Origin of the sequence: Gordonia ajococcus (assembly GCF_012974285.1) — a bacterium.
GTDB lineage: Bacteria > Actinomycetota > Actinomycetes > Mycobacteriales > Mycobacteriaceae > Gordonia > Gordonia amicalis.
In genome coordinates, this window is the sequence record NZ_CP052884.1 from 2,645,972 (window position 1) to 2,703,642 (window position 57,671).

At 68.1% G+C, this 57,671-nt stretch carries 50 protein-coding genes, 3 pseudogenes and 1 riboswitch (2 of these 54 running past the window's edge); of the genes and pseudogenes, 20 read left to right on the forward strand and 33 right to left on the reverse strand.

All coding sequences use genetic code 11. The features are described from left to right. From GAA2_RS23205 to GAA2_RS11990, 11 genes and pseudogenes are all read left to right on the forward strand, one after another. Nucleotides 1-291: the 3' portion of an MSMEG_0570 family nitrogen starvation response protein gene (locus GAA2_RS23205; RefSeq protein ID WP_006438434.1), read on the forward strand. 222 nt of this gene lie to the left of the window's left edge; only the last 291 of its 513 coding nucleotides appear in the window; its start codon lies beyond the left edge, outside the window; the stop codon is at nt 289-291. After that, nucleotides 288-1,574, forward strand: a complete 1,287-nt coding sequence (locus tag GAA2_RS11945) for an MSMEG_0569 family flavin-dependent oxidoreductase (protein ID WP_006438433.1) — start codon at nt 288-290, stop codon at nt 1,572-1,574. The genes GAA2_RS23205 and GAA2_RS11945 overlap by 4 nt, the downstream gene beginning before the upstream one ends. Nucleotides 1,575-1,609: 35 nt before the next feature. Continuing rightward, nucleotides 1,610-2,665 (forward strand): MSMEG_0568 family radical SAM protein, encoded by a 1,056-nt coding sequence (locus GAA2_RS11950; protein WP_006438432.1) that lies wholly within the window; start codon nt 1,610-1,612, stop codon nt 2,663-2,665. A gap of 1 nt (nt 2,666) precedes the next feature. Next, nucleotides 2,667-4,193 carry an MSMEG_0567/sll0787 family protein gene (locus tag GAA2_RS11955; RefSeq protein ID WP_006438431.1) on the forward strand — a complete coding sequence of 509 codons (1,527 nt, stop codon included), beginning with the start codon at nt 2,667-2,669 and terminating at the stop codon, nt 4,191-4,193. A 52-nt stretch (nt 4,194-4,245) separates the two neighbouring features. After that, complete coding sequence (locus GAA2_RS11960) at nt 4,246-5,139, forward strand: carbon-nitrogen hydrolase family protein (RefSeq protein WP_006438430.1); 894 nt, start codon at nt 4,246-4,248, stop codon at nt 5,137-5,139. Continuing rightward, nucleotides 5,136-6,290, forward strand: a complete 1,155-nt coding sequence (locus tag GAA2_RS11965) for an MSMEG_0565 family glycosyltransferase (protein WP_006438429.1) — start codon at nt 5,136-5,138, stop codon at nt 6,288-6,290. The genes GAA2_RS11960 and GAA2_RS11965 overlap by 4 nt, the downstream gene beginning before the upstream one ends. Further along, a complete protein-coding gene (locus GAA2_RS11970) occupies nt 6,287-7,258 on the forward strand; it encodes a DMT family transporter (protein WP_191834367.1) in 972 nt (323 codons plus the stop codon). Before GAA2_RS11965 ends, GAA2_RS11970 begins: the two co-directional genes overlap by 4 nt. Continuing rightward, nucleotides 7,255-7,665 (forward strand): nuclear transport factor 2 family protein, encoded by a 411-nt coding sequence (locus GAA2_RS11975; protein WP_006438427.1) that lies wholly within the window; start codon nt 7,255-7,257, stop codon nt 7,663-7,665. Before GAA2_RS11970 ends, GAA2_RS11975 begins: the two co-directional genes overlap by 4 nt. Further along, a complete protein-coding gene (locus GAA2_RS11980) occupies nt 7,665-8,699 on the forward strand; it encodes an LLM class F420-dependent oxidoreductase (protein WP_006438426.1) in 1,035 nt (344 codons plus the stop codon). Before GAA2_RS11975 ends, GAA2_RS11980 begins: the two co-directional genes overlap by 1 nt. Next, complete coding sequence (locus GAA2_RS11985) at nt 8,699-9,166, forward strand: SRPBCC family protein (protein ID WP_006438425.1); 468 nt, start codon at nt 8,699-8,701, stop codon at nt 9,164-9,166. Before GAA2_RS11980 ends, GAA2_RS11985 begins: the two co-directional genes overlap by 1 nt. Nucleotides 9,167-9,201: 35 nt before the next feature. Then, a pseudogene (locus tag GAA2_RS11990) lies at nt 9,202-9,803 on the forward strand (FKBP-type peptidyl-prolyl cis-trans isomerase). Nucleotides 9,804-10,432: 629 nt separating this feature from the next. Here the strand turns inward: GAA2_RS11990 and GAA2_RS11995 are convergent. The 3 genes and pseudogenes from GAA2_RS11995 to GAA2_RS12005 form a co-directional block, all read right to left on the reverse strand. Continuing rightward, nucleotides 10,433-11,847, reverse strand: a pseudogene (locus tag GAA2_RS11995) (cytochrome P450). Nucleotides 11,848-11,947: 100 nt separating this feature from the next. After that, entirely contained in the window at nt 11,948-13,225 is a 1,278-nt protein-coding gene (locus tag GAA2_RS12000; RefSeq protein ID WP_006438421.1) for a glycosyltransferase 87 family protein, read from the reverse strand. Between the two features lie 92 nt (nt 13,226-13,317). Further along, the gene (locus tag GAA2_RS12005; RefSeq protein ID WP_040005044.1) at nt 13,318-13,758 is read right to left on the reverse strand and encodes a globin domain-containing protein; all 441 of its coding nucleotides are present in this window, start codon (nt 13,756-13,758) and stop codon (nt 13,318-13,320) included. 302 nt (nt 13,759-14,060) lie between these two features. Between GAA2_RS12005 and GAA2_RS12010 the strand changes: the two genes are divergently transcribed. Both GAA2_RS12010 and GAA2_RS12015 read left to right on the forward strand, forming a co-directional pair. Continuing rightward, nucleotides 14,061-14,771, forward strand: coding sequence for a hypothetical protein (locus tag GAA2_RS12010; protein ID WP_006438419.1), 711 nt, complete (start codon nt 14,061-14,063; stop codon nt 14,769-14,771). 359 nt (nt 14,772-15,130) lie between these two features. Then, nucleotides 15,131-16,384 (forward strand): HNH endonuclease, encoded by a 1,254-nt coding sequence (locus tag GAA2_RS12015; RefSeq protein ID WP_262410958.1) that lies wholly within the window; start codon nt 15,131-15,133, stop codon nt 16,382-16,384. A 198-nt stretch (nt 16,385-16,582) separates the two neighbouring features. On the opposite strand, the gene GAA2_RS12020 is transcribed toward GAA2_RS12015, so the two are convergent. The 5 genes from GAA2_RS12020 to GAA2_RS12040 form a co-directional block, all read right to left on the reverse strand. Continuing rightward, nucleotides 16,583-19,006, reverse strand: a complete 2,424-nt coding sequence (locus tag GAA2_RS12020; protein ID WP_006438417.1) for an ATP-binding cassette domain-containing protein — start codon at nt 19,004-19,006, stop codon at nt 16,583-16,585. A gap of 170 nt (nt 19,007-19,176) precedes the next feature. After that, nucleotides 19,177-19,587: a VOC family protein gene (locus GAA2_RS12025; RefSeq protein WP_040005043.1), complete on the reverse strand. Its 411-nt coding sequence runs from the start codon at nt 19,585-19,587 to the stop codon at nt 19,177-19,179. A gap of 20 nt (nt 19,588-19,607) precedes the next feature. Next, nucleotides 19,608-20,039 carry a helix-turn-helix transcriptional regulator gene (locus GAA2_RS12030; RefSeq protein WP_006438415.1) on the reverse strand — a complete coding sequence of 144 codons (432 nt, stop codon included), beginning with the start codon at nt 20,037-20,039 and terminating at the stop codon, nt 19,608-19,610. 154 nt (nt 20,040-20,193) lie between these two features. Then, nucleotides 20,194-21,870, reverse strand: a complete 1,677-nt coding sequence (locus GAA2_RS12035) for a phospho-sugar mutase (protein ID WP_006438414.1) — start codon at nt 21,868-21,870, stop codon at nt 20,194-20,196. Between the two features lie 17 nt (nt 21,871-21,887). After that, on the reverse strand, nt 21,888-23,117 hold the full coding sequence (locus GAA2_RS12040) for a glucose-1-phosphate adenylyltransferase family protein (RefSeq protein ID WP_006438413.1): 1,230 nt from the start codon (nt 23,115-23,117) through the stop codon (nt 21,888-21,890). Nucleotides 23,118-23,209: 92 nt separating this feature from the next. Between GAA2_RS12040 and GAA2_RS12045 the strand changes: the two genes are divergently transcribed. Then, nucleotides 23,210-24,337: an NAD(P)/FAD-dependent oxidoreductase gene (locus GAA2_RS12045; RefSeq protein ID WP_006438412.1), complete on the forward strand. Its 1,128-nt coding sequence runs from the start codon at nt 23,210-23,212 to the stop codon at nt 24,335-24,337. 70 nt (nt 24,338-24,407) lie between these two features. On the opposite strand, the pseudogene GAA2_RS12050 reads toward GAA2_RS12045, so the two are convergent. The 6 genes and pseudogenes from GAA2_RS12050 to GAA2_RS12075 form a co-directional block, all read right to left on the reverse strand. Next, nucleotides 24,408-25,380: pseudogene (locus tag GAA2_RS12050) on the reverse strand (oxygenase MpaB family protein). A 114-nt stretch (nt 25,381-25,494) separates the two neighbouring features. Then, entirely contained in the window at nt 25,495-26,235 is a 741-nt protein-coding gene (locus tag GAA2_RS12055) for a VOC family protein (protein WP_024498035.1), read from the reverse strand. Beyond that, nucleotides 26,232-26,561, reverse strand: a complete 330-nt coding sequence (locus GAA2_RS12060; RefSeq protein WP_024498036.1) for a hypothetical protein — start codon at nt 26,559-26,561, stop codon at nt 26,232-26,234. Before GAA2_RS12060 ends, GAA2_RS12055 begins: the two co-directional genes overlap by 4 nt. 54 nt (nt 26,562-26,615) lie before the next feature. Next, on the reverse strand, nt 26,616-26,837 hold the full coding sequence (locus tag GAA2_RS12065; protein ID WP_006438404.1) for a DUF3263 domain-containing protein: 222 nt from the start codon (nt 26,835-26,837) through the stop codon (nt 26,616-26,618). A gap of 214 nt (nt 26,838-27,051) precedes the next feature. After that, on the reverse strand, nt 27,052-28,149 hold the full coding sequence (locus tag GAA2_RS12070) for a DUF475 domain-containing protein (protein ID WP_024498037.1): 1,098 nt from the start codon (nt 28,147-28,149) through the stop codon (nt 27,052-27,054). Next, nucleotides 28,146-28,430: a hypothetical protein gene (locus GAA2_RS12075; protein ID WP_006438402.1), complete on the reverse strand. Its 285-nt coding sequence runs from the start codon at nt 28,428-28,430 to the stop codon at nt 28,146-28,148. Before GAA2_RS12075 ends, GAA2_RS12070 begins: the two co-directional genes overlap by 4 nt. Before the next feature lie 283 nt (nt 28,431-28,713). Between GAA2_RS12075 and GAA2_RS12080 the strand changes: the two genes are divergently transcribed. Further along, a complete protein-coding gene (locus GAA2_RS12080; RefSeq protein WP_006360373.1) occupies nt 28,714-29,058 on the forward strand; it encodes an RNA polymerase-binding protein RbpA in 345 nt (114 codons plus the stop codon). A 93-nt stretch (nt 29,059-29,151) separates the two neighbouring features. Here the strand turns inward: GAA2_RS12080 and GAA2_RS12085 are convergent, their stop codons facing one another. The 5 genes from GAA2_RS12085 to cobN form a co-directional block, all read right to left on the reverse strand. Next, nucleotides 29,152-29,973: a polyprenol monophosphomannose synthase gene (locus tag GAA2_RS12085; RefSeq protein WP_006438401.1), complete on the reverse strand. Its 822-nt coding sequence runs from the start codon at nt 29,971-29,973 to the stop codon at nt 29,152-29,154. An 8-nt stretch (nt 29,974-29,981) separates the two neighbouring features. Beyond that, a complete protein-coding gene (gene lnt / locus GAA2_RS12090; RefSeq protein WP_024498039.1) occupies nt 29,982-31,667 on the reverse strand; it encodes an apolipoprotein N-acyltransferase in 1,686 nt (561 codons plus the stop codon). Further along, nucleotides 31,664-33,304 carry an amidohydrolase gene (locus GAA2_RS12095; RefSeq protein ID WP_024498040.1) on the reverse strand — a complete coding sequence of 547 codons (1,641 nt, stop codon included), beginning with the start codon at nt 33,302-33,304 and terminating at the stop codon, nt 31,664-31,666. The genes lnt and GAA2_RS12095 overlap by 4 nt, the downstream gene beginning before the upstream one ends. A gap of 64 nt (nt 33,305-33,368) precedes the next feature. Next, nucleotides 33,369-33,893 carry an FxsA family protein gene (locus GAA2_RS12100; protein WP_024498041.1) on the reverse strand — a complete coding sequence of 175 codons (525 nt, stop codon included), beginning with the start codon at nt 33,891-33,893 and terminating at the stop codon, nt 33,369-33,371. A 103-nt stretch (nt 33,894-33,996) separates the two neighbouring features. Beyond that, nucleotides 33,997-37,689 (reverse strand): cobaltochelatase subunit CobN, encoded by a 3,693-nt coding sequence (gene cobN / locus GAA2_RS12105; RefSeq protein ID WP_024498042.1) that lies wholly within the window; start codon nt 37,687-37,689, stop codon nt 33,997-33,999. A 53-nt stretch (nt 37,690-37,742) separates the two neighbouring features. After that, a riboswitch (cobalamin riboswitch) is annotated at nt 37,743-37,816 on the reverse strand. A 78-nt stretch (nt 37,817-37,894) separates the two neighbouring features. On the opposite strand from cobN, the gene GAA2_RS12110 reads away from it, so the two are divergent. From GAA2_RS12110 to GAA2_RS12120, 3 genes are read left to right on the forward strand one after another with little or no spacing between them, the layout of a single operon-like run. Continuing rightward, entirely contained in the window at nt 37,895-39,085 is a 1,191-nt protein-coding gene (locus GAA2_RS12110; protein ID WP_191834370.1) for a nitrite/sulfite reductase, read from the forward strand. 13 nt (nt 39,086-39,098) lie between these two features. Next, entirely contained in the window at nt 39,099-39,722 is a 624-nt protein-coding gene (locus tag GAA2_RS12115; RefSeq protein ID WP_024498044.1) for a precorrin-8X methylmutase, read from the forward strand. Between the two features lie 2 nt (nt 39,723-39,724). Beyond that, on the forward strand, nt 39,725-41,320 hold the full coding sequence (locus tag GAA2_RS12120) for a precorrin-2 C(20)-methyltransferase (protein ID WP_024498045.1): 1,596 nt from the start codon (nt 39,725-39,727) through the stop codon (nt 41,318-41,320). Here the strand turns inward: GAA2_RS12120 and GAA2_RS12125 are convergent. Genes GAA2_RS12125 through GAA2_RS12140 form a run of 4 tightly spaced genes read right to left on the reverse strand, consistent with a single transcriptional unit; the run spans nt 41,273 to nt 44,803 of the window. Beyond that, the gene (locus GAA2_RS12125; RefSeq protein ID WP_024498046.1) at nt 41,273-42,016 is read right to left on the reverse strand and encodes a cobalt-precorrin-6A reductase; all 744 of its coding nucleotides are present in this window, start codon (nt 42,014-42,016) and stop codon (nt 41,273-41,275) included. The two genes, GAA2_RS12120 and GAA2_RS12125, sit on opposite strands and share 48 nt — an antisense overlap. Then, complete coding sequence (gene cobM, locus GAA2_RS12130) at nt 42,013-42,786, reverse strand: precorrin-4 C(11)-methyltransferase (RefSeq protein WP_024498047.1); 774 nt, start codon at nt 42,784-42,786, stop codon at nt 42,013-42,015. The genes GAA2_RS12125 and cobM overlap by 4 nt, the downstream gene beginning before the upstream one ends. Next, nucleotides 42,783-44,039 carry a bifunctional cobalt-precorrin-7 (C(5))-methyltransferase/cobalt-precorrin-6B (C(15))-methyltransferase gene (locus GAA2_RS12135; protein WP_024498048.1) on the reverse strand — a complete coding sequence of 419 codons (1,257 nt, stop codon included), beginning with the start codon at nt 44,037-44,039 and terminating at the stop codon, nt 42,783-42,785. The genes cobM and GAA2_RS12135 overlap by 4 nt, the downstream gene beginning before the upstream one ends. Then, on the reverse strand, nt 44,036-44,803 hold the full coding sequence (locus GAA2_RS12140) for an SDR family NAD(P)-dependent oxidoreductase (protein WP_024498049.1): 768 nt from the start codon (nt 44,801-44,803) through the stop codon (nt 44,036-44,038). The genes GAA2_RS12135 and GAA2_RS12140 overlap by 4 nt, the downstream gene beginning before the upstream one ends. A gap of 64 nt (nt 44,804-44,867) precedes the next feature. On the opposite strand from GAA2_RS12140, the gene GAA2_RS12145 reads away from it, so the two are divergent. Then, nucleotides 44,868-45,269, forward strand: a complete 402-nt coding sequence (locus tag GAA2_RS12145; RefSeq protein WP_024498050.1) for a pyridoxamine 5'-phosphate oxidase family protein — start codon at nt 44,868-44,870, stop codon at nt 45,267-45,269. Between the two features lie 554 nt (nt 45,270-45,823). Here GAA2_RS12145 and GAA2_RS12150 read toward each other — a convergent pair. Further along, on the reverse strand, nt 45,824-46,981 hold the full coding sequence (locus GAA2_RS12150; protein WP_096274028.1) for a M24 family metallopeptidase: 1,158 nt from the start codon (nt 46,979-46,981) through the stop codon (nt 45,824-45,826). Nucleotides 46,982-47,065: 84 nt separating this feature from the next. Here GAA2_RS12150 and GAA2_RS12155 point away from each other — a divergent pair, with 84 nt between their 5' ends. Continuing rightward, nucleotides 47,066-48,013, forward strand: coding sequence for a 5'-3' exonuclease (locus GAA2_RS12155; RefSeq protein WP_096274959.1), 948 nt, complete (start codon nt 47,066-47,068; stop codon nt 48,011-48,013). Between the two features lie 67 nt (nt 48,014-48,080). Here the strand turns inward: GAA2_RS12155 and GAA2_RS12160 are convergent, their stop codons facing one another. The 9 genes from GAA2_RS12160 to prcB form a co-directional block, all read right to left on the reverse strand. Beyond that, nucleotides 48,081-48,920: a DUF4333 domain-containing protein gene (locus tag GAA2_RS12160; protein ID WP_096274026.1), complete on the reverse strand. Its 840-nt coding sequence runs from the start codon at nt 48,918-48,920 to the stop codon at nt 48,081-48,083. A 181-nt stretch (nt 48,921-49,101) separates the two neighbouring features. Further along, complete coding sequence (locus GAA2_RS12165) at nt 49,102-51,930, reverse strand: DEAD/DEAH box helicase (RefSeq protein ID WP_096274023.1); 2,829 nt, start codon at nt 51,928-51,930, stop codon at nt 49,102-49,104. Continuing rightward, nucleotides 51,927-52,901 carry a twin-arginine translocase subunit TatC gene (gene tatC / locus GAA2_RS12170; RefSeq protein ID WP_096274021.1) on the reverse strand — a complete coding sequence of 325 codons (975 nt, stop codon included), beginning with the start codon at nt 52,899-52,901 and terminating at the stop codon, nt 51,927-51,929. Before tatC ends, GAA2_RS12165 begins: the two co-directional genes overlap by 4 nt. A 20-nt stretch (nt 52,902-52,921) precedes the next feature. After that, nucleotides 52,922-53,182: a Sec-independent protein translocase subunit TatA gene (gene tatA, locus GAA2_RS12175; protein WP_024498056.1), complete on the reverse strand. Its 261-nt coding sequence runs from the start codon at nt 53,180-53,182 to the stop codon at nt 52,922-52,924. 73 nt (nt 53,183-53,255) lie between these two features. Next, the gene (locus tag GAA2_RS12180) at nt 53,256-54,227 is read right to left on the reverse strand and encodes a helix-turn-helix transcriptional regulator (RefSeq protein ID WP_096274019.1); all 972 of its coding nucleotides are present in this window, start codon (nt 54,225-54,227) and stop codon (nt 53,256-53,258) included. After that, the gene (locus GAA2_RS12185) at nt 54,227-55,219 is read right to left on the reverse strand and encodes a helix-turn-helix transcriptional regulator (protein ID WP_096274017.1); all 993 of its coding nucleotides are present in this window, start codon (nt 55,217-55,219) and stop codon (nt 54,227-54,229) included. The genes GAA2_RS12180 and GAA2_RS12185 overlap by 1 nt, the downstream gene beginning before the upstream one ends. A gap of 45 nt (nt 55,220-55,264) precedes the next feature. Further along, nucleotides 55,265-56,623: a Pup--protein ligase gene (gene pafA / locus GAA2_RS12190; RefSeq protein WP_005200010.1), complete on the reverse strand. Its 1,359-nt coding sequence runs from the start codon at nt 56,621-56,623 to the stop codon at nt 55,265-55,267. Nucleotides 56,624-56,695: 72 nt separating this feature from the next. Beyond that, on the reverse strand, nt 56,696-57,499 hold the full coding sequence (gene prcA, locus GAA2_RS12195) for a proteasome subunit alpha (RefSeq protein ID WP_191834371.1): 804 nt from the start codon (nt 57,497-57,499) through the stop codon (nt 56,696-56,698). Next, nucleotides 57,496-57,671 carry the final stretch of a proteasome subunit beta gene (gene prcB / locus GAA2_RS12200; protein WP_006437948.1) on the reverse strand. Its footprint extends 721 nt past the window's final position, so only the last 176 of its 897 coding nucleotides appear in the window; its start codon lies off the right edge, out of view; it ends in the stop codon at nt 57,496-57,498. Before prcB ends, prcA begins: the two co-directional genes overlap by 4 nt.

A 57,671-nucleotide genomic window follows, 5' to 3' on the forward strand; every position in this document is an offset into this window, starting at 1 on the left:
GATGCTGCGCGACATGCGGATTCGGCGGAGGTCGAGGTCGTCTCGATGTACCCGCCGTTGCCGGGCGCGGAGGTTTCGACGCGGGGCGTCGCTTCGCTCCGACCCGACTCAACCAGCAGCGGGGACCGGCCCGACCCCTCGCTCCGACCCGGCTCAACCAGCAGCGGGGACACGGGCGTCACCGCCGACACGGGTACCTACGGCAGCGAGGACAGGCGCGACCCCTCGCTCCGACTCGGCTCAACCAGCAGCGAGGGCGCCGTGCCGCTCAGCACTGAGGAGGACTCATGAGCGCGAACACATCTGCGGCACACGTACCGGTCGTCGTCATCGGCGGCGGTCAGGCAGGCCTCTCGGTCAGCTGGTACCTCGGGCAGGCCGGCGTCGAGCATCTCGTCGTCGAAGCCGAGACCGCCGTCCATGCGTGGGCCGACAAGCGTTGGGACAACTTCACTTTGGTGACGCCCAACTGGCATTGCCGTCTGCCCGGATATGCCTACGACGGGCCGGAGCCCGATGGGTTCATGACCCGCGACGAGGTCGTGACGTGGCTGGAGGGGTGGCTGCAGACTTTCGAACCGCCGCTCGTCGAACACACGCGGGTGACCCGCCTGCGGCGGCTCGGTGCCGACCGCTTCGAGGTGACCCTCGACGGTCCGGACGGCGTCACCTCCGTGACATGCGATCAGGCGGTCGTCGCGACCGGCGGTTATCCCCTCCCCGTGATCCCGCCGTACGCGTCGGCGCTCGACCCGGCCGTCCATCAGATCCACTCCGAGGAGTACTTCAACCCCGAGCAGCTGCCCGACGGCGCGGTCCTCGTCGTCGGGTCCGGGCAGTCGGGCACCCAGATTGCCGAAGACCTGCACCTGGCCGGGCGACAGGTGCACCTCGCGGTCGGCAATGCGCCGCGGGTCGCACGGTTCTATCGCGGCCGGGACTGCATGACGTGGCTGTCGGACATGGGGCTCTACGACACCCCGACCCAGGAGTACCCCGGCGGCCGTGCCGCACAGGAGAAGACCAACCACTACGTCACCGGCCGCGACGGTGGTCGCGACATCGATCTACGACGCTTCGCGCTGGAGGGCATGCAGCTTTACGGCATGCTCACCGACGGCAAGGATTCGATGCTGCGGTTCGCGCCGACGCTGACCGACGCACTCGACAAGGCCGACGCCGTCTACAACTCCATCTGCTCCGATATCGACCGCCACATCGACACGCTGGGGATCGACGCACCGGAACCCGCACGGTACGAACCGGTATGGGCACCGGACACGGACCCGGCCGAACTCGATCTGATTGCAGCAGGCGTCACGTCGATCATCTGGGCCATCGGGTACCGACCCGACTACCGGTGGATCGAGGCCAGCGCCTTCGACGGTGGGGGTCGACCGATGCAGACGCGCGGGATCACCGAAGTCCCCGGACTCAGCTTCGTGGGGTTGCCGTGGATGCACACCTGGGGTTCCGGACGCTTCCTCGGCATCGACCGGGATGCGCGGTACGTGGCCGAGCACATCGTCGACGCTCTGGACCAGAATCGCCCGCGGTTGGCGGCGGCGCAGTAGATGCTCCACACCCGGCACGACACCTAGGAGTACCCATGACGGTATCGACACGAGTTGACCTGGCACTGCTCGGAATTCGGGGAGAGCCGCCGGTGCAGCGGACCGGCGGCGCCGGACCCAGCGACGACGGCCACCTCATGATCGACGGTCTGCACGCCGCGATCCCGCGGAACCCGCAGAGTCCGTTCGCCTTCGACGGCGAACGCGTCCTGTACGACGGGGTGGACGTCGGTATCGAGGTCGAGGCGATCGGGCGCCCACGGTTCTACGACCTCCAGACCGCCGACGGCATCAGCTACGAGAAGATCGCGCGCCTGCACGGGCGGAACGTCCTCGCGACGACGGTGGTCCAGACCTGCATCCGGTACGACGAATCGGAGCGGTGCCGGTTCTGTTCGATCGAGGAGTCGTTGCGGTCGGGGTCGACGATCGCGGTGAAGAAGCCGGATCAGCTGGCCGAGGTCGCCCGTGCCGCAGTGGAACTCGACGGCATCACGCAGATGGTGCTGACCACGGGCACCACGAACGGCCGCGATCGCGGGGCCAGACACCTCGCCCGTTGCGTCCGCGCGATCAAGGCCGCGGTCCCCCATCTGCCGATTCAGGTGCAGTGCGAGCCGCCCGCCTATCTCGCGGTCCTCACCGAACTGCGTGAGGCGGGCGCCGATGCGATCGGCATCCACGTCGAATCTCTCGACGACGACGTGCGGCGTCGGTGGATGCCGGGCAAGTCATCGGTCTCCATGGCCGAGTACCGCGCGGCCTGGACCGAAGCGGTGCGCGTGTTCGGACGCAACCAGGTGTCGACGTACCTGCTCGTGGGACTCGGTGAGGACACCGACGAGATGATCGCCGACGCCAAGGAACTCGCCGACCTGGGCGTCTACCCGTTCATCGTGCCGTTCCGACGACATGCGGGAACCCTGGCTGTCGACGTCGACGACGCGCCGGCACCGGATCCGGCGATCGTGGAGAAGATCAGCCGCGAGGTTGCCGCACATCTCACTCTGATCGGGATGGCCGGAGCCGACCAGCGGGCCGGCTGCGCCGTGTGTGGCGCATGCAGCATCCTGCCGACGGTGGGTGGCTGAGATGGAGAGGTCCTTTCGATACGCCCCTCCGCAAGCTCCGGGGCTACTCAAGGAGCAGGGATCTTCCGCTCCGCAAGCTCCGGGGCTACTCAAGGAGCATAGGCCTGCTGAACTCTCGATCCTTGCCGGTCGACGCCGCGTCGCCGCGCGACCGGACTTCCTGATCACGGTCGCCGACACCACCACCGAGCACGCCGCCTACCGAGCGATGCGACACCACGAATTCGTCGACAGGCAAGGTCTTTTCGCACACTCCGACCTCGACGACACCGACGACGACCCGCGCACGGTGGTCCTCGTCGCGACGCTTCCGGACGGTTCGATCGCCGGTGGCGTTCGCGTGGCTCCCGTCCGGTGGCCCGGATCGTCGGACACCGAGGACATCGGCTGGTGGTTCGGCAGCCGTCTCGTGGTCGCCGACCCCGGGCACGCAGCCGGGATCGGTCCGGCGCTGGTGCGAGCGGCGTGTGCGCACATCGAGCAGCAGGGCGCGCTGCGTTTCGACGCGACCGTGCAGGACCGCTATGCACGCATGTTCCAGCGACTCGGCTGGGAGGACTGCGGCGAGGGTCCCGTGATCGCCGGGCAGGCGCATCGGGAGATGCGGTGGGCGATCCACCGTATCCAGCGGACTGTGGACGGCACCAAAGCGGTTCTCGCCGAGGCGCTTGCACCGTTCACCGAGCAAGACGGTGGACTCGGTGCGGCAGGTTTCCGCGGCGACGACGGCGTCCCGCTGCCCGGCACCGATGTGATCGCGGCCTGCGACGCGATCATCCCGTCGATGATCGAACGCGACCCGGAATGGGCGGGATGGTGTTCCGTGCTGGTCAACATCAACGACCTGTCGGCGATGGGGGCGCGACCGATCGGACTGCTCGACGCCGTCGGTGCGCCCACTACCTCTCATCTGACGCGCATCATCCGCGGCATCTCCGATGCGGCACGCGCATGGCAGACGCCGGTTCTCGGGGGTCACACGCAGGTCGGCGTGCCGTCGGCGCTGTCGGTGACGGCATTGGGCACCACCGGCCGTCCGCTGCGTGCCGGTGGCGGCGCGGTCGGCGACACGGTCACCCTGCACGCGGACCTCGGCGGGTCCTGGCGCCCGGGCTATCACGACCGGCAATGGGACTCGACGAGCTCGCGCAGCAGTGACGAACTCTGTGCGATGGCAGGTCATCTCGCGAAGGTAGGACCCGCGGCCGCGAAGGATGTGAGCATGGCCGGGATCGCCGGGACACTCGGCATGCTCGCCGAGGCGTCGGGCACCGGAGCCGAACTCGACGTGACCGCCGTGCCGCGGCCGGACGCGGCGTCGACGGGTGCGTGGCTGACCTGCTTCCCCGGATACGCGATGCTCAGTACGGACCGACCGGGTCGTCGTGCTGATGTGCCGGCCCCGAGCACCGTCTCGATCGTGGACTGTGGACGCCTGACCGCAGAGCCGGGCGTGCGGCTGCGGTGGCCCGACGGCGCGGTGACGGTTGCGGTGGCCTCCACGGTGACCGGGCTGGGGGCCGCGTGATCCGACCTCGCGTGAGCCCTTCTCCGGACGGCCCGCCCGGTATCGTTCGACCATGAGCACTGTCACCCTCGGTGCTCTCGCCGCGCACTTCGGCCGCGACGTGGAGCGTGGAGTGTCCAAGGCCGTCGGCATCGTCGAGGCGGCCGCGCGAGACGGCGTCGACCTGCTCGTCTTCCCGGACGCCACGCTCGGCGGATATCTCGGCGACCTGCGTAATCCCGACCCCGACGAGCTGCCCCCGGCGCTGGATCCCGACGGACCCGAGCTGGCCGCGATCGTCGCCGCCGCGGGCGACACAACCGTGTGCATCGGCTACACCGAGGCCGACGGCGACAAGCACTTCAACACCGCTGTGTGCGTGTCCGGCGACGGGATTCTCGGCACCCACCGCAAGGTCCATCAGCCCGCCGGTGAGTCCCTGGCCTACGCGGCCGGTGACCGGTTCCGCTCTTTCGACACCCCGGTGGGCCGGATCGGCATGCTCATCGACTACGACAAGACGTTCCCGGAATCGGCACGCACCCTCGCCCTCGACGGCGCCCGGATCATCGCTGCCCTGTCCGCATGGCCGGCGAGCGTGACCGACCGTGCCGCCCGGCTACCCGCCGACCGCCAGTCACGACTGTTCGACCTATACGACTGCGCCCGCGCCGCCGAGAACCAGGTGTTCGTCGTGTCGTCGAACCAGACCGGCGTGATGGGCTCGCTGCGGTTCCTCGGACAGGCCAAGGTCGTCGGCCCGGGCGGCGAGATTCTCGCCACCACGCGCTCCAAGGGCGGGCTGGCCACCGCGACGGTCGACGTCGACGCGGAGATCGACCGTGCCCGCCGCGTGCTGAACCACCTCGCCGAACTGCGACCGGACTCCTACCGAACAGACACATGTAAGGCCGTGACAGGTCCGGCCGGGACCTCGCAGACCGGGTCGATCGCGGACCTATCATGACCCGTGTGGACTCCCCCTCGACGCGCGTCGCCCTGCTGACCTACTCCACGAAACCCCGTGGGGGCGTGGTCCACACGCTGAACCTGGCGGAGGCGATGGCGCGACTCGGCGTCGACGTGACGGTCTGGTCGCTGGCGCGCGGCGGTGACGACGGGTTCTTCCGCGAGGTGGATCCGGCGGTGACGCTACGGCTCGTGCCGTTCGCAGATCGCGAGAACGAGACGATCACCGACCGCATCATGCGGTCCATCGCCACCCTGCGCGACGCCTTCGATGCTCGCGACTACGACATCGTGCATGCCCAGGACTGCATCAGCGCCAATGCCGTCGGGACGTGCATCCGCACGATCCACCACCTCGACCAGTTCACGACGCCGATCCTCGTCGAATGCCACGAGAAGGCCGTCGTGAATCCGTATGCGCGGATCTGTGTGTCGCGGGCGGTCGCCGACGAGGTGCGGCACGGCTGGGGGTTCACCCCGGAGGTCATCCCGAATGGTGTTGCGTACCAGAGGTTCGCCGACGCCGCGTCGGAAGCTGCCGAGGCGGTGGAAGCACGTGATCGGTGGACCGAGAAGCTCGGTGAGTACGTGCTGGCCGTCGGGGGGATCGAACCGCGCAAGGGCAGCATCGACCTGCTGGACGCCTATGCGCTGCTGCGAGAGCGGCATCCGGAGCTGTCTCTCGTCTTCGCAGGCGGCGAAACGCTGTTCGACTATCGGGACTACCGCGCTGAATTCGACCGTCGCCGTGCCGAACTCGACGTCGAGCCGATCGTCCTCGGCAACGTGCCCGACGACGAGTTGCCGTCGCTCGTCGCGGCGAGCCGGGTGTTCGCGTTCCCGTCGGTCAAGGAGGGGTTCGGGCTGGCGGCGATGGAGGCGCTTGCCGCCGGACGACCCGTCGTGACCCGAGAGTTGCCCATTCTCCGAGAGGTGTTCGGCGACACGGTGACCTATGCGTCGACGGCTCCCGAGCTCGCCGATGCACTGGCCAAAGCACTGACGCCCGACCCGGCACGCGTCGACGCCGGGCGTTCGCTGGCCGCGTCGTTGACGTGGGAGGACGCGGCTCGTCGTCATATGGAGTTCTACGCCCGGCACCCGCTGCCCCGGGATCCGATGCCCGCGCAGCTCGACGCGCGCAGATGAGCGCCGCCGAACGCACCGGGATTCTCGCGGTGACGCTCACCGCGTTCCTGTGGGGGACGTCGGGGACGGTCGCCGCACTGGCGCCCGCGCTGAGCGCGGTCACGATCGGTGCCATCGCCATGGCCGGCGGAGGGTTGCTCCAAGCCGCGATCAACGTCCGCGCGGTCCGTGCCGCGTGGCCGTCGTTGATGCAGCGGTGGCCGACCGTGCTCGCGGGCGGCGTATGCGTGATGATCTACCCGCTGTGCTTCTACGGCTCGATGCGCATCGGCGGCGTCGCGCTGGGCACCGTGGTGTCGCTGGCGTCGGCGCCGTTGTTCTCCGCTGTGATCGAGCGGGTGGCCGAGGGTCGAATGTTCACGAGGCGGTGGATCGTCGCGTGTGCCCTGGGCATCGCCGGCAGTGTCGCTCTCGCGCTGTCGCGGAGCGAGTCCTCGCACGGAGACACCGTCGCCGACAGCAGTGCGTCCGCCTGGGGTGTCGTGCTCGGCTTGGGGGCTGGTGCGACCTACGCGGGCTTCTCGTGGGCGATGCGACGCCTGATGAACCAGGGAGTCACCCGCGGGGCGTCGGCCGGTGGCGTGATGGGCCTGGGCGGGGTGCTGTTGCTGCCGGTGGTCGCGGTCTGTGTGCCGTCGGTGGGCGATCATCCGGAAAGCCTCGGTGTCCTCGCGTACCTGGTCGTCGTGCCGCAGTTCCTCGGCTACGTGCTGTTCAGCCGCGGGCTGGGACGGATCGACAGTTCGACCGCCACCACCATCACCCTCATCGAGCCGGCCGTTGCCACCGTCCTCGCGGTGGCGGTCCTGTCCGAAGCGATCACCGCGATCGGCTGGACGGGCATCGGCGTACTGGCCATGGCGCTCGTCGTGTTGATGGCTCCCGCGCGGCGTCGGGGATCCGTTAGCGTCGAGCACAGCAGTTCGCACAACGGCGCCCCTGCCGTGGACGAGGAGGTCGATGCATGAAGCAGTTCCGAGAGGCCGTCGAGGCGCGCGACGAGCAGGCGATGCGAGACCTGCTCGCCGATGACGTCGTCTTCACCAGCCCGGTCGCGTTCAAGCCGTACCCGGGCAAGGCGATCACTTCGGCCATCCTGCGGGGCGTCATGCGTGTCTTCGAGGACTTCCGCTACGTCCGGGAGATCAACGACACCGGGGGTCGCGACACGGCGCTGGTCTTCGAGGCCACGGTCAACGGCAAGGGCGTCACCGGGTGCGACTTCATCCACGTCGACGACGACGGCAAGATCGACGACTTCATGGTGATGGTCCGGCCGCTCTCGGGTGCGCAGGCCCTCGCCGAAGCCATGGGGGCACAGTTCGACCAGATCGCGGCCGAGGCCGCAGCCGAGACCGCCGGAGGAACCAACTGATGAAACTCGGTCTGCAACTCGGATATTGGGCCGCGCAGCCGCCGGCCGGTCATGCCGACCTCGTCGCCGCCGCCGAACGGGCCGGTTTCGACTCCATCTTCACCGCCGAGGCGTGGGGATCGGATGCCTACACACCGCTGGCGTGGCTCGGGTCGTCGACGAGTCGTGTCCGGCTGGGCACCTCGGTGCTGCAGCTGTCGGCGCGCACGCCGACCGCGTGCGCGATGGCTGCGCTGACCCTCGACTATCTGTCCGGCGGCCGGCACATCGTCGGACTCGGAGTGTCCGGGCCGCAGGTCGTCGAGGGTTGGTACGGGCAGAAGTTCGCCAAACCGCTCGGCCGCACGCGTGAATACATCGACATCATGCGTCAGGTCTGGGCGCGGGAGGCCCCGGTCACCAGCGCCGGACCGCACTATCCCCTGCCGTACAACGGCGACGGGGCGTCGGGATTGGGCAAGCCGCTCAAGCCGATCACCCATCCGCTGCGTGCCGACATCCCGGTCATGCTCGGCGCCGAGGGACCCAAGAACGTCGCCCTCGCGGCCGAGATCGCCGACGGCTGGCTGCCGCTGTTCTACACACCGCGCATGGCCGACACCTACAACGCTTGGCTCGACGAGGGTTTCGCCAGGCCTGGTGCGCGGCGCAGTCGCGAGGACTTCGAGATCATCGCGACCGCCCAGATCGTCATCACCGACGACCGGGCCGCGACCTACGCCGCGATCAAGCCCTTCCTCGCGCTGTACATGGGCGGAATGGGCAGTGAGGACACCAACTTCCACGCCGAGGTGTATCGCCGTATGGGGTACTCCGACGTCGTCGACGAGGTGACGAAACTGTTCCGCTCGGACCGCAAAGAGGAAGCCGCTCAGATCATTCCCGACGCGGTGGTCGAGGACTCGGCCATCGTCGGCGACCTCGACCACGTGCGCGAACAGATCAAGGTGTGGGAGTCGTCCGGTGTCACCACGATGCTGGTGTCGCCGCGCACGGTCGAGGAGATCGATCAGCTCGCCGGCCTCATCAGCTGATGCTGTCCCCCGCCCGGTTCACGATCTTCGACGACGTCGTCGCCTTCTCGACGCCGCCCGCGGACACGTTCGACTATCTCACCGACCCGAGGAATCGGCCTGCGTGGCAGTCGAGTCTGCGACGCATCGACGACCTGCACGTGATCGGCGACCGGGCGGGTGACGTCGGCACCAATTGGACCGACGTCACCATCGTGCCCGGGGTGTCTCCACGGTTGGAGGTCACGGCCTGCGAGCCTCACCGTTTGTGGCGGGAGGTCGGTGGCTGGCGGTCGGTCGACGCGGTGCTCAGCCTCCGGTTCGACGAACGAGCCGACGGCGGCACGGATGTCCGTGCGGAGGCGACGCTCACCGTGCCGGTGATCGGTGTTCCGGTGCTGGCGGTGAACCGGTGGCCGGCCGCACAAGCGATCCGTGCCGACCTCGCCCGCGCTGCCCGTATCGTCGCCGACCACGGCGGTCGGTGATCGTCGGGCGCTCGGGTAGCGTGACCAGGGTGAACATGAAGAATGCGACTCTCGCGCTCGGCGCGGCCCTCGTCCTCACGGTGGCCGGCTGCAGCTCCGACTCCGATTCCGATTCCGGCACAACCGAAGCCACCGGTACCGCCGCGGCCGGCACCACCGACACCGGTTCGACGGCGACCAGCTGCCCGACCGCGCCGGCCAAGGACGACGCCAAGCCGCAGTGGACCTTGAAGGGCGCCACCGGCGGTGTCGAGATGGTCGCCGCCACCGCGACCGAGGCGCCGAAGATCACCGTCCAGTCGCCGTTCAGCGTCGATCAGACCGTCGTCGAAACGCTCGTCGAGGGTGACGGACCCGTCGTCGCCGAGACCGCGTCGGTGACGGTCTGCTACGTCGGTGTCAACGGCCGCAACGGCAACGAATTCGACAGCGCGTACCAGCGCGAGGTACCCCAGCCGACTTCCCGCTCAACGGCGTGGTCCCCGGCTTCAGCAAGGCAATCGCCGGACAGAAGGTCGGCTCCAAGGTCGGCGTCGCGATGACATCGGCCGACGGCTACGCCCAGGGTGAGCCGAGCGCCGGCATCGAGCCCGGCGACACGCTGATCTTCGAGATCGGGATTCTCGCCGCGTCGTAGGACTCTGCAGTGAAACACGAAGGGCTGGTGGGCTGTTGCTCACCAGCCCTTCGTGGCTCGTCGCCGGCGCACGGTTCATCGATCACGCACGAGGGGTCTATCGCATCCGATGAGCCGGTGCGGAACGACGTCGCATGCGACATCGTTCCGGCTGTAGGACGTCGACCGAAGTCGTTGGCCCGGATTGAAATCGCGCGCGGCGTCATTCCCGGCGTCGTGCGCAGGGATGCGGGCGTGCGAGCTGCACAGCCGGACGGGCGGAGCGAAATCTCATCCATCTCAGGGGCTTCCGAGGGAAATATGCCCTCCGAGGGTGCTCACGGGGACGACTTTCTCGCGGTTCGCCGGGCGTCGTGGAGGTCGGAAGAGCCCGCTGCCTTTAGGAGTCCGGAGCATGCGGAGGGCGCTTCATCTCTGCTCCCTGAGGAGCGTCCGGAGTTTGCGGAGGACGCGTCTCGAAGGGTTGGCGAGTTATCTCACCAGGCCCTTCGAGGCTCGTCGCTATCGCTCCTCGCACCTCAGGGAGCGGGGGTGGCTCGTCGCTAACGCTCCTCGCACCTCAGGGAGCAGGAGGTGGCTCGTCGCTAACGCTCCTCGCACCTCAGGGAGCGAGGGATGGGGTGCGCCTCTTACAGCGTGCGATGCCGGATGTCGATCGGAAGACCGTCGGCCGGGGTCGGGCCGGTGCCGTAGGTGAGGACCGGCTTGTAGCCGGCGGGGACCGTCCACTCGAAGCGCTGCAGCATCTGGTGCAGGATCGACTTGACTTCCATGCCACCGAAGTACAGGCCGATGCACTTGTGCGCGCCGCCGCCGAACGGGGCCCACGCGAAGCGGTGGACCTTGTCCTCGCGACGCTCCGCGGAGAAGCGCTCGGGGTCGAAGTGGGTCGGGTTCGGCCACCATTCCTTGCGCAGCATGGTCGCCCACGGGTGGATCGCCAGCAGGGTGCCCTTCGGGATGTAGTGCCCGCAGATCTCGGTGTCCTCGATGGCCATGCGGAACAGCATGCCGACGGGGGCGTTGAGGCGCAGGGTCTCCTTGAAGGCGAGCTCCATGCTCGGGAGCTTGTCGATGTCGTCGTAGTCGATGGTCGGCTTGTTGAGTGCCAGCGACTCCTCGCGCAGACGCTGCTGCCACTCGGGGTGGCGGCCGAGGAAGTAGGTCATCATCGACAGGGCGATGGTGGACGTGTCGTGGGCGGCCATCATCACGAAGATCATGTGGTTGACGATGTCCTCGTCGGTGAAGGACTCACCCTCTTCGCTCTCGGTGTTGCAGAGCACGCTGAACAGGTCGTCGCGGTCGTTGCCGCGACGCAGTGGGATCTCGGAGCGGAAGTACTCCTGCAGGACCTCACGGCCGCGGAGTCCCTGCGCCCAGGTCCAGTTGCCGACGTCCTTGCGGACGATGGCCTGACCGCCGCGGACCGCGGCCTCGAAGGCACGCTCGAGGCGATGCGCCTCGGCCTCGCTCACGTGCGCACCCATGAAGACCTCGGTGGCCAGCGACAGCGTCAGGTCCTTGGTGTTGGAGTACATGTGGAAGCCCTTGCCCACCTGCCGGTTGGCGAGGGTCTTCTCGATGTGCGGCGTCATGATGTCCAGGTAGCCGTTCAGGCGGGGGCGGCTGAACGCCTGCTGCATGATGCGGCGGTGCTGCATGTGCTCGTCGAAGTCCATGAGCATGACGCCACGACGGAAGAACGGGCCGATCATCGGTTCCCAGCCGAGCTCGCTGGAGAACGCCTTGTTGCGGTTCATCCAGACGGCCTCGATCGCGTCGGGCCCGACGAGGGTCACCATGTTCATGCCGAGCGCACCCGACCAGGACACCTGGCCGTAGCGGTCGAAGCGCTTCATCGCCGACTTCAACGGGTCCGCGAGCGCCTCGAGGGTGTTGCCAGGTACGGGATGCCGGGGTCCCCCATGACGGGCTTGAGGTCGGAGCCGGCGGGCGGCACGGCCAGCGGACGCTCCTTGCTCGGGTACATGCTGCTCACCTTGCCGAGCGCGCCCTGGATCTGCTTCTTCCGCTTAGACATGTACTTGCCACTCCCCGTTGATCCGATGTGCGTTACATCACTATGCACCATTGGAACGGATTTTAGCGGTTGTTTCAAGAGGCGTGTTTCGGGAGGTCGTTCAGCCCGCCTGGTTCGGCACGGATTCGACGGCCTCCGCGCAGGTCAGCCGCGGAGCGAGAACGCCGAGGGAGATGATCACGGCCAGACCCCAGAGCAGGTACGACGACCCGACGACGTGCTGCCACCAGGCCCACGACAGCTCGGCGTCGTAGCGCTGCGGGACATGCTGGTGGGGCGCATACGCGAAGATGACCAGCCCCGTACCGGCCAGCCACCACCAGATCTGCGACGCCCCGCGTCGTGCAGCGAGTGCGACCAGCACCATGAGGAGCGGCACGATCCACACCCAGCTGTGGTCCCAGGCGACGGGCGAACAGAACAGCCAGGCGAAGGCGACCGTCAGCAGTGCGGCGACCTCGATCGTCTGGTCGCGACTGTTCTCGGCGGCTTCCGACGTAGACAGCAGGCGCCACGCCGACCACGCGATGAGCAGTCCGATCACGAGAGCCACGCCGAGCCAGGCGATCTCCGACTCGATGCCGAGCCGCGCCAGTTCACCCTTGACCGACTGGTTGTTGGCGAACTGTGGACTACCGATCCGCTCGGTGTCGAACAGCGTCGACGTCCAGTAGGTGATCGAGTCGTCGGATGCCAGCAGGTATCCGAGGCTGGCGTAGGCAACGGCTGACACCGCGCTCACCACGAGGGCGCGCCAGTCCCGTCGGAGAAGGAACAGCAGCAGGAAGACCGCCGGGGTGAGTTTGATCGAGATCGCGAGACCGACCAGCAGACCGCGCCACCACCGGCCGCGACCGAGGAGGGCGTCGACGACGACGAGCGCCATCAAGACGATGTTGATCTGCCCGAAGTTCAGGGTGTCGCGCACCGGTTCGAGCCACAGGCCGACGGTGGTCGCGGCGGTCGCAAGCCACCAGAGGTCCGTCGACGGTCGATCGGTCAGGTGAGCCACCACGATTCGGCAGACCATCAGCAGGCACGCGATGGACACGGCGGTGAACAACCCCTGCCCCAGCCCCAGAGGGACGACGGTGAACACCGAGAAGAGAGCCGCGGCCAACGGCGGATAGGTGAACGGCAGATACGAGCCTCCACCGAGTGTCGGGAGCGTGCCGTAGAGGTCGCCGCCGTCGAGGAAGACGCGGCCGCCCATGCGGTAGACATCGAAATCGATGCGATAGGGCGCCGGCGGATGGTTCGGGAGAACGAATATCGCGATCGCCGCACTGAGGATGAAGGCGAGGAGCGTCAGCCAGCGCGCCCATGCCGAATGGAGGTAACGATCGATTCCCAACCGGGGAATGTCCACAACAGTCACGAGCCCTCTCTTCCGAGCGGGATCGTATCGCGGCGGACGCGAACGTCAGCGGGGGCGGCGGTGACCCCGCTGTGGAACTCGTGTGTTCGGGCTCAGGCGGCGCCGGACTCTTCGGCGGCGGCTTCTGATGCGGCTTCCTCCGGATAGCCGTCGAGCATGATCGTGGCGACCGCGCCCAGGGCCTCCTCCCACGCGGTGGTCATCGCCGGCGTCCACGCCTCGCCGCCGATCTCGCTCATGGCGGCGATCATGCATTCGGCAACCGCGGTGTACATCGGCCGGGTGACGCCGAGGCTCGCGTGACGCTTGCCGAGAGCGTGCAGGTTGGTGGTGAGCCACTCCGCATCCTCGAGGTGGTCGAGAACCGAGACGACGGCGGTCCGCAGCATCTCGGCCTGAACGCGGGTGTCCCGCTGGAACATCGGCTTCACACCGGGATAGCGCTCGAAGAGGATGTCGTAGAACCGGACGGTGAGACCGGAATCGGGTAGGTCGACGAGGGTCAGGCTTTCTTCCAACAATTGTTTGTCCATGCACAGACCCTGCCGCCGGTGCGTTGCGCGCGGACTGTCATGCCGCAAGGGCTGGGTAACGGTGATCTCACACGTGAAACTCGGGTGTGTGAGATGTTGTGCGCGGTTCACAGTCAGCAGCACCTCGGCAGTAAGCTCTGCCATCAGGTGCATCGGAACCCATTGCCTTCGCGCTACGGACCGTCGATCTTCCGATGACTACATTGAAGCCTGTTTCCCGCCCAGACCGACTGCGCACCCCCATCCGCATCGATGCCTTCGAGTATGGCTGTTGCCGAACACCTCCCAGCGTCGGAGAATCAGTGACCGGGCGATTGTCGGCGTACCCCGCAGCGGAAGGTCAATTCGTCGCCACTGCTTGGGATCGCGAGCGTGACGTCGTCGTCGTGGGTGGCATCTCCGCTCGATGGGACCCGGCGCACGGCGATCCGCTCGGCCAATCGATCGTGCTGGCTCTGTCGTGGCACGACGACTCCCCTGGCGGGGTCGAGGCGACCGGGATTGTCTCGTCGGTTCATCAGCTCTTCTACGAGCCCGCTCCCGACCCCGATCAACCACGCGTCGCGCTCAGACAGCCCGTGAGTGCAGTCGAGAAGTTTCCCGCCGACTTGCTCCAGGGCAATGGGACCGTGCTGGTTCCCGGCGGAGTGGAAGTCGTTCTCGACGAGTTGGTGCTGGTCGTGCCGACCGCGGCGGACGCGGCCCGAGCCCGAGGCGCTGCAGATGAAGGACGTCGGACGCTCACGATCGTGTGTCCCGCACCATGTCTGGGAACGGTCGTCCCGTACGAGGGGGAACGCATCCGGATCGATCTCGACGACGACCGCCTCACCATCTCGGGGTCGGATTCCGCGCCGACCGGGACCGTCACCGGAGTAGTGCTACAGCTGGGCCGGCTCGAGCCGGCCGGACCTGTCTCGATGGTCGTACCGGTGTCGGTTCCAGCCGATACCCCGACCGATGACGTGGCCGGCGACGTCCTCGTGGTCTTTGTCGTCGACCCCACCGACTGAAGAAGGCATCAATCCGGGCTCGAAAACCCACCACTTCTGTCCGTAATCCGTCACGAAATGTGACTGGTGTAAACCAGTTCCGGTGTGTGGTCGACTAGACGGAAGATCCCACTGGTTCAGCGAATCCTCCGGATCCCGAACTGTGGAAAAGTCTCGCACTCGAACGTATGTTCGGGTACTGTGGAGTCATGCCAGAGCTCACCCCACTCCTCGACCAGAAGGGCCCGGGCAGCCGGCACGCAGTTCTTGTCAGACCCCCGATGTAGAACTGACCACACACGAGAATTCATGACAGAGCAGTAGTCAACGACGGTTTCACACCACCGCACGTACACCTCAGAAGAGGGATGGCTGCCATCATGATCGACACTGACACCACTTCACTCGACGCGGTCCTCGACCGACTCGGCGAGCTCACCCCACCCGCCGACGATTCCACCGGCCGTCTGACGTACGAACAGTTGGAGTGTTGGCGGTTGATCCGCAACCTGGCCGATCACCAGATCGCCACGCACGCAGCACAGCTCGACGATCTCCGCGTAGCGGAGAAGGCGGGTTCGGCCACCAAGAAGCTCCTCGTCGAGATGGGGTTCCCGCCCGCAGCAGCCACCCGCACCACACGGATCGCCGAGGCTCTCGGCACACTGAGCAAGGTCGAGGCCTGCGCCGCTGACGGTCGACTCTCCGGCGAAATCGTCGACGCCATCGTCCGCGGTATCGCTGTGATTGAGAAACGCTGCCCCACAGCACTATCCGACGACGACCGCATCATCTATCAAACCGAACTGCTCACCCAGGCCCTGTCCGGCGCCACACCCACCGACATACAGAGACACGCCCAGACGATCGGCAATACCCTCGCCGACGACCAGGACTGTATCCCTGCCTGCGACGACCGCACCCTCGACACCCTGTCGCACCACCTCACCGACGACTCCCGCGTCGACATCCGCGCGAACATCAACCAGGCAGTCGGGGAGAAATTCATCGCGATGATCGACGAGCGCTCCATACCTCGTCCCGAACCCGACGGCGCCGACGACCGACGCTCCGCCGATCAACGACGCGCCGACGCCCTCGAAACACTCTTGGATCAAGCCGCCGTCGGAGCCGCCATGGACACCATCGGGACACCGCGAACCCAAACATTGCTGATCATTCCCGCCGACGGCGGCGATCCCGCGTTCCTGCCCTGGACGGGGCCGGTCACCCAAGCCACCGCACGGCGGTTGTCGTGCGACGGAACACTGACCGAGATCATCGTCGACGGCGAGACCGTGCCCCTTCAAATGGGACACGAAAAGCGCCTGTTCCCAACACATCTGCGCAAAGCGATCATCATCCGTGACCAGACCTGTATCAAATGCGGTGCACCGCCCTCACACACCCAGGTCCACCACATCCTGCACTGGTCCGACGACGGGAACACCGACCTCGACAACGGCTGCCTGCTCTGCCAACGCTGCCACACCCAAGTCCACCACCACGGCTGGGACATCGTGATGGGGTTCGATCGGCATCCGTGGCTGGTCCCACCCATCGAGATCGATCCGCAGCGTCGACCCCGCCCTGCATACAACCGCCGCACCATGCGTCTCGACGACGCCGCCTAGGTTTCGAAACGGTTCGTCGCTGACGCTCCTCACCTACTCAACCAGCGCGCGACACAGCTGGTCGCTGCTCAACAGGTAGCTGGACGACCCCCGGGTCGAACGTGATCTTTGACAATTCCACAGTGTGAACACGCCGCGAACCGGCGGGTTCCGTCCTGCTCAGCAGAGGTGCTGAGCAGGACGGAACGCCGGGCACGATCAGGCGCCGACGTACTCGGCCAGATGCTGTCCGGTCAGGGTCGAACGATCGGCGACGATCTCCGCCGGAGTTCCCTCGAAGACGATCTGGCCGCCATCGTGTCCAGCACCGGGGCCGAGGTCGATGATCCAGTCCGCGTTCGCCATCACAGCCTGGTGATGTTCGATGACGATCACCGACTTGCCCGAGTCGACGAGTCGGTCGAGCAACCCGAGGAGTTGTTCGACGTCGGCGAGGTGCAGGCCGGTCGTGGGTTCGTCGAGGATGTAAACGTCGCCCTTCTCCCCCATGTGTGTTGCCAGCTTCAGCCGCTGACGCTCGCCACCGGACAGAGTCGTCAGCGGCTGACCGACCTTGATGTAGCCCAGGCCGACGTCGGCCATCCGGTGGAGGATCTTGTGTGCTGCAGGAAGTTTGGCGTCGCCGTCGGCGAAGAACGCCTCGGCCTGAGCCACCGACATCTCGAGGACCTCGCTGATGTTGCGGCCACCGAGGGTGTACTCGAGGACCTCGGCCAGGAAGCGCTTGCCCTCACACACCTCACACGGCGCGGCGACCCCGGCCATCATCGCGAGGTCGGAGTACACGACGCCCGCACCGTTGCAGTTCGGGCACGCACCTTCCGAATTGGCGCTGAACAGAGCCGGTTTGACGCCGTTGGCCTTGGCGAAGGCCTTCCGGATCGGTTCGAGAAGTCCGGTGTAGGTCGCCGGATTGGAGCGGCGCGAACCCTTGATCGCCGTCTGGTCGATCGAGACCACCCCGTCGAGTCCGGCGACCGACGAAGTGATCAGGGAAGACTTGCCCGACCCGGCGACACCGGTGAGCACGACCAGGACGCCGAGCGGGATGTCGACGTCGACGTTCTGCAGGTTGTGCATGGTCGCGCCGCGGATCTCGAGAGCACCACTGGGCGTGCGGACTTCGGGTTTCACCGCCGCGCGATCCTCGAGATGGCGACCGGTGAGGGTGTCGGCGGCGCGGAGTTCCTCGACCGTGCCCTCGAACACGATCTCGCCGCCGTCGGTGCCGGCCCGCGGACCGAGGTCGACGACGCGGTCGGCGATGGCGATGACCTCGGGCTTGTGTTCGACGACCAGCACCGTGTTGCCCTTGTCCCGCAGGGCGCGGAGCAGGTCGTTCATGCGCTGGATGTCGTGGGGGTGCAGGCCGATCGACGGCTCGTCGAAGACGTAGGTGACGTCGGTGAGCGACGACCCGAGGTGCCGGATCAGCTTGGTGCGCTGGGCTTCACCGCCGGACAGAGTGCCTGCCGGACGGTCGAGGGACAGGTAGCCGAGACCGATGTCGACGAAGGCGTCGAGATGTTCGCGCAGCGACTTGATCAGGGGCGCCGCCGACGGCTCGTCGAGCTCGGCGATCCACTGCGCCAGGTCGCTGATCTGCATCGCGCACGCGTCGGCGATGCTGATGCCCTTGATCTTCGACGACCGGGCCTCGGCGGTCAGACGTGTGCCCTCGCAGTCCGGGCAGGTCTGGAAGGTGATGGCACGGTCGACGAAGGCGCGGATGTGCGGCTGCATCGCCTCGCGGTCCTTGCTCAGCATCGACTTCTGGATCTTCGGGATCAGACCCTCGAAGGTGACGTTGATGCCCTCGACCTTGATCCTCGTCGGCTCCTTGTAGAGCAGGTCGTTGAGTTGCTTCTTGGTGTACTTCGCGATCGGCTTGTCGGGGTCGAAGAAGCCGCAGCCGCGATAGATCCGGCCGTACCAGCCGTCCATCGAGTAGCCGGGGATCGTCAGGGCACCCTCGTTCAGCGACTTCGACGCGTCGTAGAGGGCGGTGAGATCGAAGTCCGAGACGTCGCCGCGGCCCTCGCACCGCGGGCACATGCCGCCGGTGATCGAGAAACTCCGGCGCTCCTTGACCTTCTGGCCGCCCTTCTCTACGGTGACCGCGCCCGCACCGCTGATCGAGGCCACATTGAAGGAGAACGCCTGTGGTGAGCCGATGTGCGGTGTGCCCAAGCGGCTGAACAGGATTCGCAGCATGGCGTTGGCATCGGTGGCGGTGCCCACCGTCGAGCGCACGTTGGCACCCATCCGTTCCTGGTCGACGATGATCGCCGTCGTGAGTCCGTCGAGGACGTCGACGTCGGGACGGGCCATCGAGGGCATGAAGCCCTGGACGAACGAGCTGTAGGTCTCGTTGATGAGTCGCTGGGATTCGGCGGCGATCGTGCTGAAGACCAGTGAGCTCTTACCCGAACCCGACACACCGGTGAACACCGTCAGGCGGCGTTTGGGCAGCTCGACGTCGATGTTCTTGAGGTTGTTCTCGCGGGCCCCGAGCACCCGGATGCGGTCATGGGTGTCGGCTGGATGAAGGGTGTCGTACTCGGGGGATGTGCCGCCGGTCGTGCTCTCGGGTGCCTGTTTGGTGCGCGTGGCTGGACTCATCATCTCTCCATCAGGGCGGCGCCCACTGGGACGCAGCCGTCTTCGGGATCGTGAAACGGTTCTGTTGTCGTAGAGGTCTGACCCGATCCAACCAGCTGAGTCATCGGAAACTCGGCAACTCCGGTGGGCACCGCCTCGGGTGGCGGCAATCGGCCGGGTCCGCACACCTCTCACACCGCCTGGTCGATACGGATCAGGTTGCCGGAAGGATCACGCACAGCGGCGTCGCGGACACCGTAGGGCTGGTCCATCGGCTCCTGGATGATGTCCACCCCATTGGCCTGCAGCTTCTCGAACAGTCCGTCGAGGTCCTCGGTCGCGAGCGTGAGCGCGCCGTAACTGCCCTTGGCGATCAGTTCGAGGATCGTCTGACGTTCGGCATCGGTGATGCCCGGATCGGCGGCCGGCGGATGAAGGACGATCGAGGTGCCGGGCTGATTCGGCGGCCCGACCGTGAGCCAGCGCATGCCGTCGTAGCCGACGTCCTTGCGAACCTCGAAACCGAGCAGGTCGCGGTAGAAGGCGAGGGCGGCTTCGCCATCGGTGTGCGGGAGGAAGGTGTACCGGATGGTGATGTTCATGGATGTCAGGCTAGGCACCATCACCCCCGCTGCGCTTCTCGATTCCTGATCGGTCTCGTGATGTTCTTCGCCAGACACGCGGGAATTCCGTCGGTGGCGTCGGCGGACTGCTCGCGATAGACCGTCGGCGGCACCCCGACCAGTTCGGTGAATCGTGTGCTGAATGTGCCCAGTGACGAGCAGCCGACCTCGAAACACACCTCGGTGACGCTGAGATCCCCACGACGCAGCAGCGTCATCGCCCGTTCGATGCGGCGTGTCATCAGATACGAGTACGGCGACTCACCGTAGGTTTGGCGGAACTTTCGGCTCAGATGCCCGGCCGACATGTTCACGCCCCGGGCCAGCGCCTCGACGTCGAGCGGCTGCGCGTACTCGCGATCGATTCGATCACGGACCTGCCGGAGAAGGGTCAGGTCGCGCAATCGCTGATCGGAATCGGATCGGGCCACGGGGTTGATCGTAGGCTTCGGTTGCCGGATGTGGGGGCTAGTGGCGTTTGGCTCACCAGGTCTTCGAGGCTCGTCGCTTGCGCTCCTCGCACCTCAGACAGCGAGCGACCGCCCGCCGCGTTCCTCGCACCGCAGACAGCAATCGGTGCCGGTGTCAGCGTTGAAGGAGGGCGGCGACGTCCGCGCTGATCGCCTGAAGCCGTTGCGCGGCACGTGCGTGCGGGATCTCGCCGCCCGCACAATCGAGAACGACCTCGAGGTAGCACTTCAGCTTCGGCTCGGTACCCGACGGACGCACGATGACCCGATCGTCGGCCGCCGTGCGCAGCACGAGTGCGTCGGTCGGCGGTAGGTCGCCGGATCCCCGGGCGAGGTCGAGGACCTCGACGATCGCCGAACCGGCCAGTGCGTCGATCTGCGTCGAACGCAGCCGGTCCATCATCTGCCCGAGCTCGGCGAGGTCGTCGACGCGGATCGTCAGCGGCGCGGTCGCATGCAGACCGTGGCGACGTGCGAGGTCGTCGAGGAGGTCGACCAGGGTGCGGCCGTCGGCGGCGAGCTCTTCGACGAGGCTGACCACGCGGACCATCGCGGAGATCCCGTCCTTGTCACGCACGGCATCCGGGTCGGTGCAGTAACCGATGGCCTCCTCGTAGCCGAACCGAAGATCCGGTGTCCGGGCGATCCATTTGAAACCGGTGAGCGTCACGGCGGATCGAAGACCGTGGTGGGCCGCGATTTTCGCGAGCAGCCGGCTCGACACGATCGAACAGGCCAGCGTGTCCCCGCCCCGACCCGGGTCGCGGGCGGCCTGTTCGCCCAGCAGCCAACCGATCTCGTCGCCGGTGAGCTGGCGCCAGCCGTCTTCGGTCGGGGTGGCCACCGAGCAGCGATCGGCATCCGGATCCAGCGCGATCACCACGTGCGCGTCGACATCGCGGGCGAGTTCGAGCGCACGGTCGAGGGCCCCGGGTTCCTCGGGGTTCGGGAAGGCGACGGTCGGGAAATCGGGGTCTGGTGCGAACTGTTCGTCGACGGCGTGGAGGTCGGCGACACCCGCGGCGCGCAACACGGCGAGGGCAGTCGTGCCGCCGACACCGTGCATCGGGGTGAGGACGACCCGAACCGTACTCGGTTCGTCGCCGGGCCGAAGCGATGCGGGCCGAAGCGATGCGGTCCGTGCGATGTAGGCGTCGAGGACCGTCTCGTCGAGCGCCACGACCGCCGCGGGATCGCGGGCGATCTGGTCTGCCCGCGGCGCGGCGTCGATGAAGGTGGCGATCTGCTCGTCGGCGGGCGGGACGATCTGGACACCTCGGCCCGCGGAGTCGGTGGCGCGACCACCGAGGTACACCTTGTATCCGTTGTCGGCGGACGGATTGTGCGACGCGGTGATCATCACCCCGGCATCGCAATCGAGCGCCCGGGTGGCGTATGCGGTGACCGGTGTGGGCAGCCGGCGTGGGAGGGTCATCACGGTGAGACCCTGCGCGGCAAGGACTTCGGCGGTGGCGTCGAGGAAGTCATCCGATCCGTGCCGGGCGTCGCAGCCGACGACGACACGCGCATCCGGCCCGACCGTGTCGATCAGGTGCCGGGCCAGGCCGTGGGTGGCGCGGAGGACCACCGCGACGTTCATCCGCGTCTCCCCCGCTCCCACCTCGCCACGAAGTCCCGCGGTGCCGAACGTGAGCGGGCCGCGGAAGCGTGAGTCGAGGTCGGCGACCGCCGCGGGATCGCCGGTGTCGGCCGCCTCGATCAGGCGTGTCAGTTCGGCGCGGGTCGCGGGGTCCGGGTCGTGGTCTCGCCAGGTACACGCGGTCTCGATCATCCGCGCGACGCTATCAGTCAGCGGATCCGGCGGTTGCATTCGATGCGGTCACCGAGGGCGACCCGTGCCCCGCGGAGAATCTGGGTGTCCATGCCGATGAGGGTGATCTTGTCGGTGGGGACCGGACGGGTCCGGGGATGGCCACCGACGGTCGCGCTGGGCCCGACCCGGACCCGCTCGTCGAGGATCGACCAGGCGACCGACGCGCCGGCGCCGATGACGGCGTCGCTGAACACGACCGAGTCCACGACGGTGGCACCCTTCTCCACGACCACGCCCGGTCCGAGCACGCTGCGGCGCACGGTTCCACTCACGTGGGCGCCGCTGCTGACGAGACTGTCCTCGACGATCGCCCCGGCCTCGATTCGCGCTGCGGTTCGCTGCGGCTGATTGGTCAGGATCGGACGGTCGGCCCGGAAGACGTCGAGCTTGCCACCGATCAGATCGCGATGGGCCTGCAGGTACGTTTCCGGACGGCCGGCGTCGATCCAGTACCCCGACATCGCATGCGCGACCGTCTTGCCACGACCGACGAACCACGGCAGCAGATGTTCGCCGAAGTCACCCAGACCGGTATCGCCGGAGGCCGAACCGACGGCCGTCTCCCGCGCCAGGAGTTCCAGACCCTCGATGAGCACCTGGGGGTCGTAGACGAAGATCTCGGTGGCGATCGTGCGGGTCGTCGCACGGTCGGGTTTGTAGCGGAACTCACGCACCGCGCCGTCACGTCGGGAACTAACCGTGGCGTGCTGAGACGCTTCCTCGAGCGAACACGTCGTGGTGACGACCGTGCACTCCGCACCATGCCGTCGATGGGTGTCGAGCGCATCCCGGAAGTCGAAGTCGTAGACGTGGTCGGCACTCATCACGATCACCTCGGCCGGTCCGTGCTGAGCGATCCGGTCGCGCATCCGGTACAGCAGATCGGCGTTGCCCGTGGCGAAGCCGTCCTCGGTCTCCGGGGCGTCGGTCTGTTCGGGCATCACGATCCGCAGCCCGCCGCTGGTGCGGTCGAGGTCCCACGGGCGCCCGCCCGCGACCAGCTGTGTGAGACTCTCGGCCTGGTACTGCACGCACAGCCAGACGTCGTCGATGTGACTGTGGTGCAAGTTCGAGAGCGGGAAGTCGATGAGCTGGTAGTTTCCGGCGAACGGCAACGCCGGCTTGGCCCGCCGATCGGTCAGCACCTCCATTCGGGAACCACGTCCACCGGCTTGCACGATCGCGAGAACATCAGAGTGCCGCATCAGCCCAGTGTGCCCGACAGACGCGTGGAGACCCGGGATGGTTTCCTCACGGCCCGGCGAGGTCCTGGGCACGCAACCAAGTTGGAGGAACGGTGGAACGGACGGACTGCCTGGTGGTGGGCGGCGGCATCATCGGTCTGGCGGTGGCCCGTGCGCTCGCGACGACCGGGCGCGAGGTGATCGTCCTGGAGGCCGCCGATGCGGTGGGTACACAGACAACGTCGCGGAGTTCGGAGTTCATCCATGCCGGCATCTACTACTCGGAGGACAGTCTGAAGGCGCGGCTGTGCGTGCGAGGTCGCGAGCTCCTCACCCGGTACTGCGACGAGCGAGGCGTCTCGTGGAACCGCCCCGGGAAACTGATCGTGGCCACCGACGACGCCCAGATCGACCGGCTCGAAGCTTTGTTCCGACACGGCATCGCCAACGGAGTCGACGACCTACGGCGAATCGGCGGCGACGAACTCCACGAACTGGAACCAGAGGTGCGCGGCGTGGCGGCGCTGTTGTCCCCGTCGACCGGGATCGTCGACGTCGACGGGATGGTCCGTGCCCTGCGCCGCGACCTCGAGTCGATGGGGGGCGCGGTGGCATTGCGCAGCAGAGTGATCGGCGGACGCATCGAATCGGGCGGTGTCACCGTCGACACCGCCGAGGGCGGATCGGCGTCGGCGCACATGCTCGTCAACTGTGCCGGGCTGGGCGCATCGCGGGTGGCGAGCTCGCTCGACGGCTTCGACGGGCCGATTCCGCCGCGGCATCTCGCGAAGGGCAACTACTTCGGATTGTCCGGTGCACGAGCACCATTCGAGCACCTGGTGTACCCGGTGCCGGTCGACGGCGGCCTGGGGGTGCACTCCACGATGGACCTGGCCGGCGCGGCCCGGTTCGGTCCGGATGTCGAGTGGCTGGACGATGAGCCTGCCGCGGATCTCGACGACAAGGACCTGGACTACTCGGTCGACGACGCACGCCTCACCGGCTTCGAGGATTCGATACGCCGCTACTGGCCCGGGTTACCTTCCGGCACACTGACTCCCGCCTATGCCGGCATCAGGCCCAAGACCAGCGGACCGGGCGAGCCGGCCGCGGATTTCGTCATCCACGGACCCGCCATGCACGGCGTCGCCGGGTTGGTCAACCTGTTCGGCATCGAGTCACCCGGCATCACCTCATGCCTGGCGATCGCCGAACACGTCGTCGGGTTGATGGGTAGCTGACTCGTGTCCCGCGCAAGTCAGCGAGGAGACCGAACCGACGCGCCCCGACCGCGCGTCGGCCCGGCCCAGATCACTTGGCTGCGTACTTGTAAGCAGCGCTCTGCTTTTCGCGCCTCTTCATGGCCTGGATGGCGTCGTTGTGGCGACGGGCGTGGTAGGCGAGGGGGAAGTAGATCGCACGCTCGGGCAGGGTGCGGTAGGCGAACCGCAGGCGGCGGTGGATCTTCTCGAGGTGACGCTGCTCCTCGTTGGTCCATGTCAGGCCGAGGATCTCGCGCACGCGCGGATCCATGACACCCACCGTCGTCAGGTAGTTGAAGTCCTGGAACGGCACCGACGCGGTGGCGGCGACCTTCTTGACGGCCGGACGCAACGCCTTGGGCACTGTCTTCGGCACCGGCGGGGCGGCACGCATCTGCTCGATGAGTTCGACGGCCACGGGATGGCGGACCAGCTTGTTCTCGACGAAGTCGTCGAAGTACTCCTCGAACTCCTCGAGGGTCTCCGGGTAGCCCTTCATGGGAACCTGGACGATCTTGGCGATGCGGCGGTTGTCGCGGAGCAGTTCCTTGCGCTCCTCGAGCGTGAACTCACGACCCAGGACGAGCGGTGGCCGCCGTGTTCATCGTCGGGAACGCGGTCGCGATGACCCACGCATAGGCCTCCGGGTTCAGTGCACTGATGTGCTTGCCCTCCGCATTCCGCGTCTGCAGGGGCTGGTGCAGCTTCCGCAGGCGCTTGCCCTCTTCGAGGGCCTCCTGACCGCCGTAGGTCCAGCGCAGAACCGAGTCCGCGGAACGAATGGCACGCCCGAGCGGGTCGGTACGGAACACCGAGTACTTGTCGACGACGTCGCCGATCACCGGGTGCATCACCTGCATCACGAACGCCGCCCCGTTGATCGGCAGGAAGGTGTACAGACCGGTGAGCTGCGCGGTGAGTGAGTCCGGCGGGATCAGCTCGATCTCGTCGTCACGGTGGTTGATCAGCCGACCAGTGTCCTCGAGTGCGGCGGTCGTCGGTTCGTCGTGTACCGCGGTCATGGTGCCCCCAACCTGATTCTCCAAAGCATGGATTTCGACAACGTTCGTAGTCAGATTACCGCAGGAAGCGTCGAAAACCCACCATTCGGGGGTTTCGATACGGCTCGTCGCTAATCAGGCAGGGCCGATGATCACCGTGCGGGTGCCGAGGGCGCGTTCCCGGACGGTGAAAATGCTGGTGCCCCTCTTGCGGCCGGTGCGGATCTCGCTGAGCTCCAGCCCCGCCGCGGACAGGCGCGCATGCGTGGCCTCGACATCGGTGGAGCGCCAGGCGACACCCCACAGCGAGGTCACCGCGAGTGTCGGCGGCTCCGTCGACGCGACTGCCGTGACGACCTCGACGATGAGGTCGCCGGCGCGGAAGAACAACTGCCGGGCGTTGTCGCCGATCGGCTGGTCGAGCCGGAAGTCGAGGTCGAAGACCCCGCCGAACAACGCCACCGCGCGATCGCGGTTGTCGCAGGTGAACACGAGATGGTCCATCCCCGTCACATCACCGGCCGGACCGGACTCCGCCGCGGGCCCACGTGCGGCGACGCCGAGTGAGGTCGTCTCCCCGATGACCCCGACCGCTGACTCGACGACCGGGAAACCACGCCGGGTCAACAGACGCTGCATCGCGGGCACGTCGTCGACGGTGAAGTACACCCGATGGCCGCCGTCCGCGCCATCGTCGACGGCGGACGCCTGGCGCAACCGGAGTCGGGTGTTGCCGAGCACGAGAGCCTCCGGACGGCCCACGCCGCCCGGCGTACCGGTGAAGCCGAGGAGTGTTTCGTGAGTCTGCCCGGCGAGCTCCGGGTCGGTGCAGGCGAGTTCGACGATCGTGGTCGGAGACGGGTTCGGCGGGATCACCGCTTCTTCTTACCCTTTCGCCTGCGGGGTGCCGACGGGATGGGTCGATATGTCAGCCGGGCCGAACTGGTGATGTGCCAAGCGCCGCACATGCACTCGTAATAGCGAAGCGACAGGGCTCCGACCGCTCGTCGCTTGATGCGGTCGATGCCGTCGAGCGCGTCCGCGGGAGACGAGAAGGGAAGCTTGTCCGGCGTCGGGCACTCCACCGTCTCGATGCGACGCTCCGATCGTGGAGCGGGGCGTCGATGCATCAGCTCGTGGAAAGCCGTGCGTGCCTCGATCTCGCGGTAGAACGATTCGAGATCGTCGTCGGAGAAGGGCACGGGCTCGATTATCCCCTCAACGCGGATGCTCGGCAGGACCGCGTCCGGCGTCGGTCAGCGAGCCATCCACAGTCGACGGCGGATGACCTCACGCATGCGCCGGAGTTCGGATGCGCTGAGTGCCTCCGGCGGATCGGCGTCGACGATCCGGTTGAGCTCGGCGAAGAAGTCCCGATCAGACAGGCCGAATTCCTCGATGATCTGCTGCGACGAGCCCCCGCCCAGCGGGGCCCAATCCCTCTCGAACTGGATCATCTGCTGCTGCCTGTCGTTCATTCCCACCACCAGATCTGCTGTTGAACATCGCGCCCGTGACCTTCTGCCACGGGCACCGGAATCGTGAAACTCTGCGTGACGCACGTCACCGACGCCGTCCTTTGTACACCTGTCACCCGACAGATTGAAGCAGCCTGCCCAAGGTGATTCGAATGTGTCTCAGAACATTCATCGGATGGTCATGAAGACCCCGCCGACCGATGCCGCGGCGGGGTCAGGCGTTCACTGAGGAGGGCGCGGCGCCGCGTCGCGATTCGCGACGGTTGGCGCGGATACTGCTGGCGAGCGAGGCACCGATGAACGCCACGCCGACGAGTCCCGTGACGACCTCGTCGATATGGTATTCGACCCCCAGCAGAAGGATGACGGCGAGCGCACCGATCGCCCAGTGTGCCCCGTGTTCGAGGTAGCGGTACTCCCCCAGCGTGCCCTGTCGCACCAGGTAGATCGTGATGGAACGGACGAACATCGCACCGATGAAGCCGAGTCCGAGCGCGATGATGATCGGGTCCGAGGTGATCGCGAACGCACCGATCACGCCGTCGAACGAGAAGGACGCGTCGAGCACCTCGAGGTAGAGGAACAGGAAGAACGCGGCCTTACCGGTCGCCTTGGTCGCCGGGGTCGGACCCGGCTCGTTCTGTTCGGGACCGTCGGACATGAACAGTGAGCTGAGTCCGTCGACGGTGATGTAGGTGACCAAGCCGAGGATGCCGGCGATCAGCACAGTCGCCCGGATCTCGTCGTCGGCGAGGAATTCGGCGGTCAGGACGAGGCCGATGGCCGCCAGCACCACCGGCAGCTGGTCGAGCTTGCCGATCTTGGCCAGTGGGCGCTCGAGCCAGGTGAGCCACGTGCGCTCACGGTCGGTCAGCACGAAGTTGAGGAACAGCAGCAACAGGAACATCCCACCGAACGCCGCGATCTGCGGATGGGCCTCGGTCAGGATGGTCTCGTAGCTCGGGTGTCCGTCGGCGAAGTGGGTCTGTCCCTCCGGCGGCGGATTGGTGGCCAGCCGTAGAGCCTCTGCCGGGTTCAGACCACCGGTGATCCAGACGATCAGCAACGGGAAGAGCAGCCGCATCCCGAAGACCGCGATGAGCACACCCACGGTGAGGAACATCCGCTGCCAGAATTCCGACATCCGCTCCAGGATCGTCGCGTTGATGACGGCGTTGTCGAAGGACAGCGACACCTCGAGCACGCCGAGGATCGCGCACAAAGCCAGCCCGGTCCACCCCATGTAGAAGTAGGCGACGGCCAGCGCCACCATGGACACGCCGGCCGAGAGACCGAAGATGCGGGCGGTCACCGCAGCTTCTCGGCTTCCCTCGCCAGCTCGAGCAGGGTGTCGGTCAGCTCGGCGAGGACCACGTGATCCGCGCGTTCGGCGACGGCGGTGCCCAGATCCTCGGCGGCGCAGCGAAGGGCGAACATCCGGTCACCGAAGTCGGCGGCCTCGGCGGCCGACAGGATCACGGCGTCGGCGGGAATGGACGTGCCCTCGAGAAGCGTTCTCTGCTCATAGGCGCGCTGCCTGCAGGAACGCTTGCAATACTTGCGACGCCGCCCGAGTTCGGAGTCGACCATCATCGACCCGCACCACGCACAGTTGTACGGGCGGCGTCGGGTATGGGAGGCCTGTTCCACACCGGAACCGTACCCCGATGAGACGGCCCGAAACCGGCACGGCACCTCAGGTGGCCGCCACCGGTCAACACGGGTCGTCGGCGGTGGCAAGGCGCCGGCGAGATTGCGCGTAGAATGTTCCTGTTGACGACTCAGTTGGCTGCGTTCGATGGTGAACGCCGCGTGAACACAGCTGATAGATCCGGCAAAACTGAGAAATCTGACGAAGCTTTGAGAGGAACCCTTCATGGCAGATCGAGTACTTCGGGGTAGCCGCCTCGGCGCGGTGAGCTACGAGACCGATCGCGACCACGACCTCGCGCCGCGTCGCATCGTCCAGTACCGCACCGACAACGGTGAGATCTTCGACGTCCCCTTCGCCGACGACGCGGAGGTGCCGTCGAAGTGGCCGTGCAAGAACGGTATGGAAGGCACGATCCTCGAGGGCGCCGAGCCCGAGGAGAAGAAGACGAAGCCGCCGCGCACCCACTGGGACATGCTGCTCGAACGTCGTAGCGAGGAAGAGCTCGAGGTGCTCCTCAACGAGCGCCTCGACCTGCTGAAGCAGCGCCGCAAGGGCATCTCGCACTGATCCCGAACAGCTGACGCACACAGATCGGCCCGGCAGGAACACCTGCCGGGCCGATCTGTGTGTCCGCTGTATCCGGTCTGTCGCCGGTTGGACCTAGGAGTTCTTCAGGATGCCCAGGCGCTCGAGACGGCTCTGAATGCCCCATCGGGCCACCATCGTGAAGGCCTCCGACATGACACCGCCACTCATCTTGGAGACCCCGAGCTCGCGTTCGGTGAACGTGATCGGCACCTCGCGGACGTCGAAACCTGCCTGGACGGTCCGCCAGGCCAGATCGATCTGGAAGCAGTAACCCGCGGACTCCACGGTATCGAGCTGGATCTTCTCGAGCACCGAGCGTCGGTAGGCGCGGAACCCGGCAGTGATGTCATGGACCTTGGCGCCGAGCGCGAGTCGCGCGTAGGTGTTGGCCCCGCGGGAGAGGAACTCGCGGTGCTTGGGCCAGTTGACGAGCTTGCCGCCGGAGACGTACCGGGACCCGATCACGAGGTCGGCGCCTGCGTTGATCGCATCGAAGAGCCGGTGCAGCTGCTCGGGGGCGTGGCTGCCGTCCGCGTCCATCTCGACGATGACCGGGTAGTCGCGACCCAGGCCCCAGGCGAAGCCGGCGAGGTAGGCCTTGCCGAGGCCGTCCTTCTCCTGGCGATGCATCACGTGCACGCGGCCGGCCGGCTCGTCCTTGCGGGCCAGCTCGTCGGCGACGTCGCCGGTGCCGTCCGGACTCGAGTCGTCGACCACGAGCAGGTGCACGCCGGGCAGGGCGGCCTGGAGGCGTTCGACGATCACCGGCAGGTTGTCGCGCTCGTTGAACGTCGGCACGACGACCAATGCGCCCGCTCCGTCGGCGCCGACCACCGGCTGCGGCACGTCCCCTGACTGCCGTTGTCCTGCCGAGGCGTCAATCCCCGATGCCATCGAGCTCCTTAAATGTCACCGGACACCCGTGCGGCGTCCCTGCGTGGCTTGAGTGTGAACCTAGTACGCGAGGCCAGTGCAAACAAAAGGCCGCCCATGGCCACGACGATCGCGAGTGCCTGCGGCCACACCCCGAGGCGGGTCGCGAGAGTGGTGTCGTCGTGCAGCGGCAGGGTGCTGGTCAGCACGTCCGAGGCGAAGACGCCGGACTGCTCGGTGATCGAGCCGTCGGCGTCGATGATCGCGCTCACACCGCTGGTCGCGGCGACGACCACGGCACGTCCGTGCTCGACGGCACGAACCTGCGACATGGCCAGCTGCTGATAGGTCATCTCGGTGCGGCCGAACGTCGCATTGTTGGTCGGGACGTAGAGCATCTGCGCGCCGTCGCGGATCGACTGCCGGGCGGCGCGGTCGAAGGCGACCTCCCAGCAGGTGGCCACGCCCACGGTGACCTCACCCGAGCGACCGGGCACGTCCACCACCGTCGGGCCGCTGCCGGGCTTGAAGTTGCCGGCCATGTCCGCATACGACGAGAAGAGACGGAAGAACGGTCGCCAGGGCAGGTATTCGCCGAACGGCTGCACGATGTGCTTGTCGTAGCGGTCGACCGGCCCCCTCGCCTCGTCCCAGACGAGCACCGAGTTCGTGGGACGGCCGTCGGAGTTGCGCAGCAGCGTGCCGACGAGGATCGGCGCACGGACCGCCTCGGAGGCGGCGGTGATCTCGGCGGCGGCGTCCTCGTTGTCGAGCGGCGAGATGTCCGATGCGTTCTCCGGCCACAGCACGAAATCCGGATGGGCGGCGAGGCCGGCGTCGATGGCCTCGGCGTAGCCCATGGTGGTGCGTACGTGGTTGTCGAGCACGGCGCGGCGCTGCGCGTTGAAGTCCAGACCGAGGCGCGGCACGTTGCCCTGGACCGCCCCGATGTGCACGGACTTCGGCGAGATGGTGCGATCGATGGTGGCCGGTGTCAGAGCGATCGCCGCCACCGGTGCGAGCAACGCGATGGCGACCGCGAGGGTCGCGACGCGCACGATCCCCGAGGACTGGTCACCGCCGAGCGGTGCGGCCGCAGACCGGGCGGACCGGCGATACGCGGAGGCGAGGATGGTCAGCAGCCAGGCGACCGCCGCACCGAACAGCGCGACCCCGGCGGAGAGCCCGGGTGCGCCGAGTACCGAGGCCAGCGGCAGCAGCGGCCCGTCCACCTGACTGAAGGCGGCTCTCCCCCACGGGAACCCGCCGAACGGAAAGGCCGAGCGCAGAGCCTCGATCAGCACCCAGGAGAGGGTGAACCAGACCGGTGGGACCGGCAGTCGCATGGTCAGGGTCGCGATCGCGCCGAACAGGGCCAGGTATCCGGACAGCACCACCGACAACGCGATCCACGGCAAGGGGCCGACGTAGACCCCGATCCACGGCAGCAGCGGGATGAAGAAGGCGAGTCCGAAGACGAAGCCGATCCACGCCCCGGTACGTACCCGGGGGCGGCGCACGTAGAGCGCGGTGAAGAGCACGCCGAGTGCGATGACCGCGAGGAACCACCAGTTGCGGGGCGGGAAGGCCGCCCACATCGCCACGCCGGCGACGATCGCGGCCAGGGTCCGGAGACTCCAGTCCCAGGTGCGGGTGAAGCGGCGGCCCCGTGCCGGTCTCTCCTCGCGAAGCGTTGCCGTGTCTGCGGCGTTCACCCGGCGTCCCGGTCGTAGAGAACCTGTCCGCGATGCACGGTCCGCACGCACCGCGGCAGCTCGGCGCCCGGCGAGACGTCCGGTAGCGCGGGCACGCGGGACCGCGGGTCGGTGGACCAGCGCTGCACCTTCTCGTGGGAGCCCGCGACGACGAGGTCGTCGACCTCCCACACCGCATAGCTCGCCGGTGCGCCAGGGGTCAGGGTGCCGGTGAGACCGTCGTTGATGCCGCCGGCACGCCACCCACCGCGGGTCGCCGCCGCGAAGGCGCCGCGGGCCGAGATCGCGTTGGTCGGCTGGTGGTGGTGGACGGCGGCCCGAATCGTCGACCAGGGGTCGATGGGCGTCACCGGTGCGTCCGAGGAGAACGACAGCGCCACACCGGTTTTCGCAAGCATGGCAAAGTCGTTGAGAGTGGCGGCGCGGGCCTTGCCGAGCCGGGCGTCGTAGAGGTCGCCCTCGCCGCCCCATTCGGCGTCGAAATGCGGCTGCATGCTGGCGATGACGCCGCAGCGCGCGAGGACCTCCGCGTCGCGGGCGGTGACCATCTCAGCGTGCTCGAGCCGATGGGCGCAGCGGGCGAGCGCCGGGGTGCCCAGCTCGTCGGCGAGTTCGGTGAGCGCGGCGACGACGGCACCGGTGGCGGCGTCGCCGATGACGTGGAAGCCGGACTGGATACCGGCGAGCGTGCAACCCCGGAGGTGATCGCGAATCGTGCCGGCGTCGAGGTAGCTGATGCCGCTGGTGCTCGGATCGTCGGTGTAGGGCTCGTTGAGCCAGGCGGTGTGCGAGCCGATCGCGCCGTCGATGAAGAGGTCGCCACCGAGTGCGTCGGCGCGGGTGATGGCCAGCAGCTCGGCCGCGTGGTCGGCGTCGGTGACGGCCTGTCCCCAGTAACGGCGGATCTCGACGGGATGGTCGAGGTCGGCGAGGGCGAGGAAGTCGTCCAGGCCGCTGATGTCGGGTCCGCCGTTCTCGTGGACGGCGACGACGCCGTGAGCCGCGGCGACGTCGAGCGCGCGACGCTGCGCACGCTCCCGATGGGCGGCCGTCACCAGGAGGCGGGCCGCGCCCCGGACGAGATGATGCGCCTCAGCGACGAGCGGTTCCTCCGGGTGATAGCCGACGGCGTCCGCGAGTTCCGGGACGAGACGACGCAGGGCTGTGGAAGCAACGGCAGAGTGTTCGTCGACGCGAGCCAGGTACACCGGGCGCCCACCGACCGCGGCGTCGAGTTCGCTGGTCGTCGGGAACCGGCCGTCCTCGGGTTCGGGACCCGCCCAGGTCGAGTCGTCCCAACCGAGACCCCACAGGAGGTCACCCTCGTCGTGGCCAGCCGCCGCATCGTCGGCAACGGTCTTCTCGACGAGCCGCAGGCAATGCGTCCGGCTGGTCGCCTCGTTCAGGGTGAGACCGTCGAGCGAGAGCCCCGTCGAGGTGAGATGCACGTGCGAGTCGACGAAACCCGGGCTGACGAACAGCCCGTTCAGGTCGACGGTCTCCGCATCCGGATGGAGCGCACGGCCGACGTCATCGGTCCCGACCCACACCACCACCCCATCGGTGATGGCCATCGCGGTCGCGTCGGGGGCGGCCGCCGAGTACACGGCACCGCCGAGAAGCAGTTGGGTTGCCACGATCGTTCAGTCTGCCTTGCCGTGAGTGAATGTGGCCGAGAGGGGTAGGGCGGACGGTCCCAGGTCAACGAGTGGGTGGGAGCTGCGGGGTGGTCATCTGTGGAGATGCCGCGCCGAAGCCTGTTTCGGGCGTGTCCGACTCGACAACCGTGCCATCGACGACGGTCGCGCCACCTCCGCGGATTCCGCCGCCGTAGATGCCGGTGGCGTACAGGCCCGCGCGGTCCATCGCCGTGGCCATCCGCCGCGCTCCCACGGCCACCACGACCGGACGCATCACCTTGCGGGTCGGCGGGAACAGCAGCAGGATGCCTGCGACGGTCGACACGACCCCGGGGACGACCAGCAGGATCGTCGACGTGGCGACCAGGGCGGTGTCGGCGAGCGGGGCCCGGGCGTCCACCTCGTTGTTGGCCGCCCGCCGGAGCTCGCCGAAGACCTTGCGGCCCTGCCAGCGCAGCGTCAGGAACCCGAGGACGCCGGCCGCGATACTGATCAGCACCGCCCAGCCGAACCCGAGTGTCACCGCCATCGCCACGAAGGCGGCGATCTCCAGCAGCGCATACACGGCGAAGTAGCGGAGTGCCATGGTCGTCTCACCTGTCTTTCGGTGCCTTGTGGGCACCCTCGGTGTCAGGGTCTGGCGGTGTAACGAACGAGGCGGCGATTTTTCTCCCGAAGGGTCGAGAGGCTCAACCAGCAGGCGTCTCGCCCCGGGCCTCGATGTCACCCTCGGTCTGCAGGTAGACGTTGCGCAGCGCGTCGAGGAGTTCGGGGGGTGGTTCGCGCCACATGTCCCGTTCGACGGCCTCGAGCAGCCGTTCGGCGATCCCGTGCAGCGCCCAGGGGTTGGACTGCTGCATGAATTCCTGGTTGGTCTCGTCCAGGACGTAGGACTCGGTGAGTTTCTCGTACATCCAGTCGGCGACGACGTCGGTGGTGGCGTCGTAGCCGAAGAGATAGTCGACGGTCGCGGCCATCTCGAAGGCGCCCTTGTATCCGTGGCGCTGCATCGCCGAGATCCAGCGCGGATTGACGACGCGGGCCCGGAAGACGCGGGCGGTCTCCTCGGACAGCGTGCGGGTGCGCACCGAATCGGGCCGGGTGCTGTCGCCGATGTAGGCCTCCGGCGAGGTACCGGTCAGCGCGCGCACGGTCGCGACCATGCCGCCGTGATACTGGAAGTAGTCGTCGGAGTCGGCGATGTCGTGCTCACGGGTGTCGGTGTTCTTGGCGGCCACCGCGATCCGTCTGTAGGCGGCGCGCATGTCGTCGACCGCGGGCACACCGTCGAGACCGCGACCGTAGGCATAGCCGCCCCACTCCGTGTACACGCGCGCCAGGTCCTCGTCGCTGCGCCAGTCGCGGGAATCGATGAGTTGCAGGATTCCGGCACCGTACGTTCCGGGCTTGGAGCCGAAGACGCGGGTGACGGCGCGACGACGGTCGCCGTGTTCGGCCATCGACGCACGGACGTGGGCGGCGACGAAGTTCTGCTCGTCGGGTTCATCGGCGGCAGCGGCAAGCGCGACCGCGTCGTCGAGCATCGCCACCACATGAGGGAAGGCGTCCCGGAAGAACCCGGAGATGCGGACGGTGACATCGATGCGCGGGCGCCCGAGTTCGGCGAGGTCGATCGGTTCGAGATCGACGACGCGGCGCGACATCTCATCCCAGACCGGCATCACGCCGAGCAGGGCGAGGACCTCGGCGACGTCGTCGCCGGACGTACGCATCGCACTCGTCCCCCACACCGACAGCCCGACCGACGCCGGGTGATGACCGTGGTCGGCGACGTAGCGCTCCAGCAGCGAGTCGGCCATCGCGCGGCCGGTCTCCCACGCCAGCCGCGAGGGCACGGCCTTCGGGTCGACCGAGTAGAAGTTGCGGCCGGTCGGCAGGACGTTGATCAGTCCGCGCAGCGGGGATCCGCTGGGGCCGGCGGGGATGAAGCCGCCGTCGAGGGCGTGCAGTACGCGAGGCACCTCGCCGGTGGTCTGCCGCAGGCGAGGAACCACCTCGGTGGCCGCGAATCGCAGGACGTCACCGACCGCGTCGGGCAGTCCGGCGGTGGCCTCGGCGACGGCGGCCGGCGACCAGTCGTCCTTCGCGCACGCGGCGACGAGATCGCGGGCCTGCGCCTCGACGGCATCCACGGTCCCGCGTTCGGCGGTCCCGTCCTCGACCAGGCCGAGCGCCTCACGGAGTCCGGGGAGCGCGGACGTGCCGCCCCACAGCTGCCGGGCGCGCAGCATCGCCAGGACGAGGTCGACCTCGGCGTCGTCGCGCGGCGCCTCGCCGAGAACGTGCAGACCGTCGCGGATCTGGACGTCCTTGATCTCGCACAGCCAGCCGTCGACATGCAGCAGCATGTCGTCGAAGACCTCTTCGTCGGGACGTTCGGTGAGCCCGAGGTCGTGGTCCATCTTCGCGGCGGTGAGCAGCGTCCAGATCTGCTGGCGGATCGCGGGCAGCTTCGCCGGGTCGAGGGCGGAGATGTTCGCGTGTTCGTCGAGCAGCTGTTCGAGCCGGGCGATGTCGCCGTAGGACTCGGCACGCGCCATCGGCGGGATCAGATGGTCGACGAGCACCGCGTGGGCTCGACGCTTGGCCTGAGTCCCCTCCCCCGGGTCGTTGACGAGGAACGGGTAGATGAGCGGGAGGTCGCCGAGCGCGGCGTCGGTTCCGCAGTTGGCCGACATGCCGAGGTTCTTGCCCGGCAACCATTCGAGGTTGCCGTGTTTGCCGACGTGCACGATCGCGTCGGCTCCGAAACCGGCCAGGTGTCCGTCGGACTGCTGGGCGGCGATCCACCGATACGACGCCAGATAGTGATGCGACGGGGGCAGATCCGGATCGTGGTAGATCGCGACCGGATTCTCTCCGAAACCGCGCGGCGGCTGCACCATGATGGCGATGTTGCCGAAAGTCAGTGCGGCGACGACGATGTCGCCGTCAGGGTTGGCCGACCGGTCGACGAACAGCTCGCCCGGCGCCGCACCCCAGTGTTCGACGACCGCGCCGCGCAGGTCCTCCGGCAGCGTGTCGAACCACGCGCGGTACTCCGCTGCGGGCAGCCGGATCGGATTGGCGGCGAGGGTCTCCTCGGTCAGCCAGTCCGGGTCCTGTCCGCCGGTGGCGATGATCTCGTGGATCAGCGCATCCGAATCGTCTTCGGCCAGGCCGGGTATCGCATCCGGACCCGATTCCGGTCCGAGGTCGTAGCCGGCCGCACGCAGCGCGGCGAGAAGCCGGAGCAGGCTGCGCGGGGTGTCGAGGCCGACGGCGTTGCCGATGCGGGCGTGCTTCGTCGGGTACGCCGACAGCATGATGGCGATACGCTTGTCCGCGACGGGAATCCGGCGCAGCCGTGCGTGCGACACCGCGATACCCGCCACCCGGGCACAGCGTTCGGGATCCGGCTGGTACCACGGCAGGCCGTCGTCGTCGAACTCCTTGAAGGAGAACGGGACCGTGATGATCCGGCCGTCGAACTCCGGCACCGCGACCTGCGTCGCGACATCGAGCGGTGAGAGACCGTCGTCGCTCGCCTCCCAGTCCGCGCGCGAACCGGTGAGGCAGAGGCCCTGCAGGATCGGGATGTCGAGGGCCGCGAGCCGTTCGATGTTCCACGCCTCGTCGTCGCCGCCGGCCGACGCGGTCGCCGGGGTCGCTCCCCCGGCGGCCAGGACGGTGACCACGAGGGCGTCGGCCGTGCCGAGCAACTCGATGAGGTCGTCGGGTGCCGTCCGCAACGACGCACAGAACACCGGCAACGGCCGGGCGCCGCGGTCCTCGATGGCGCGACAGAGGGCGTCGATGTAGCGGGTGTTGCCGGCCAGGTGCTGGGCCCGGTAGTAGAGCACCGCGATGGTCGGCCCTTCGAGGCTCGTCGCTTGCGCTCCTCGCACCTCAGGGAGCGAGGGGGCCACCTCTTCGATCGCGCCACGCTCCAGGATTCCCCAGGCGGGCGTCTGTTGCGGTGGTTCGAACCCGTGACCGGTGAAGAGCACGGTGTCGGAGAGGAAGTGGTGCAGGTTGACCATGTTCGCGACGCCGCCGGCGGCGAGATAGTCGTGGGCCTGGGCGACGACACCGGCCGGCACCGTCGAATGCGCCATCAGGTCCGGGTCCGGCTGCTGTTCGCCCGAACAGACCACGACCGGCTTACCGGTCGCCTCGACCGACGCGAGTCCCTCCTCCCAGGCGCGGGTACCGCCCAGGATGCGGACCACGATCAGGTCCGCATCTGCGGCGAGCGCCGGGATCTCCTCGACGAGGATCCTCGAAGGATTGGCGCCGCGGACGCTCACCTCGGAGTTCGCATCGCTCGCGGCCGCCGCGGTCAGCAGATCGGTGTCCGAGGTCGAGAGCAGCAGGATCATCGTTTCTCCTCGCCGGGTTGTCGCGCCCGGAGTGTCAGGTGTGGGCGAGGGACTGGTCTGGCTGGGGCACCCGGCAGCACCGGAACCCATCACAGTGGCGCGACCGCGCCGGATTCTCACCGGCTTCAGCCCGCTCGCGGTTGGGTCTCAGCCTACGGCGGCCCGTCGGGGAACCCCTCACCTGGGCCGGTCGTAGGCTTGTGAGATGACCGAGGCGCCGGACCCCGCCCCCGAGACAGCGATCCGAGAGTCCACGGACCGCTGTCCCGGCGTGTTCAGCACCCACGCGGCGCAGGACGGTGCGCTGGCCCGAATCCGGCTCCCCGGAGGCCGGATCCGGTCCGATCAGCTCGCCACCCTGGCCCAGGCGTCGGCCGCCCACGCCGACGGGTTCCTGGAGCTGACCGCCCGCGGGAATCTCCAGTTGCGCGGGATCACCGACGTCGGCGCCGTGGCCGACGCCGTGGTGACCGCCGGACTCGCACCCAGCTCGTCACACGACAAGGTGCGGAACATCGAGGTGAGCCCACTGACCGGGCGCATCGGCGGCATCGCCGACGCCGGTCCACTGGCCGCCGCTCTCGACGATGCCCTGCGTGCCGATCCCGCGGCGACCTCGATCTCGGGCCGCTTCCTGTTCGGGTTCGACGACGGCCGAGGTGACATCCGGCACCGCGGCGCCGACGCGTGTGCGGTGGTGCGCGCGGCGGAGCCCGTGGTCGCCGACATCCTGGTCGGCGGGGTCGCGGTCGGATCCGTCGACGGCGTCGACGGCGTCGACGGGATCGTCGACGCGATGATCGGGGTGGCGGCCGGCCTGAACGAGGTGGCTCCGGGCGCGTGGCGCGTCGGTGACCTGGGCGCCGAGGACCGGGGCCGGCTGGAGCAGCTCGTCGCGGCGAGCCTGGCACCGGTTGTCGGATCCGACGACGACGCCGTACCGAACCCGACCGAGCCGATCGTCGGCTGGTTCGACCAGGACGACGGGTCGGTGTTGCTCGGATCGGTCGTGGAACTCGGACGCCTGCCCGCACGTCTCGCCGAGTTCATCGCCGCGGTCGAGTCGCCGGTCGTGTTCACCCCGGACCGGGAGATCCTCATCTGCGACCTGGGCGAGGGTGTCGCCGAGACCGTGGTGCGGGTTCTCGCGCCGATGGGACTGATCTTCGATGCGAACTCGCCGTGGGCGAGGGTCAGCTGCTGCGTCGGCGCCCCCGGCTGTGCATCGGCCCAGGCCCCGGTGCGCGAGGACCTGCTCGTGCATGTCGAGGCAGGACTTCCGATGGGCGATCGCGAGCACTGGGTCGGTTGTGAGCGGCGCTGTGGCTCCCCCGCCGGCCCGCACCTGTCGGTGCAGGCCACGCCCGACGGCGGTTACGACCGACGTCGCCGCTAGGCTCGTGCGCACCATGACCGAGTACTTGCGCGACGGCGCCGCGATCTATCGCCAGTCCTTTGCGACGATCCGGGAGGAGTCGGATCTGTCCGCCTTCGCCCCTGACGTGGCGACCGTGGTCGTACGGATGATCCACGCCTGCGGACAGACCGACCTCACGCGCGACGTCGTCGCGACCCCCGGGGTCGTCCGGGCGGCCCGCGGGGCGCTCGAAGCCGGGGCACCGATCCTCTGCGACGCGTCGATGGTGGCCTCCGGCATCACCCGCAAGCGGCTGCCCGCCGACAACGACGTGCTCTGCCACCTCTCCGAACCCACCCTTCCCGCTCTGGCCGAGGAGATGGGGACGACGAGAACCGCTGCCGCCCTGCAGTTCTGGTTGCCTCGCCTCGACGGCGCGGTCGTCGCGATCGGCAATGCCCCGACGGCACTGTTCGCACTGCTCGACATGATCGACGAGGGCGCACCCCGCCCGGCGGCGATCGTCGGCGCACCCGTCGGCTTCGTCGGTGCCGCGGAGTCCTGCGAAGCCCTCGCCGCCCGCACCGACCTCGAGTTCATCACGGTCACCGGCCGCCGGGGCGGGTCGGCGATCACCGCCGCCGCCGTCAACGCGCTCGCCACCCCCCAGGAGTGAATGTGCCTGCAGTCGTGAACGAAACAACTCAGCTACGAACAGGCGATCAGGGCAAGCTCTGGGGAATCGGTCTGGGCCCCGGCGACAGCGAGCTGATGACCGTCAAGGCCGCGCGAGTGATCAGCACGGCCGACGTGGTCGCGTATCACTGTGCGCGGCACGGCAACAGCATCGCACGCTCGGTCGCCGAACCGTACCTGCGCGACGGGCAGACCGAAGAGCGGCTCATGTACCCGGTCACCACCGAGACCACCGACCATCCCGGTGGCTATCAGGGAGCGCTCGACGACTTCTACGCCGACAGCGCGGAACGACTGGCCGTCCATCTGCGCGCCGGTCGGGACGTGGTCCTGCTCGCCGAGGGGGATCCGCTCTTCTACAGCTCCTACATGCACATGCACAAACGGCTCTCGCCGCACTTCGATGCGGAGATCGTGCCCGGGGTGACCTCGGTCAGCGCGGCGTCGGCGGCCACCGGCGTGCCGCTCGTCGAGGGCGACGAGACACTCACGGTGGTGCCGGGCACGGCCACGACCGAGGAGCTGCTCTTCCGTTTCCGGTCGGCCGACGCCGTCGTGGTGATGAAGCTGGGCCGCACCTTCGAACGGGTGCGAGAGGCGTTGCGGGAGGCGGGACGGCTCGACGAGGCGTTCTATGTCGAACGGGCCTCGACCACCGTCGAGCGAGTGCTTCCCGCATCAGAGGTGAATCCGGCTGAGGTGCCGTACTTCTCGATCCTCGTGATTCCCGGACGACGGAACAATCCACGCTTCGAGGCGGAGCCGGTGCCAGGCGAACTCGTGGTCGTCGGGCTCGGGCCCGGTCACGACAGTTGGACCACGCCGGAGGTGCGCACCGAACTGGCCACGGCCACCGACCTCGTCGGCTATACGACCTATCTCAAGCGGGTGACGCCACGACCCGGTCAGCGCGTCCACGCGAGTGACAACCGGGTCGAGTCCGAACGTGCCGAGTTCGCACTCGATCTCGCCCGACGGGGTGCGCGCGTGGCGGTCGTGTCGTCGGGTGATCCCGGCGTGTTCGCGATGGCGGCCGCGGTGGCCGAGGTGGCCGCCGAACCGCAGTGGCACGACGTCCCGGTGCGGGTTGTTCCCGGTGTCACAGCGGCCACCGCGGTGGCCGCTGCCGTCGGGGCGCCCCTGGGCCACGACTTCGCGGTGATCTCGCTGTCCGACCGGCTCAAGCCGTGGTCGGTGATCGACCGTCGCATCCGTGCCGCCCTGGCAGCCGACCTGGTCATCGCCATCTACAACCCCGGATCGGCGAGCCGGGCATGGCAGGTCGGAGCCCTCAAACACACTCTTCTGCAGACGGTTTCGCCCGACCGCGTCGTCGTCCTCGGTCGCGACGTGGGCGGTCCCGAGCAGACGCTGACCACGACCACGGTCGCCGACCTCGACCCGGACGTCGTCGACATGCGGACACTGCTCCTCATCGGTTCCTCGGCCACCCGGGTGGTGCCCCGGGCCGCGGGTCCCCTGGTGTTCACGCCCCGACGGCACACTCCGGCCGATGAGCCGGAACAGGTTTCAGCCGAGCAGCCGCTCGAGCCAAGCCTCGGCGGCAGCGACGTCTGAGACCGCCGGAACGTCGGGTTCGGTCGGCCGGTCGACGACGATCACCTCGATGCCCAGGGTTGCGGCGGCGTCGAGTTTCGCCTTCGTGAGTGATCCGCCGCTGTTCTTGGTGACGAGCAGGTCGATCCGGTGCTCCCGGAGCAGGGCCAGTTCGGAGTCGTAGTCGTAGGGCCCGCGCGAACGCAGGATCTCTCTGCGCGCAGGGAGTTCCGAGGTCGGCGGATCGACCACCCGGATCAGGAACCACACATCATCGACATCGGCGAACACGCCGACGTCCTGACGTCCCGTGGTCAGAAGAACTCGCGTGCCGCGGCGTCGTACCTCGTCGGCGGCAGCGGCGAGATCCGGTACCTGTACCCAGTGGTCGGATTCGGTCGGGACCCAGGGTTCACGACGCAGGCGGAGCAGCGGCACACCGAGGTCGGACGCGGCCTGCGCAGCGTTGCGGGTGATGGTGGCCGCGAAGGGGTGGGTGGCGTCGACGACGGCGTGAATACCATTGCCGCGCAGCCACTCCCGCAATCCTTCGACACCGCCGAAGCCGCCGATCCGGACCGGACCGACCGGCAGTCGCGGATCGGCGACGCGCCCGGCGAGTGAGCTGATGACGGACCACCCCGCCTCGGTCAGGGACGCTGCCAGCGCCCGGGCCTCGCCGGTGCCGCCGAGGATGAGGATCTGTTCGTCGGTCATCGGTGCGGTGTCTCGCGGAGTTTGGCCATCCGGGCGTGGGAGTACAGGTAGCTGTCGGTGACCTCGGGATGTGCCGCCGCGTCGAGGACCCGGCCGACGAAGATGACCGCGGTCTTGCGGATGTCGGCGGCCTGGAGGGTCTCCGGCAGTCGATTCAGCGGGCAGCGCACCACCTGCTGGTTCGGGCGGCTCGCGAAGGAGACGGTCGCCGTGGGACATTCCGGCCCGTAGTGCGGTGTCAGCGCATCGACGATCTGCTCGGCCCGGTGGGCGGCCAGATGCAGGGCGAGCGTCACGCCGGTCGCGGCGAGACGTGCGAGATCCTCGCCGGCGGGCATGTCGGTCGACAGCGTCGACACGCGGGTGATGAGCAGGCTCTGCCCAACACCCGGGACGGTCAGTTCGGTGTCGAGCGCAGCGGCGGCCGCGGCGAAGGCCGGTACCCCTGGCACGATCTCATACGGAATACCCCGGGCACGGAGTTCTCGTTGCTGTTCGGCCAGCGCCGAATAGATCGACACGTCGCCGGAATGCAGGCGGGCGACGTCGTGTCCGCGATCGTGGGCGGCGACGATGTGGTCGACGATGTCGGACAGCGGCATCCGCGCGGTGTCGACGAGGACGGCATCGCCGGGACACGATTCCAGCAACTCGTCGGGTACCAGCGACCCCGCGTACAGACAGGTGCGGCACTCTCCCAGCAACCGCGCGCCGCGCAGCGTGATGAGGTCGGGCGCACCGGGTCCGGCGCCGATGAAGTAGACGGTCACGACGTGAGCCCCGTTTCTTGCGCTGGGTCGTCTTTGGTTGCGGCCCACTGGATGATCGGCAGCGCCGGCCGCCAGGTGGTCATGGTCCCGAGGGGTGCGACGGTCTCCACGGACAGACGCCGCAAGGTGCCGCCGCGTTCGGCGTGCCACCGGACAAGGATCTCCTGGTTCTCCACGGTGACGGCGTTCACCACGATCCGCCCCGACGGTCGCAGTGCGTTCCAAGCGGCGGTCAGGACCTCGTCGTCGAGGCCGCCGCCGATGAACACCGCATCGGGAGACGACGCGTCGGCGAGGGCGTCGGGCGCGGCGCCTCGTAGCGACAGGCGATGACCGACGCCGTGCCGGCGCGCGTTGCCCGTCAGCCGTTCGGCGCGGTCCGCGTTCTGTTCGAAGGAGATCGCCCGACCTCGCTCGTCGGCGCGCAGCCATTCGATGGCCACGCTTCCGGACCCGGAGCCGATGTCCCAGAGGAGTTGCGGCCCTGCGGGTTCGAGCGCCGCCACGGTGACCGCCCGGATGGTGGACTTGGTGATCTGACCGTCGTGGGCGTAGGTGTGGTCCTCGCGACCGGGCATCCGGCTGCGACGCGGTCCGACGCACTCGACCGCCACGATGTTGAGCGGGTCGACGGCAGGGTGCGCCCAGGATTCGGCGGACGCGGACCGGATGCGCTCGTCCGGTCCGCCGAGTTGTTCGAGCACGGTCAGCGTCGAGGCGCCGAATCCGTTGTGCACGAGGAGGTCCGCCACGGCTACCGGGGTCGTGGCGTCTCGGCTGAGGACGAGGAGACGTCCTCCGCCGGTGGCCTCGGTGAGAACCACCTCGGGATCGGCGGTCACGGCACTGACGATCCGCGTCGTGGCAAGGTCCCACCCGAGACGCGCGCATGCCAGGCTCGCGCTCGACACCGCCGGGAACACCTGCACTCGATCGGCCCCCACACGGGCGACGATGCTCGCACCGACGCCATGGAACATCGGATCGCCGCTGGCCAGTATGTGGGTGCGTCCGGTGCTGTTCGCGAGCACTTCGGTGAGGTGTTCCGACATCGGCGACCGCCACGGCTCCCGCGCGCCGGCGAGCTCGTTCGCCCCGTCGTCGAGGAGTGCGAGTTGCCTTGGTGCACCGTAGATCACCTCGGCACCGCGGAGTTCGTCGCGTGACATGTCGGCCAGTCCGCGCCACCCGTCGGCACCGATGCCGACGATGACGAACCGCGCTGCGGCCGAGTCGGCCGGTGTGGATCTCATCGCGGCAGTCTCCGCCAGACCGCGCGTGGCAGCAGGCGCATGCCGAAGAAGATCGGCCGCAACGCCGCCGGGATCCAGACCTCACCGCGGCCCCGGCGATACGCGCGGGCAACCGCGTCGGCGACCTGGTCGGGGGTCTTCGACATGGGTGCGGGCTTCACCCCGGACTCCATCAGCTCCTTCGTCATCGCGCCGATCACGAAGCCGGGACGGGCGATCAGCATTCGGACGCCGGTGCCGTGCAACGAATCCGACATTCCACTGGCGAAGCCGTCGAGGCCGGCCTTGGTGGAGCCGTACACATAGTTGGCTCGGCGCACCCGGATTCCGGCGACCGAGGAGAAGACGATGATCGTGCCCGAGCCCTGTTCTCGCAGCGCGGCGGCGAGCGGGATCAGCACACTGACGTGTGCGTAGTAATCCGTGTGCGCGATCTGCAGGGCATGCGCGACATCGGCTTCCGCGCGGGCCTGATCGCCGAGAATCCCGAACGCGATGATCGCGATCCCGATCGGTCCGAACTCCTCGACCAGGGAGGCGATGAGGCCGGGATGACTGTCGGTGTCGTCGGCGTCGAAGGCCACGGTGTGGACGGCCGTCGCGCCCGCGTCGAGCAGCAGCGCGGTCTCTCGGGCGAGGTCGTCGGGCCGGCGCGCGGCGAGCACGACCGTCCTGCCCTCGGCCAGGCGTTGCGCCGTGGCCACACCGATCTCACTCCGTCCGCCGAACAGGACGAGCGAACCCGGAGATGTGTCAGACGCCATGCACAGCAGTATCGCACCAGCCCCGGCCCGCCCCGGCCACCCCACCGGCGCTAGCGTGGCAGCCATGTCACGTACCGCTGCCGACGTCGGCCCTGCCGCTGTCGAGTTCCTGACCGAACGCCATCTCGGCACCCTCACGACGGTGCGCGCCGACGGGACACCGCATTCGGTCGCGGTGGGCTTCACCTGGGATCCCGAAGCCGGGCTGGCACGGGTCATCACCTTCGACGGCAGTCAGAAGGTGCGCAACGTCGAACGCGGTGGCTATGCGGCGGTGACGAATGTCGACGGCCCGCGCTGGCTGACCCTGGAGGGTCCGGCGCGGGTCAGCCGCGAACCCGAACGCGTCCGCGAGGCGGAACAGCGCTACGCGCAGCGGTACCGGCAGCCCAAGCCGAACCCGCGACGCGTCGTCATCGAGATCAGCGTGGCGAAAGTGCTCGGATCGGCCTCGCTGTTCGGATGACCTCGATACGCGGCCAGCAGAGATGGGCGCCGCCAGTCAGCAGCGGAGGCGCGCGCCGGGGATCGCTGGTTGAGCCGGTAGCGAGCGAAGCGAGCCACCGCGTCGAAACCTCGCCTCCACCCTGACCGAACCGGTCGGCAGAGCCTGCGGGCAGACGGATTTCGACGCGACGCCTCGCTACGCTCGGTGTCGGCTCAACCCGCATGGGGTCGCCTGGTCGGAAAGTTACGTGCCCGGGCTCATCAACCCTGCCACCTCAACCCGCGTGGGAGTGCCTGGTCTGAAAGTCTCGAGCCCCGCTCATCAACCCCGACACAGCCCCAGCCAACGGACGCGCGCTAGGGATCGCTGGTTGAGCCGGCAGCGAGCGAAGCGAGCCACCGCGTCGAAACCTCGCCTCCACCCTGACCGAACCGGTCGGCAGAGCCTGCGGGCAGACGGATTTCGACGCGACGCCTCGATACGCTCGGTGTCGGCTCAACCCGCATGGGGTTGCCTGGTCTGAGCCGGCAGAGGAGGCGCACGCCGGCCGACTGGCGGCGGGAGCGCGTGACCTACAGCTGCACCAGCTCGTGCGGGCGATTGTTGACGGATTCGCAGCCATCCTCGGTGACCACGACGATGTCCTCGATGCGGGCACCCCAGTGGCCGGAGAAATACACCCCGGGTTCCACGCTGAACGCCATGCCGCGACGCAGCACGATGTCGTTGCCGTTCACGATGTAGGGCTCTTCGTGAACCGAGAGGCCGATGCCGTGTCCGGTGCGGTGGATGAACTGGTCGGCGAGACCGCGTTCGCGAAGCAGGTCGCGGGCGGCCGCGTCGATCGAGGCCGCGGTGACCCCGGGTCGGACGGCAGCGACCGCGGCCCGCTGTGCCTCGTGGAGCGCCGCGTAGGCGTCGGCGATGTCGGCGGCCGGCGTCTCGAAGCAATAGGTTCGGGTGGAGTCGGAGTTGTAGCCGGGCTCCACCGGCCCGCCGATGTCGATGACGACGATGTCGGAACGTTCGATGACACGGTCGGAGAACTCGTGATGGGGATCGGCTCCGTTGGGGCCGGAGCCGACGATGATGAACGCCGCCTCGGTGTGCCCCTCCTCGAGGATCGCGGCCGCGATGTCGTCGGAGACCTCACGCTCGGTGCGTCCGGGCTGAAGCCACTCGCCCATCCGGGCATGGACGCGGTCGATGGCCGCGCCGGCCCGACGCAGGGCCTCGATCTCCGCGTCGTCCTTGGTCATCCGGAGCTCGCGCAGCACGGAAGTCGCGAGTTGCGGTGTGGCACCGGTGTGTCGGGCGAGCGGGATCACGTGTAAAGCGGGCATCGAATCCGACACCGCGATGGCCGGATTCGGCGACAGACCGGCCAGCGCGAGGCCGTGGGCATCGTCGCCGTCGACCCAGTCGGCGACCTCGATGCCGAGATCCCCTACCGCCGAAGCAGACAGCGACGGCACCTCGAGTCGCGCGATGACCAGCTTGGGGTCACCGGCCGCGGGGATGACGAGGGCGGTGAGGCGTTCGAAGGTCTCGGCGCGCGAGCCCACCAGGTAGCGGAGGTCGGGACCGGGGGCCACCACCAGTGCGTCGAGGCCCGCTTCGCGAGTGAGTTCCGCGGCACGCCGCATGCGTTCGCGGTACACGTCAGAACCGAACAGCGGGGCACCGCACAGCGGGGCCGCCGAGCCGGCGGTGGTCGAAGTGGCTGCCATGGTCGAAGACTACCGCCGGTAGCGCGGGTCGTGGTGACGCGGCGACACCGTCAATGCGAAAGTGTGGAGGTGACGGATTCGTTGATGCTGCTCGACGGCGCGAGCCTGTGGTTCCGGTCGTTCTTCGCCCTGCCCGAGAAGATGACCAGTCCCGACGGGCGACCGGTCAACGCGGTACGGGGATTCATCGACACGATCGCGAATCTCGTGACGCGCGAACATCCGACGCGCCTCGTCGTCTGCCTCGACCTCGACTGGCGTCCCGAGTTCCGCACCGCCCTCATCCCGACCTACAAGGCACATCGGGTCGCGGTCGAAGACGGCGCCACTGATGTCACCGGAACACTGACCATCGACGTCGAAGAAGTCCCGGACACCCTGACACCGCAGGTCGACATGATCATGGACGTCCTCGCCGCCGCCGGGATCGCGACCTCCGGTGCGGTCGGCTGCGAGGCCGACGATGTCATCGGGACTCTGGCCTGGGAGGAGGCACAGGATCCGGTGATCGTCGTCAGCGGTGATCGCGACCTGTTGCAGGTGGTCTCCGACGACCCGGTGCCGGTGCGGGTGCTCTACGTGGGACGCGGACTGGCGAAGGCCGAGATGATGGGGCCGGCAGAGGTCGGCGAGAAGTACGGCGTGCCCGCCGATCGCGCCGGGATCGGCTACGCGGAGATGTCGATGCTGCGCGGCGACGCGTCGGACGGCCTGCCCGGTGTGCCGGGCATCGGTGAGAAGACCGCGGCGAAACTGATCAGCGAGTTCGGCAGCCTGGACGCGCTCCAGGCGGCCGCGCGGGATTCGTCGTCGACGGTTCCGACGCGGGCACGCAAGGCGCTGCTCGCGGCCACCGACTATCTCGACGCGGCACGCACGGTGGTGTTCGTGCGCACGGACGCCGAGACCATCGACAGCGGACCTGACCGGCTGCCGTCGGAGCCCGCCGACCCCGAGGCACTCGCCGCGCTCGTCGACGAGCTGGGCATCGGCGCGTCGGTGGGCCGGCTGGCGAAAGCGCTCGGCTGGTGAGCTGCACCGACGGTGGCCTCGATACCGTCCTCGGCCTGCGCCTCGAACCTACTCGACCAGCAGAAGCTCAGCTGGGGCGCGAGACCTCGTAGCGACCCTCGTCGTCGATGAAGGTGACGGTGACCTGCTGGTCCTGCCCGCCGACGGTCACCGAGCAGGTGAACGACGAGCCCTCCTTGACGCGCTGGCCGGACGGGCACTTCACGTTGCTGACATCGCTGGCCTGGTAGTCCTCGGTCAGGATCTTCTGCACGCCGTCCTGGGCCGCCTGCTGGTCGAGATTCTTCGGCGCCCATCCAGGTGTGACGAATGCGGTGATCAGGACGATCGCGGCGATCACGATCAACGCACCGCCACCGGCGAACAGCAGCGTCCGGAGCGTCTTGTTCGACTTGGGGGTCGCCATACCGCTGAACTGGTCGGGTCCGCCGACCTGGTTCTGGCCGTAGAGACCGGGGGCCTGCTGCGGCTGGCCGTACGGTTGCTGCCCGTACTGGCCCGGCGCACCGTATTGACCGGCGTCGGGCTGGCCGTAGGGCTGCTGTCCGTACTGCGCCGGGCCGCCGTATCCGGGCTGACCGCCCGGTTGGCCGTACTGGCCGGGCTGTGCGCCCGGGTACCCGACCTGCGTCGGCTGGTTGTGAGGCGGCTGGCCGGGTGCCTGACCTCCGGCGCCGTAACCCGGCGGCTGCTGGTAAGGGTTCTGCTGGTAGGGATTCGCCTGGTAGGGATCAGGCTGGTATGGATCCGTGGGCTGACCGTAGCCGGGGTTGGGCGCCATCGTCGTGGGGTCGGCCTGCGAACCACCCTGAGGGGAACCGCCTGTGTTCACGATCTCGGTCTTGTCACCGGCATCGGGCTGACCCTGCTGGGGTTGGGACGGATTCGGGTTGTACGGGTCGGTCATGAGTCCCCTCCCACTGGGCCACCCACCTCGACGAGGCGTCGGCGAACTTGTGACGTCACGCGCAGTGCCGGAAAATCGCACCCCGACACCGAATGCGGGATGAACGTTACCTCAGGCACAGACGACTATCAGTCAACCTTGCACGGGGCGCTCCCGGGCGTCGTCTGGTGGACCGACGGGCTCAGCCGAGCTCCGCTGCCACCACACCCCGGCGGATCGCCCGGACCGCGGACCGCGCGGTCCCACCGAGACGAGTATCCGTTCCGACGCAGAGCCGGATCTGTTCAAGAAGGTCGATGACCTGGCGGTTCCACCGGACGAAGTCGCCCGGCGAGAGCAGTTGGCCCCGTTCGCCCGCGAGGAGAAGGGCTTCGCTGAGCGTGCGGCCCGACGCCCACGTCGCCACCGCCAGCGAGAAACCGGTGTCCGGTTCCCGGGTGGGACTGACGCGGTGACGCGACTCGACCGCAGTCACCTTCGACCAGATGTCGACGGTCGCGGCGATCGCCGTACGCAGCGAGGTGCTACCCGGGAGGGCATCCACACCGCCGTAGCTGTCGCGGCGGCTCTCGTAGACCAGGGCCGCGACGACCGCGGCCAGGTCGGCGGGTGACAGGTCATCCCAGACGCCGGCACGGATGCACTCGGTCACCACGAGATCGCTCTCGCTGTAGATGCGGGCCAGCAGTTTGCCCGAGTCGGTCACCCGCATGGTGTGCCCGGTCGATTCGGACGCCTCGCGAGCGCGTTCGAGGTACCCGAGCTCGCTGAGGACCCCGACGATGTGATCGAAGGTGACCCCGAGTGTCGAGGTGCGTTCGCCGATGCTGCGCTCGGCGTTGACGATGTCGCGGAGCAGACGGTTGCGTTTCTCGGCGAGGCGGAACAGCTCGTCGCCGTTCGGGATCTGGTGCGCGGGATGGGCACGCAGAGCGCGACGCATCTGGGCCAGTTCGGTGTCGTCGGCGGCGTCGGCACGCTTCTTCGATCGACCGCGGGGCATCTCGATCCCGGTGGACCGCAACGCCGACGCGAGGTCACGGCGTCCGCGACCCGTCCGGCGGTCGGCGTTCTTCGGTAACCGCATGTTGCCGAGGACCTCCGGCGGATTGACGAAGTCACGCAGCCCGATCCGCCCGCACCAGGCATCCTCGGTGACCACCAGCGGCTTGGGATCGGCCGCCTGCGTGGCCGGTTCGACGATCACCGCGAGACCGCGGTGGCGTCCGACCGGTACGCCGATGACGTGGCCGCGTTTGAGAGCGGCGAGATCGGCGACGATCGTGTCCTCGGTGTCGATCCGCCTGCGGTACTTCAGGTCTCGCTCGCGGCGACGGATGTCCTCGCGAAGCGTGACATAACCGAGGAACCCCGCATACGCCTCGGAGTCGCCCACCGCAGGCTCGCCGGTGGCGTCCGCTCCGCCGGGTTCCAGACCTCGTGCCTCCGCGGCGCGGGCCAACTCGCCGTCGAGTTTGCGCAGTGCGCGTTGGGACTCGTGGAGCTTGCGGGCCTGTCCGACCACCGATCGGTCGGCCTGGAACTGGGCGAACGACCGGTGCAGGAGTTCGCGGGCACCGTCGAGACCGAGACGGCCGAGCAGATTGACCGCCATGTTGTACTCGGGCGAGAACGAGCTGCGCAGCGGGAAGGTGCGGGCACCCGCGAGACCGGCGACCTCCTCGGGGACGACTTCGGGTGTCCACACCACGACGGCATGACCCTCGATGTCGATCCCGCGGCGTCCGGCGCGGCCGGTCAGCTGGGTGAACTCGCCGGGGGTGAGGTCGACGTGCGACTCCCCGTTGTATTTGACGAGCCGTTCGAGGACAACGGACCGGGCCGGCATGTTGATCCCGAGCGCCAGTGTCTCCGTGGCGAAAACCATGCGCACGAGTCCGCGGACGAAGAGTTCTTCGACCGCGTGCCGGAAGGTCGGGAGCATTCCGGCGTGGTGCGATGCGAGGCCGCGCCGGAGACCCTCGCGCCACTCCTGGACACCCAGCACGTCGGCATCGCTCGGTGAGAGTTCGGTGAGGCGCCGGTCGACGACGGCGTCGACCTCGGCGACCTCCTCGGGAGTCAGCAGCGCGATACCCGACCGCAAGCACTGCGCCAGAGCGGCATCGCAGCCCGCCCGGGAGAAGATGAACCCGATCGCGGGCAGCAGCCCCTCACGGTCGAGACGGGCGACGAGGTTGGGCCGTGAGAGCAGCGGACCTCGTCCGTCACGGCGGCGTGGGACTCCCCCGCCGCCTCGGCGACCTCGGCCCCGGGACGATTCCCGTTCGTCGTCGGCGAGCAGGATGCGATGGCGGATGTGCCGTTTGAGCTCCGGGTTCACCCGCGGACGCGATCCCTTGCGATCCGCCGGATCGCGGTCGGCCGGGTCGAAGAGGTCGAACATCCGCTGTCCGACCAGCATGTGCTGCGACAGCGGGACCGGCCGGTGCTCGTCGACGATGACGGAGGTGTCGCCGCGGACCGTCTGGATCCAGTCGCCGAACTCCTCGGCGTTGCTGACGGTCGCGGACAGGCTCACCACGCGCACGGACGGTTCGAGGTGCAGGATCACCTCTTCCCAGACCGCACCGCGGAAGCGGTCGGCGAGAAAGTGCACCTCGTCCATCACCACATGCGAGAGGCCGTCGAGGGCGCGGGATTCGGCGTAGATCATGTTCCGCACGACCTCGGTCGTCATCACGACGATCGGCGCGTCGGGGTTGATGGAACTGTCACCGGTGAGCAGACCGACCGACTCGTGCCCGTGCACCGCGGCGAGGTCGGCGTACTTCTGATTGCTCAGCGCCTTGATCGGGGTGGTGTAGAAGCACTTGGTGCCCCCGGCGAGCGCGAGATGGACCGCGAATTCGCCGACGATCGTCTTACCGGCACCGGTCGGCGCACAGACGAGAACACCGTGCCCGGCTTCGAGAGCCTCGCAGGCCCGCCGTTGGAAGGGGTCGAGTCCGAATTCCAGCCGCGACGTGAACGCGTCGAGTTGACTCACAGGACGTCGTCGAATGTCTCGTGTGCCCGTGTCGACGTGCGAGTGGCGTTCGGGTTTCCGGCGGCCGAGGTCGCGACCGGCGACGGCGGCGAGACCGGGCGGGTCGGCGGCAGGGGGCTCGCCTCGTCGTCGGAGAGTCCGGCCCATGTCGGTGCCCGCTTGCCACGACGCCGGTCGACGATGCGGGCGAACTGGATCGCGAACTCCATCAACACCGTCAGCGCCACTGCCAGCGCGAGCATGGTGAACGGATCCTGGCCCGGGGTCACCACCGCCGCGAAGACGAAGACGGCGAAGATGAGTCCACGGCGCCACTGCTTCAGCCGGGCGTAGGTGAGGACTCCCACGCCGTTGAGCGCCACGATCAGCAACGGCAACTCGAAGCTCACGCCGAAGATGACGAGCACATTGATCATGAAGCCGAAGTACTGATCACCCGCCAGGGCGGTGACCTGGACCTCGTTGCCGACCGTCAGCAGGAAGTGGAACGCCTTGGCGACCACCAGATAGGCCAGCACGGCGCCGGCGACGAAGAGAGTCGTCGCCAGGGTGACGAAAACGAGTCCGTAGCGGCGTTCGTTGTCGTGGAGACCGGGCGTGATGAACTGCCAGACCTGGTAGATCCACACGGGGCAGGCAAGGACGATGCCGGCGGTGAGCGCGACCTTGAGCCGAAGCATGAACTGATCGAACGGACCGGTCGCGAGGAGCCTGCACGAGTCGTCGGCGGTCAGGGTCGCTCGCGACGAGGGCGGCAGGTCACAGTAGGGCCCGCGCAGCATGTCGCCGAGCGACGGAACACCCAGGAAGCCGTGGCTGTACCAGATGAAGCCGACGATGGTGGTGGCCACGATCGCCAGCAGCGAGATGACCACACGCGTACGCAACTCATAGAGGTGCTCGACCAACGACATCGTGCCGTCGGGATTGAGTTTGCGTTTGCGTTTGCGGGGGTCGAAGGGAATGCGCACTCGGATTCTCCGACGCGCCCCTAAGCCGATTTCTTGACGTCGGAGTTCGACGGCGTGCCCGGCTGAGTCGTGTCGGCCGGCGGCAGCTCACGCTGCGTAGCGTCGGGGTTAGCCGTCGTATCGGTCGGCTTGTCGTCCTTCTGCATCTCCTTGACCTCACTCTTGAAGATGCGCAACGACTGTCCGAGACCTCGGGCGGCGTCCGGCAGCTTCTTCGAGCCGAACAGGATCAGCAGCACGACGGCGACGATCGCCCAGTGCCACCACGAAGTGAAGCCCATGAGATCACCCTTCAGATCGGATCCAGACCGAGGCCAATGCTACCCGAGTTGCCCGCGCGGGGTGGACCGCCGGTCAGCGGTAGCGTTCGCGAGCGCTCGCCGCCGATTCGACGACCGCCGCCGCGACCCCGGGGTCGTCGACGACGCGGACCGCTCCGCCGAACCCGAGCAGGAGGCGGGTGAGCCATTCCGGCGAACCGTAGACCATGCGGGCCCGAACCGGTGCCTGTGGATCGCGGTCGGAGATCGAGGTGACCGGCTCGACCGGGTAGTAGTCGAGGATCCACAGGTGATCGGGGTCGATGTCGAGTTCGACCGCGGGTAGATCCGGATTCTCCGGGACCAGCACCGACTGCGACGACGACTCGGCCTCGGCCGGCGGGTTGCTCGGTTCGTCGAGGGCGACGGCGGTGTCGATGCGGTCGAAGCGGAACAGCCGCACGCCTTCGGCCATCCGGCACCACGCCTCGAGGTAGGTGTGCTGATCCATCACCTGCAGGCGGATCGGGTCGACGACGCGTTCGGTGACGCTGTCCCGGCTCGCCGAGTAGTAATTCAGCCGGAGCGCGCGTGCCCGCCGCACGGCTTCGCGGACGGTCGTGAAGGTCGGGTTCTCCCCCGGCGCCGCCTCCGATTCCGTGCCGGCGCCGGACAGGCCGGGCACGGCGGTGGCACCCACCGCCTCCTCGATCTTGGCGATCGCACGCCGCGCGGCGGCCACGTCGACGACACCGGGCGTCTCCACGAGGGCACGCAGTGCCACGAGGAGCGTGCTGGCCTCGACGGTGGTGAGTCGGAGCGGCCGGTCCATACCCGCGGTGAACCCCACGTTGACGAAGCCCTCGCTGAACTCGAGCTCGATCAGGTCGTCGGGGTAGTAACCGGGGAGCCCACACACGAAGAGCAGTTCGAGATCCTTGGTGAGCTGCGTCTGCGTGACGCCGAGTTCACGCGCGGCCTGCTCGATCGAGATGCCGCGTCGAGCCTGGAAATACGGGACCATCGCCAGCAGCCGGTTGAGGCGCGACGGCTGTGCACCGGCCATCAGGCGTTCACCCCCGTCAGCCGGTCCAGGCCGGCGATGACGAGGTCGCGCAGTTCCGGCGGGTCGAGGACGACCGCGTCCCGACCCACACCCAGCACCATGCGCGCCACCGCGGACAGTGAGTGGATGTCGACGGTCAACACGTCGCCTGGCTCACCATCGAGGTCACCGGGCTCCGACGACGTCGCGGCCCGGCGCAGACCCGCGGCACGGCCCGCGGCCACCCAGATACCGGCGGTACGTCCATCGGTGCCCGCCGCGGAGTCGACCGCCGCGGACACGATCTGCTGGAGGTCGGTGCCGACGGGCACCACGACGGCGTCGGCCGGGCCGACCGGGGTCACCGACGAGATCCGCGACAACCGGAAAGTACGGGTGGCGGCGCGATCGAGGTCGTGACCGACGACGTACCAGCGACCCCGGTGCGACACCACTCCCCACGGCTCGACTCGACGGGCCGCGGGGGTTGCCGTCGCCGACGACCGGTGGGTGAACTCGACGGCCCGCCTGGCCTGGATCGCGGCCAGCAGTCCGGCGATGACCTGTTCGGAACCCATCGAGCGCGACGAGCCGCCCGCGGTGATGCCGAGGTCGTCCTCGGAGCGGACGTCGAGGCCGGCGGCGCGGAGTTTGAGGATCGCGGTCTGCGACAGCGTGGACACCTCGGGGGTGTCCCACAGTGCGGCGGCCATCGCGATCGCGGCCGCCTCGTCGGAGTCCAGGGAGATGTCGGGCAGCTCATAGGTGTCCCGGTCGATGCGGTATCCCTCGGCGCCCGCCGCCATCGGCGAACGGCCGGTGACCAGCGGGATACCGAGGTCGCGCAGTTCGTTCTTGTCGCGCTCGAACATCCGGTTGAACGCCTCGTCGGACTTGTCGCCGTCCTGGTAGCCGGCGACATTGCGTCGGATGTACTCGGCGGTGACGTACTGCCGCGTCCACAACAGACAGATCACCAGATTGAGCAGTCGCTCGACTTTGGGAGTGGCCACTGCGTCAGGTTAGATCGTCGCCGATCGGGCCGTGCGGAGGCACGCTCACATGGATGCGATCAGCCGGTCGACCCGCTCGTCGACGCTGCGGAACGGGTCCTTGCACAGCACGGTGCGCTGGGCCTGGTCGTTCAGCTTGAGGTGCACCCAGTCGACGGTGAAGTCGCGTCCGGCCTTCTGCGCCGCCGAGATGAAGTCACCACGCAGCTTGGCGCGGGTCGTCTGCGGCGGCTCGTTGACCGCTGTCTTGATGGCCTCGTCGGTGGTCGCGCGGGCCACGAGTCCCTTACGCATCAAGACGTCGAACACACCGCGTCCGCGCTTGATGTCGTGAAAGGCGAGGTCGAGCTGGGCGATCTTCGGGTCCGACAGCTCCATCGAGTACTTGTCCTGATAGCGCTGGAACAGCTTGCGCTTGATGACCCAGTCGATCTCGGTGTCGACCTTGGCGAAGTCGTCGGCCTCGACCGCGTCGAGCATGCGACCCCACAGGTCGACGACCATGTCCATCTCGGGATCGGGACGACGGTTGGTGAGGTGCTCGACGGCACGTGCGTGGTACTCGCGCTGGATGTCGAGAGCGCTGGCCTGGCGTCCGCCCGCGAGACGGACGGGACGCCGGCCGGTGGGGTCGTGGCTGACCTCGCGGATGGCGCGGATCGGATTGTCCAGGGCGAAATCCCGGAACGCCACGCCGGCCTCGATCATCTCGAGCACCAGTGCCGCCGATCCGACCTTGAGCAGCGTCGTCATCTCGGACATGTTCGAATCGCCGACGATGACGTGCAGGCGTCGGTACTTCTCGGCGTCGGCATGCGGCTCGTCGCGCGTGTTGATGATGGGACGCGACCGGGTCGTCGCCGAGGAGACGCCCTCCCAGATGTGCTCGGCGCGCTGGGACAGGCAGAAGGTGGCGGCCTTCGGCGTCTGCAGCACCTTGCCGGCACCGCAGATCAGCTGCCGGGTCACCAGGAACGGCAGCAGGACGTCGGAGATCCGGGAAAACTCCCCCGCCCGCACGACGAGGTAGTTCTCGTGGCAGCCGTAGGAGTTGCCTGCGGAGTCGGTGTTGTTCTTGAACAGGTAGATGTCGCCGCCGATGCCCTCGTCGGCGAGACGCTGTTCGGCGTCGACGAGCAGGTCCTCCAGGACGAGTTCGCCGGCGCGGTCGTGGTTGATCAGCTGGATGAGGCTGTCGCACTCGGCCGTCGCGTACTCGGGATGCGAGCCGACGTCGAGGTAGAGCCGTGCGCCGTTCTGCAGGAAGACGTTCGAGGAGCGGCCCCAGGACACGACACGGCGGAAGAGATACCGCGCCACCTCGTCCGGGCTCAGTCGTCGATGGCCGTGGAAGGTGCACGTGACACCGAATTCGGTCTCGATGCCCATGATTCGTCGCTGCACTTGATCAACCCTACTCGCGGGACCCGCGGTCGACCGGCCATAACAGCCAGGCCGACCGCGTTTCGTCGCGTTCTAATTCGATCCGTCGGAAGTGTCCCCGCCGGAAGTGGTGTCGTCCGCCGGGGCATCCTGCGCCGACGCATCGGCGGCGGGGGTCTCGGCCGTCGGCAGGAGTTCCTCGACCGCGGCGGAGGTCAGGCGCTTGAACGCCCGTCGGGGCCGATTGCGGTCGAGGATCGCGACCTCGAGGTCGCCGGCGGTCAGCTCCCGCGGCGACGCCGGGGCGCCGTTGCCGGAGTCGGCCGGGGTGGCGAGCGCCTTGACCGCGACCCCGATCGCCTCGGCGAGCGCCATGTCGGGCGCGTAGCTCTCCTTGAGAGCCGCCGCGATGGGTTCGGTCGCGCCGCCCATCACCAGGAACCGGGTCTCGTCGGTGATCGAGCCGTCGTAGGAGATCCGGTACAGCTGAGACGGTTTCGGCTTGCCCGCCCGGCCGACCTCGGCGACGCACAACTCCACCTCGAACGGCTTGGCCTGTTCGGTGAAGACGCTGCCCAGGGCGTTGGCGTAGGTGTTGGCGAGCGACAGACCGGACACGTCGGCGCGGTCGTAGCTGTAGCCGCGCATGTCGGCGAGCTGGATGCCCGCCTTGCGCAGACTCTCGAACTCGTTGTATTTGCCCACCGCGGCGAAACCGATGCGGTCGTAGATCTCGCTGGTCTTGCGGAGGGTGTTCGACGGGTTCTCCGCGACGAACAGCACGCCGTCGGCGTAGGTCAGGATGACCACCGACCGACCGCGTGCGATGCCCTTGCGTGCGAGCTCCGAGCGATCGCGCATGATCTGCTCGGCACTGGCGTAGTACGGGAAGGTCATCGGGCACCTCCCTCGTGCTCGGCGGTCCGGCGTTCGACGACGGCCCGCGCCGCATTCTCGATCTCGGTCGCGTCCACCTCCCGCGCGCCCTCGGCGTCGACGACGGCGGCCATCGGGAAGATCTTGCGCACCAGGTCGGGTCCGCCGGTCGCCGAATCGTCGTCGGCGGCGT

Coding starts and splice junctions, on each gene's coding strand:
- GAA2_RS11945 (WP_006438433.1), top strand. CDS start 288: ATGAGCGCGAACACATCTGCGGCACACGTACCGGTCGTCGTCATCGGC.
- GAA2_RS11950 (WP_006438432.1), top strand. CDS start 1,610: ATGACGGTATCGACACGAGTTGACCTGGCACTGCTCGGAATTCGGGGA.
- GAA2_RS11955 (WP_006438431.1), top strand. CDS start 2,667: ATGGAGAGGTCCTTTCGATACGCCCCTCCGCAAGCTCCGGGGCTACTC.
- GAA2_RS11960 (WP_006438430.1), top strand. CDS start 4,246: ATGAGCACTGTCACCCTCGGTGCTCTCGCCGCGCACTTCGGCCGCGAC.
- GAA2_RS11965 (WP_006438429.1), top strand. CDS start 5,136: ATGACCCGTGTGGACTCCCCCTCGACGCGCGTCGCCCTGCTGACCTAC.
- GAA2_RS11970 (WP_191834367.1), top strand. CDS start 6,287: ATGAGCGCCGCCGAACGCACCGGGATTCTCGCGGTGACGCTCACCGCG.
- GAA2_RS11975 (WP_006438427.1), top strand. CDS start 7,255: ATGAAGCAGTTCCGAGAGGCCGTCGAGGCGCGCGACGAGCAGGCGATG.
- GAA2_RS11980 (WP_006438426.1), top strand. CDS start 7,665: ATGAAACTCGGTCTGCAACTCGGATATTGGGCCGCGCAGCCGCCGGCC.
- GAA2_RS11985 (WP_006438425.1), top strand. CDS start 8,699: ATGCTGTCCCCCGCCCGGTTCACGATCTTCGACGACGTCGTCGCCTTC.
- GAA2_RS12005 (WP_040005044.1), bottom strand. CDS start 13,758: ATGGACAAACAATTGTTGGAAGAAAGCCTGACCCTCGTCGACCTACCC.
- GAA2_RS12015 (WP_262410958.1), top strand. CDS start 15,131: ATGATCGACACTGACACCACTTCACTCGACGCGGTCCTCGACCGACTC.
- GAA2_RS12020 (WP_006438417.1), bottom strand. CDS start 19,006: ATGAGTCCAGCCACGCGCACCAAACAGGCACCCGAGAGCACGACCGGC.
- GAA2_RS12025 (WP_040005043.1), bottom strand. CDS start 19,587: ATGAACATCACCATCCGGTACACCTTCCTCCCGCACACCGATGGCGAA.
- GAA2_RS12035 (WP_006438414.1), bottom strand. CDS start 21,870: ATGATCGAGACCGCGTGTACCTGGCGAGACCACGACCCGGACCCCGCG.
- GAA2_RS12040 (WP_006438413.1), bottom strand. CDS start 23,117: ATGCGGCACTCTGATGTTCTCGCGATCGTGCAAGCCGGTGGACGTGGT.
- GAA2_RS12065 (WP_006438404.1), bottom strand. CDS start 26,837: ATGAACGACAGGCAGCAGCAGATGATCCAGTTCGAGAGGGATTGGGCC.
- GAA2_RS12075 (WP_006438402.1), bottom strand. CDS start 28,430: ATGATGGTCGACTCCGAACTCGGGCGGCGTCGCAAGTATTGCAAGCGT.
- GAA2_RS12080 (WP_006360373.1), top strand. CDS start 28,714: ATGGCAGATCGAGTACTTCGGGGTAGCCGCCTCGGCGCGGTGAGCTAC.
- GAA2_RS12085 (WP_006438401.1), bottom strand. CDS start 29,973: ATGGCATCGGGGATTGACGCCTCGGCAGGACAACGGCAGTCAGGGGAC.
- GAA2_RS12100 (WP_024498041.1), bottom strand. CDS start 33,893: ATGGCACTCCGCTACTTCGCCGTGTATGCGCTGCTGGAGATCGCCGCC.
- cobN (WP_024498042.1), bottom strand. CDS start 37,689: ATGATCCTGCTGCTCTCGACCTCGGACACCGATCTGCTGACCGCGGCG.
- GAA2_RS12110 (WP_191834370.1), top strand. CDS start 37,895: ATGACCGAGGCGCCGGACCCCGCCCCCGAGACAGCGATCCGAGAGTCC.
- GAA2_RS12115 (WP_024498044.1), top strand. CDS start 39,099: ATGACCGAGTACTTGCGCGACGGCGCCGCGATCTATCGCCAGTCCTTT.
- GAA2_RS12125 (WP_024498046.1), bottom strand. CDS start 42,016: ATGACCGACGAACAGATCCTCATCCTCGGCGGCACCGGCGAGGCCCGG.
- GAA2_RS12135 (WP_024498048.1), bottom strand. CDS start 44,039: ATGAGATCCACACCGGCCGACTCGGCCGCAGCGCGGTTCGTCATCGTC.
- GAA2_RS12140 (WP_024498049.1), bottom strand. CDS start 44,803: ATGGCGTCTGACACATCTCCGGGTTCGCTCGTCCTGTTCGGCGGACGG.
- GAA2_RS12145 (WP_024498050.1), top strand. CDS start 44,868: ATGTCACGTACCGCTGCCGACGTCGGCCCTGCCGCTGTCGAGTTCCTG.
- GAA2_RS12150 (WP_096274028.1), bottom strand. CDS start 46,981: ATGGCAGCCACTTCGACCACCGCCGGCTCGGCGGCCCCGCTGTGCGGT.
- GAA2_RS12155 (WP_096274959.1), top strand. CDS start 47,066: ATGCTGCTCGACGGCGCGAGCCTGTGGTTCCGGTCGTTCTTCGCCCTG.
- GAA2_RS12160 (WP_096274026.1), bottom strand. CDS start 48,920: ATGACCGACCCGTACAACCCGAATCCGTCCCAACCCCAGCAGGGTCAG.
- tatA (WP_024498056.1), bottom strand. CDS start 53,182: ATGGGCTTCACTTCGTGGTGGCACTGGGCGATCGTCGCCGTCGTGCTG.
- GAA2_RS12180 (WP_096274019.1), bottom strand. CDS start 54,227: ATGGCCGGTGCACAGCCGTCGCGCCTCAACCGGCTGCTGGCGATGGTC.
- prcA (WP_191834371.1), bottom strand. CDS start 57,499: ATGACCTTCCCGTACTACGCCAGTGCCGAGCAGATCATGCGCGATCGC.